Here is a 57,671-nt window from a genome sequence, read left to right on the forward strand (position 1 = left end):
CAAACCCGGCCGGCGTGCCTGACGCTCCATCAAGACCGATCTGACTGAAATCGTAGACGAACGTTTGTGGTTCTGCGGCATAGCTTAATTTCGGTGTGATTCCCAAGCTCCCGAGCAGCACGCTGATTGCAAGCAAAAGCGCCCAAACCCGCTTGAGTTCTCTTCTTCGCATTGCCATTCCTATTCATCCCCCTTAGATAAAACTATCCGACATGAGCTCTTTCCAAGTTAACCATTCGTTCATCGACCGTTGGCGGGTAGTCAGAACGTACAGCACGTCCAGCGCGTAATCCGCGTCATATTGCCGATAAAATTGGGGTGGAAGCGTTATGATTGCCGTCTTCGCGTCTCCCCCTCCGTCGAAAACCTAATGCTTGCTTCCCGTCTCTGCCGTAGACCAAACCCGGCGATATTTTGAAATCCGGGTCCTGCTCCTCCAATACGCCGACCCGCTCCCAAGAGTCTCCGCCGTTGTAACCGCATACAAAGCGCCATGAAGCTTGCCATTGTTGACCGAAACTCCCATAACCTCCCGTTCATCATCCATCATTCCGCAATCGGTCCAGTCTTCCCCCCTCCGTTGTACCGGTACATTCTCGCCTCGCGCCAAATCCCCATTATCAGTTCATTAGAGGCGCTCCTTGTATTCCACGATCGAATGCACCATATTGCTGCCGCAGCTTCGCCAGGAACGGTCTGCTTCAAGGAGGTATACCCGCCCCTTGCCATCGCTGGCGTCGCGAACGTGCCGGCGTACAAGCTGCCATCATAGACGCAAAGTGCGCAGCCCTGTACTCCTTTTACGATAACGGCTCGCTGACAAATCGAACATGCACAATCCCAAGATTTTCTGGGAGATTCCCACACTTTTGCCGACAGGATCTCACGACTCCTGCTTAAGCATGGGCAAACATAACAGGATGATCGTCCCTTGCCCCTGTCGGCTGCTTAATTGAATGCCGTATTCCGACCCGAAATGCAGCTTCAGCCGGGCATGCGTATTGTTCAGCCCGATCGATTCTTGCCTGTCCTCATCGGCGTACTCCCGATTCATATGACGTTCCGTTCGTTTCAGTTGCTCCTCATCCATCCCGATCCCGTCGTCTTTGACAGCGACGAGCAACCATCCCTCCTCTTCGGTCACGTCGATCTCGATTCGGCCCTGAAACTGCTTAAGCTCAAACCCGTGCTGGAACGCATTTTCCACGATCGGCTGCAGCATAAACTTCAGCACCTGCGCATGAAGCAGATGATTCGGCGTTCGACAAGTGAAGTGGATGCCTTCCCCGTATCTGCGATTCATCAGCTTCACATAGTTATGAATGTAGGCAATTTCATCCTCCAGACTCCAGAGTGGGGATGTATATTTATAGAACGGTATCAGCATATTACCGAGCGCCACCACACTGTCTGCGATATCGTCAGCTTTGCGGGCAACGGCCATCCATTTGATCACATTCAACGTATTGTAAAGAAAATGCGGCGTAATCTGCGCCTGCAGCGCCTTGATTTCATGATTGCGCTTCTTCGCTTCTATCGCCTCGCTGCGATGGATCAGATCAACGATGCTTTGCGACATCCGGTTGAACTGGCGGCTTAGCAATCCGATCTCATTACGCGGAAGCCGTTCGACCCGAACACCCAGCTGCCCGTGCTCCAGCTCCTGCATCCGATCGGTTAGTTGACGCAACGGCTTCAAGATGAGCTGTGTCCAATAGTTGGAAAAGAGCATCATCAAAGCAAGACTGCTGATCAAGGCGATGACCAAAATACGCTGCAGCTTCTGCAAATCCCCGTTAAACAGCTTGAGCGGAATTTCCTTGATCAACACCCAGTCGCTGCCCTCCAGCGCGTAATACACCACCTGGCGAGCATCAGCCTGCTCCGGCGTATACGATACGCTGCCGAACCGCCGTTCCGGATCGAGCTTGTGGGCGACCTCGCCGCGTTTGCCTAACCCGGTTTTGTCGAGGCTGGAAATAACCGTGCCCTCTTTGTCCACAATATACGCAGTCTCACCCGGCAAAGCAGCCAAACTTTCATATAACGAAGCAAGCGCCTGCTCCCTGATGTTCAAAACCAGTGTGCCGCCCCGCCGCGGCGTCTGTGATATTTCAATATAACGAACGGTCGAGATCAGCGGCGTATGCTTGTCATCGGTCATAACGTCCGGCGACACAAAGTCGGCCAGCTGCCGGCCGCCGTACCAGAACATCCGGAACGACTGCGCGGTGCTGGCCTGATGCATGCTGGAACGGTAAAACGGCATATCGCCGCGACCTTGCTGGTACAGCGGGCTCGACTGCGCTTCGCTGACGACATCGCCATCGCCCGTGAACAACAGGATCGACTCCAACCAAGTGCTTTGCAATTTTGCCGTTTTAAATAATTTCGCAAGCTCCAAACCGGCGAAAATGCGGTCAACGGCTGAATCTTGACCGCGCAAAAACTCGCGAACGAGCGGGTTCAGCAGCAGATCGACCGATTGCCGCTCCACTTCCTGGCGAAAAGAAAGAAGCGTTCTCTCCATGTGCTGAAACTGCGACACCGTCGAGCGCTCCGAATTTTCCTTCAACGTACTCATGATTTGATAATAAACAGCAATCGAGCTTATCGTTAAAATGAAACATCCGATAATCATAAACATGAGATTGAGCTGATGCTTAAGCTTGATCCTCATCCTCCGCCTCACTCCATCTATCGTTGTATCGGTGCATTTTGCGATATTCGCTCGGACTAACTCCGACCATTTTCTTGAACATGCGACTGAAGTAGCTGTAATCCGAAATGCCAACCTGTTCGGCAATTTCATAAGTGCGTTGATCCGTTTCGGCGATCAGTTCCTTCGCTTTGACAATCCGGTACTGGATTAAATATTCGATCGGGCTGAAGCCTGTTTCCTTCTTGAACATAGCGCCGAGGTAGTTCGAGCTCAGCTTGACATGGGAGGACAGCTTAGTCAGCGTCACCTCTTCGCAATATTCGCGCTCCATGTAACGAATCGCCTCCATCACTTCGCGGCTCCACACCGGACTCGCCTCGCGCAGCTGCATCGTCCGATGCGCGTACTCGGTAAATGTTTCGCAAGCTTCCCGCAACGAATTTGCCTGGCGCAGCCGGGACGAATAATGCTGGAAATGATCCCAGGCATGCTCCCGCGACAGCTTTAGCACGTGGATCGGCATTTGCAGCAGCAGCTGAAAAAAGTCGATCACCGGGCCTTGCTCCCATTCGTCCCGCCTGAGAAATTCGTGTACGCTAGCTTTCAGCTGCTGCTCCAATTGCGGATGCGCCATATGCCATCCGTTCATCATCTCAGCGAACGCCCGCTCCGCTTCCCTGCTAAGCTCATCCTCCAAATCGGCCTGGGCGCCGATGGTTCGGGACGCTCCAAGCACAAATTTGCGCCGAAGCGCCGATCGGCTTTCCCGGTACATGACACGTAAATTGGCATATCCGGTATACACCTCGCTGACGCCGATAGAGAGGGTCGCGCCGAAATAGTCGGTAAACGCGAACCGAATACGCTCAAGCGCATCGCGCAGCTCGTCCTGAAGCTGTCCATCGCCTTGCTGCCTGCGTGAGCTGAAAACGACGATATAACGATTATGATTATCATAGATGACCTCGCCCGCGGCGCAATCGTTGAGCAACTCGTCCAAAACGTTGAGCACGCTCATCTTCGTAAGCAGCCCGTAATCGTCCTTATAACGCTCCAGCAGCTTCGAATAGTCGTCAATCTCGATTAAGCAAAGCAGTATCGGGCTCGCGTGGTTAATACGCCAGCCCATATCGCCCGCAAACAATAGAAACTCCTGAACGGAGAACCGGCTGCGAAACATAAAGTCCTTGAGCAAGTTTTCCTTCACCTGGAGCTGCTCCAGCGAATCGGCCGGTCGCTTCTTCGCCTCCGGGACGAGCGCCATCTCCTGCGAAATACGGGAGAGGAGATGCTGCATCTCGTCGGTCGTCATCGTCAATTTCGAAATGTAATCGCTTATTCCAAGCGTAAACGCCTTCCGAACCCGGTCGAACTCGTCGAGACAGGACAAGACGACGATTTTCGTGCTGCGATCATGCTTGCGGATACACTCGATCAATTCCAGCCCGTTCATCACAGGCATCCGGATGTCGGTGATAATCAAATCCGGTTTGTGCTCCCGGTAGGCGTCCCAAGCCTCCTGACCGTTCGCTGCCTCGGCGACGATCGTCATCCCGTGATCCTCCCATTGAATCGACGCGATCAAGACTTGCCGAGCCAACGGCTCGTCCTCGGCAATAACTACGCGATACATCATCCAAGCCTCCTGCGCCATCGTTTACTCGCATTTTACAGAAGTTGCTTACGATTGGCAATGTGTTCGCCGCACGCGGATTATGGACTTATCCTTTCACTGCTCCAACTAACTGGCCATGAATGAAATATTTTTGCACGAACGGATAAATCGCAATAATCGGCAGCACTGTCGTCATAAGCGCCGCCATTTTCAGGTTTCTCGGATCAACCTCTCGCATGTTCCGCAAAGAATCCAGTTCCTTGTTCAGCGATGAGGAAATCAGCAGGTCGCGCAGTTGATATTGCAGCGTCCACAGATGCTGATCACGCGTATAGATCATCACGCTGAACCATTCGTTCCAGTAGTTAACTGCACTGAAGATGATGAAGGCCATGGTCATCGGCAGCACAAGCGGCAGCACAATCCGAAACAGTATTTTGAAGTCGCCGGCCCCATCGATTTCCGCACATTCGAGCAGTTCCTTGGGCAACTGGCCGATCACATTTTTGAATACAATAATGTAGAAAATACTGACTACTGAAGGAAATATAAGCGCCCCGTACGTATTGTACAACCCCAGATTGGTAACGAGCAAATAAGTCGGCACCAGACCGCCGTTGAAAAACATCGTAATGAGGAAGTAATAAAAAATCGGCGTTCGGCCGACCAAATTTTTGCTCGCCAGGGCATACGCGCTGGACAGTGAAAATAAAATGACCAGTGATGTATTTATTACCGTCAGAAACACCGTGTTCAGCAGCGATCGCATAAACATAGAATTGCTAATCAACTGCTTATAGGCATCCAACTGGAAACCGACCGGCCACAGCCCGACCACCCCTTCCCTGACCGCCTTCGCATCGCTGACCGAAATCGCCAGAACGTTGAAGAAGGGAATAAGGATCGAAGCGGAAAACAGGATCATGAAGATGATGTTGCATGCTTCAAATACGATTCGTGACGGGGATCGATAGTTCATCATTTGCACTCCTTGTCAATATAGTCCCAATCCGACCGTCTTCTTCGCCGCCCGGTTGGAGGCAACCAGCAGCAGAAAGCCGAGTACGCTCTGGGTCAGGCCGACCGCAGTCGTCATGCTGTACTGCGCCTTCTCCAACCCGATCCGGTATATATAGGTGCTGATGACGTCCGAAACCTCGTACACCATCGGATTTTGCAGAAGAAACACCCGTTCGAAGCCTATTCCGAACATGTTCGCCAATCGAAGCAGCAACAACAGCACGATCATCGGCATCATATGCGGCAGCGTAATATGAAACAACTGCCGAACACGGTTCGACCCATCCATCCAGGCCGCCTCATACAGCGTCTTGTCAATGCCGACGATAACAGCAAAATACAAAATCGCCGACCAGCCGACTCCCTTCCAGATATCCGCCAAAACTAGAATGCTGCGAAACGCTGACTCCTTCACCATGAAATGAATCGGCTCGATCTGGAACAGCCATACGAGCAGTTTGTTGAACAAGCCTTCCGTCGGCGACAATATCTGAATCACAATGCCCGACACGACGACCCAGGAAAGAAAATGCGGCAAATACGAAATCGTCTGCACCAGCTTCTTGAACTTTTGCTGATAAAGCTCTGACACCAGCAAAGCGAATACGATTGGCGCCGTGAAGCCGAACAGCAGATCGTATAAGTTAATGATCAGCGTATTCTTCATGACGACCCAGAACGTCCGATCATGCAGAAAGTAAAAAAAATGCTTCCAACCGACCCAATCGCTGCCCATCACGCCTTTGAACACCGAATAGTCCTGAAAGGCGATAATAACGCCGTACATCGGTATATAATTAAACAAAAAAAGCGCGACCACTGCCGGTGCGAGCAGAACATAAAGCGGGATTGTTTTTTTGATACGAGTTACCGTTCCCGTTCTCATCGGCGTTCTCCCTTTCCTAGTTAGTCTGTGGCGCAGGAACGGTGCGCCTGCACGCGCCAGCACCGCCGCTCCCACCGCCTTAAGCCTTGATTACCAATCCACCTGCTTATAGCCGAGCTTTCTCAACTTCTCTTTGTTTTCATCCACAAACTTTTGCATGTTATCGTACAGCACACTTCGGTATTCCTTCTCCCACTTCGCGACTTCTTGATCGAGCTGCTCCATCGACAGCTCACCCATGATCGCTTTCACGGTAAATTTGTCGATGCTTTGCCGTGATTCCGGCTTTTTCAGGGATTCCGCTTCGGTAGGTACGTATCCTGGCATACCGCCCAAGGTATCCCAACCGTCAAGGCTACCCTCGCCGTTCGCGGTCACCTTCTCCACGTGTTTGTCGATGCTGGCATACAGCTCTTTCGCGTACTGCTCGCCGAGCGAAATCTCTGTCTTGGCTCGATCCAGGTCGGGGGCGCCTAGATAGCCGGGGACGAAGGCGAAGTAATGCGAATAACGCGTCCATTCTTTCGCAAGCGCCTCTATATTCGGCACCTTCTTGCCGTTTTTCACCGAATACGTTTTCCCTTCCTCGCCCCAGAAAATATCATTTACCAGCTCGTCGGAGGTAAACGCTTCTATCACTTTCCAGGCGCGATCCGGATCCTTGCTGCTGGATGCAATCGATATTCCATCACTGGTAATCTTCGATCCGCCGAAGCCGTAAGTATATTTCATATCAGCCAGCTCGGCCGGCGGTTTCTTCATCTCGTGCATGAACAGGAATTTGCGTCCATCCTTAAGCTTGGTGGCCCCATAGTTCGCATTCCAAGTAATTCCGCTAGTTTCAAAAGTGTTCAACAAAATGGGATCGTTATCCATTTTTTGTAAGTACTGTTCAGAGGTTGTAGTGGCGAAGTCCTTGTCCAATATTCCCTCGTCATACATCTGGCGCATGACCTTTACGGCCGCGCGGTACTCGGGCAGCAGAACGTTGGGGATCAATTTCCCCTGCACAATGCGATACCCGTACGGATTGGCGCCATACATATCAAAGATCGGCGTGCCGCCGGCATAGAATAGCATGATGCCTATATTCCGGTTGGCGAAGACCGACTTCGTCGGGTTTGCTTTCTTGATCACACGCAGCAGATCGACCCACTGCTCGACCGACTCCGGCCACACGCCATTGTTGTACTTTTCCACCAAATCGTAGCGAACCGCGATGCCCGACCCCTTCGGCGCTTTATCCCAAGCCATCGGGATCCGCCAATATTTCCCGGTCGCCGGATCCTTGGCCATTTCCATCATTTCCGGCGTAACATATTTCTGAATAATCGGCGATTTGTCGTAATACGCTTTCAAGTCGATGAAGGCGCCGGCTTGGGCAGCCTCTACCGCCTGAGCGTACGCAGTAACATTGGAGTTGACGAGATCCGGCAAGTTTCCGGAGGCCATCAGCAATCCGAACTTGGCAGCGTAATCCGCTGACGACACCGCCTCCACCTTCAGATCGACATTGGCCAGCTCTTTGACCTTGTTAACGATCGGATTATCGTTATAATTTAATCCATCGACTTTCTCGCCGTACATGAACAAGCTCAGAGGAACCTTCTTGTCCGGCACCTTGCTAGGTTCGCTGCTCGCCGCTGGCGATGCGCTCCCCGGCGCAGGACTACTGCCCTTGTCCGTCTTGGAAGAGCAGGCGGTTATAATCGTGCCTACTGCCAAAACCCCGACAAGCAATGTACTAAGCTGTCTTAATGATTTGTTCATTGCATTTTTGCCTCCCTTAATATTTGTCTGTTTCTCTTTCAGTATAAGCCTGTACCTCCGCCAACAACATTGAGAATATCCACAAAATCAAGCACAATCGCACGGTCATCCCCGCAAATATCCACATTTGGCCATGTACAATTCCACCACACTCTTCACACTATCTCTGCAGGCTCTCTTCCTGGACGATATTCCAGTAAGGATCTTCTGCAAATACAAAAAACCGCAAAAAATGCGGGTATGAAGCGGGCTATTTTCTTATCGTTCGACAACATAAATTTATTCGATTATTTCTGCCTTCTGCGATAATGCGGCAACCTCCTCCGCCGTCAGCACGCCGTCGAACAGTTCGGAATACCCGACCTCTGTTGTCGACGGCGTTGTCGAACGTTACAGCGTATAGATAGCCATCGTGTACGCAGAGCGCACTCACCATACGGCCGTAGCCGGGACTGCCCCAGTCGCGCCAGACGTCCATTCCATTTGCCGTGCTCCAGCCGAACTGCAGGTTGCGCCAGTTAGACTGGGTCGACGTCACTCCCGCCTGGGTCAAAACCGACAAATGCCAGCCCTCCATCCGCTCCTCCGAATAAAGACTCGCCAAACCTCCGAGCAAAAAGCCTCTGCAGCCTTCACCTTTGAAACTCCAGCTTTACGGGGAACGGACTGCTGCCATCCGTCGCTTCCTCTGCCAGCGGCAAGTGGATCGCCGAACGCACGCCGTCGCAACGATGACAGGGAGCGAATTTATTATGCCGTTACAAACAAACCGTTATATACCTTCACGATGCCTTCCGCGATTTGGGCGACGTCATCATCCGTCAAGATCGGACTGATCGGCACGAACACCGTGCGCGGCAGCAGATCGACGGCACGCGGACACATATTTTCGCTGTATTCGACCCGGCTGCGGAACGGATAGTTAAACGGGAAATTGTCCTTTTCCGCCGTCCGCTGCCGGAACAGCTGCGGAATCATATAGACCGGACGGCCCGCGTACAACGTATACGATTGAATATTTTCGGCTCCTAGAGCGGTCATAAATTGCGATGCGGCGGCAGCGTCAGGCAATATCATGCTCACATGCGAGCCGATATCCCCCGTTTCGTCAACAGCTCCGCGGAATCGGATCGACGGAAGCTGCTCCGCAACCGTCTTCTTGACGGCGGCGGCATACTTTCGCATCGACGCGACAATGCCGTCCAGCTTGCGCCACTGCTCGACCAGCACCGCGCCGGCCAACTCGCTCATCCGGTAGTTTTGCCCGACGAACGCATCGGTTTCTTCCGGGGAATCGATGCCGTAGCGCGCTTTGTCGCGGAAGATCCCTTGGTCGTGGTAACGAGCCGCCCGCGCGAATAGCTGCAGATCGCGCGTGACGACCGCACCGCCTTCGCCGGCCGTCAATATTTTATTCATCTGGAAGCTGTACACGCCGATATCGCCGATCGTACCTGCATACTGTCTTTTATATTGAATGCCGCACGACTGCGCGACATCCTCGATGACGCGGATCTTATGCTTCTTGGCGAACGCCATAACCGGATCCATATCGACCGGATGGCCGAGAATCGAGACAGCGATGATCGCCTTCACCTCGTCGTCGTACACGCGCTCCAGGTCGCTTGCATCCATATTCAAGCTCTCATCCACATCGACGTAAACCGGCACCGCTCCCGCGCTGACTACCGCTCCCGCCGTCGCGATAAACGTAACGGCCGGTACGATCACTTTATCGCCGTAGCCGATGCCGAGCGCTTTCAGTGCAACCACGAGCGCCGCCGTACAAGACGTCACGCCAAGCACATAAGGCACACCCAGCTTCTTCGCCATCTCGTTCTCGAGCTGCTCGACCTTCTTCTGTACGTCGGCACCGTAATAGCGAAACGGGGATTGCGCTTCGATTACTTTCGCAAGCGCGGCGGCTTCCTCCTGACCCATTACCGTCGCGCCCGGATAGTTCGGCGGCAGCGGCTTGCTGCGGACAGGCGTTCCTCCGTTGATGGCTAGCTTTTCCACGCTTATCTCAAATCCTTTCGTTTCGTTCAAGGCAAAGCATATAGAATCATGCTTGTGCCTTGAACGGTTTTTATATTCCCTAGATTTACTCGTACCCAGCCCCCCGAGCTCCTCCGGCTTGTAATGACCGTGCGCCGCATACCAGCCTCCCATATAGCTGCCGGACCCTTGGGCCGGTCGATGCGCCTGTAAGCCGGGGACCCCCTCCAACAAATCCCAGAAGTCATTCATCGCCAGGCTGATTTGTTTATGTCGCTCATCGTAGTACAGCACTACTACTCACTTAAAGCTTCCTCGGTCCTGACGATCTGTCCAACTATGATGTCCTCGATTTCGGGGACAAAATTGCCGCGTAAATTAAAGAAAAAGTTGCATGTCGTCTCATAACCTCCCTCGGCGATCATTTTTCGGGTCGGGATATAGCTGCAAACGCCGTTCGTGTATCCGAGCGTCAGCGTTGTGCAAGGCTGCAGCAGCCTCTTGATCAAGAGCGAATATTCGGTCGACACTTCGCCTTCCATTGCCACAAGCCGGGTATCGGCATCCAGATGCCACAACGCAATGTAATGCGGCAGCCGGTCCTGAATGGTCCCGTCCTCAATCGCCGCAATCGTGCGTCGCGCCGCGCTTCTGTAAAACGGTGGTGCCGCCTCGCTGTTCGCCATCGGTTCGTAGAACGCAGTTGGCGCCTGCTCCGTGTACAGCAGCGGCTCGACAAGCGCCGTCCGAAACTTGCAGTCCACCGTGCGGAACTCGCCCTCGCGAAGCAAATCGGCGATCTCTCGTCCCAGCCCCTGGCCAGCTTCCGTTATTTCCTCATAACTCAGAGGACGGAATCCGTCTCCATCCGCCCCCATTCGCGGCTTCAGTTCCCCTCCGCAACCCTGCAGGAACATAGCAAACGCTCCTGGAAACGAGGCTTCAAGTAAACGCGATGCATGGCCGACAAAATCGTTGGAAAGTTTCATGTAATCCGTCATGCCGGTCGGATGGCAGCCGTAGTTATACAAGATGCCCTTCACCGCTCCCGCCGTATCGGTCAGCTTCAGCACGAGCAGTTCCTTGTCGATCTCTCCTTCATAATACGGCTTCCACGGCTTCGACTCCACACCGCCTTTCCCGTCCGGTCTGCGCCTGCTTACGGCAAAGTCGGATTGGATCGAGCCGACCTGCAGATCGCCTTCGACCATATTTCGGCTGCAATCCTCGACAAGACGCACGATGATGTCGCGAATATGGCGAAACAACTTGACATCCTCCGCATAGTCCAAACCGTCATTTCGGTCGGACCAGCCGCTCTGGGCAATGCTGTACAATCCCGGCAGCCGTCTTGAAGAATCTTCTCCGGTAAGATACACGGAGTAATGCGTGTGCGAAAAGTTGATAAGCACATCCTCGTGCTGCAGACCAAACCGTTCCTGCAAGGCGTCCTTGACGCCGTTAACAAAGCTGATGTCCGAGCCCAACGCATCCAGCGTGACAATCAGCAATCGCTTGTTCGCCTCCAGCAGCGCGACCTTCACATAGAGATCGTCGAGCACGCCAACGCTTTTCTCGCTCCTGTGGCCAAATCCGTGCATAAACACCGGCTGCTCCGGCGTCATCGTTTCACTCGCATAGCTAAATCTCATGCTTCTCCCCCTTTCAATGCGGCCGTCAAATCATCCGCTTCAGTTACCTGTGAGATAAATCTGCTATTTCTTGCTCGGACAAGACGTTGTCGAACAACTCTACTTCACGAATCTTTCCGGAAAAATGAGATTGCGGCCCTTTGCCGAGCACGAGCGGTGTATGGACCAAGTCACTGAGCTGCGACGGATCGATCGGTGCAGAGGAGACAAGTTCCCCGTCCAAATAGAGGGAGATGTGTTCCAGATCATATGTGATCGCCGCACGATGCCACCCGTCTGACACGGAACGATCCAGTGTCGCAAGCGGATCTTTCCGCAAACTCCACACTTTGCCACTTGGCAGCGTACCTGCATACAACTCGCCGCCATATACAGCCATCGACCATACCCGGCGATAGCGAATGTCTGGGTTCGGCTCTTCCAGGACGCCGGACAGCACCCAGGACTTATCGCCGTCATACCGGTATACATGACCGGCCGGCAGGGTGCCGCCGTACAATTGCCCGTTAAACATGGAGATCCCCATCACTTCCAGTTCGGAACCCATCAGTCCGTAATCGCTCCACTGTTGGTCACCCTCGTAGCGATGCATGCGCGCTTCCGGCCAGATTCCCATCAACAGGCGGTTATGGTACACCGCAAAGCAATAAACCTGGTGACATGGATCTACCGAGCCTTCATATACCCAGTCCTCATCCAATGTCCGGCTATACACGCCTTGCAACTCGTTGCACCCGATATACAACCGTTCCCGATAGGGTGCCATCGTCATGGTCCGCGTCTTTCCTTCCGGTCCTGGCGCGCCCAGTTCCTCGCATGTGCCATTCTCGTCAAAGGCATACACGCCGGGGGTATAGAAGGACATCGCGAGCAGTTTGCCCTGGTAGACTGTCATCGATAGCACACTATCCGAACCAGGCACATCAGCGAACAAGGACCACGTCTGACCACCTTCATACCGGTAGATTCTGCCACCCGGCTCCAGATTGGGCGACGCCGGCAGCGAGGAACCTGAGGCTTTGTAACACATCGTACTCGCATACAACTTGCCTTTATACTCGACCAACGAATATACCGAATTGCTGTCATCCGGATTGCCGCAGTCTATCCATTCCTCATACTCGCCAAGCTTGTACACATGTCCCTTGTTGTCGCTCGCGTCATCGAACACTCCCGCATACAGCGATCCGTCATACACACATAAAGCGCAGATCAGACGGCTGTTGCCCGGAGTTCCACGATCCCGCCACTGCTCCGCCGCTTCCGGCAAACTCCAGCCAAACTGCAGGTTCCGCCAGTTCGATTGCGTGGTCGTTACACCTGCCTGTGTCAGCGCAGATAAATGCCAGCCCGTCATCTGCTCCTCCGTATACCGACTGATTAGTCCCCCGGGAAGTGTCCCCCTTTCATCATCAATCTCGAATTCCATAGACAGGGTGAAGGGATTGGCGCCGTTTGTCAATGCTGAATCCGGCAGCACAATCACGGATTGCTGTCCGTCGAAGACAGCTCCGTCCTGAAATTGTACGGCTTCCGCCTGACCGTGGTTCTGATTCGATGAGGCATCATGGCTACCCTCTCGCAACGGCCAGTACCCTACCCGGCTTGTTGTTGCATGGCTTGTTTCCGTTCCTGTTTTTTTCATCTCGATCATTCCTTTTTTTTATTTTTGGATGCTTTCCGCATGACAGGATCGTTTCATCCCGCTGCTGTTTCTATGAGATCAAGCCGACTCAGTAGTTCATGGATTGTCCTGTGTATAATCTCCTCTGTTTTCAGCGCAAACGGAGAAGGGTAACCGAAGACATACAAGGAATCTTTGCTTTCATAACCGCCTTCCAAAATCTGTTGCGCCTTAGGAATATACCCCAACATGCCATTGCTGTAACCGAGCGGAAGGACTTTCCCCTGCGATAATCTATTTATCTGCAGTCCGTGCCAGGAAAACAAGTTCATCCGAAATTCGCAGGAGGTGGAATTGCAAACTCGCACCAAGTTTAAGCATGCCGGGATCAGTTTTTTTTGTATTCATGCTCATTCACCGTTCCCCCTGTTCATCCGCCCTTCTACTATCAACCAGCCAAAATGAAGCCTGTCAAGGCACACCTAAATGCTCGAATCACTTCTGTAAATTCCCCTTCATCCTTATACCGTCTTCACCTCCCTACTTAAAATAACTTTTTATTTTTCACCTATCACTTAACTGTTCAGCCAAATATTTGTTTCACCCGGCTGGAGGCGCAGCTGAACTTCCTTGAACGCGCAGCCGAATCGGGTCACGTCCGCGATGCGAGTCAGTTCCGAGCCATTGTTGGCGCTACCTGGCGCAGGACTGTTGCCCTTTTCCCGCTTGGAAGAGCTGGCAGTTATAATCGTGCCCACCGCAAAAAAACCGACAAACAATGTACTAAGCTGTGTTTCCCTTTCAGTATAAGCCTGTCCCTCCGCTCGCAACATTGAGGATATCCACAAAATCAAGCACAATCGCACGATCCTCCCCACAAATATCCTCATTTGGCCATGTACAATTCCACCTCATTTTTCACACTATCTCTGCAGGCTCTCTTCCCAGACGACATTCCAGGAAGGGCCTTCTGCATTCAGCATCCGAAACTTTTCTCCGGCTCGATCATCCGCCGGACCGACAGCCATAGCCCTCCTCACTTCGGAGTCTTTCACGTGCTCAGCCGTACGTCCCCTCCCCTGCTCCCGCCCCAAAAATTACAAAAACCCGCAAATAATGCGGGTTTGAAGCGGGCTATGATCCTATCGTCCGACAACTGAAAATTATTCGATTATTTCTGACTTCTGCGATAAAGCAGTAATCTCCTCCGCCGTCAGCGCACCGTCAAACAACTGAGCCTCTCGCATAACGCCGGAGAAATGGCATTGCGGCCCTTTGCCGAGCGTGACTGGCAAGCCCGCTAACGACTCGCTATCGATCATTCCATCTTCGCAAACCGCCTCGGACACAAGCTGACCATCCACGTACAATGCCAGCTGCTGCCGGTCGTACGTCACGACCGCTTTGTGCCAGCCGTCGGCAAGCGATTGGTCGTACGTCGCCAGCGGATCGCGGCTTAAGCTCCAAACTTTGCCGCTTGGCAGCGTGCCGGCAAAAAGCTTGCCGCTGTACACCGCCATCGACCAGACGCGGCGGTAGCGAATGTTCGGATCCTGCTCCTCCAGCACGGCGATCCTCTCCCAGCTGCGTTCGCCATTGTAGCGGTACACGAACCCACCGGGCAGCGTTCCGCCGTACAGCTTGCCATTGAATACCGAGACGCCCATGACTTCAAGCTCCTCATCCATCAGCCCGTAATCGCTCCACTCCGTTCCGCCTTCATAACGCAGCATTCTCGCCTCGTTCCAGATGCCCATCAGCAGCCGGTTGTGGAACGTCGAGAAGCAATATACCTGCGAGCATTTCGGCACGTTGCCGCAATACGTCCACGGCTCATCGAGCTTGCGACGGTATACGCCGCCGCTTTCGTTGCAGCCGATATAAAGATCGCCTTGATGCGGCGCCAGATTAAACGTGCGCGTTTTGCCTTCCGGTCCGGGCGCGCCAAGCTCCTCGCAGCTGCCGTGCTCGTCATAGGCGAACACCCCGTGCGGGTAGAACGACATCGCGATCAGCCGGTCGTCGTAGACGGTCATCGCCCCGATGCTGTCGTTGTCCGGCACAGGCAGCTCCCCAAGCAGCTCCCATTCCCGACCGCCCTTGTAGCGAAATATCCGACCGCCCGGCTCTTCATTGGGCGAGGCGGGAATCGACGAGCCGCTGGCCCGGTAACGCATCGTGCCGGCATACAGCTCCCCCTTGAATTCGGCCAGCGCGTAAACCGCATTGCTCTCGTCCGGATGACCGCAGTCGATCCATGTCCCTGCGGCCTCGTCCAAACGGAACACCCGCCCCCGGTTGTCGATCGCATTATCGAATGTGCCCGCATACAGGTGGCCGCCGTAAACGCAAAGCGCGCTTACCAGCCGGCCGTCACCCGGGCTGCCCCAATCTTTCCAGACATCCTCGCCATTTGCCGTACTCCAGCCGAATTGCAAATTGCGCCAGTTGGATTGGGTCGAGGTCACGCCCGCTTGTGTCAGAACCGACAAATGCCAGCCCTCCATCCGCTCCTCCGAATAAACGCTGGCCAAGCCCCCAGGCAGAAACCCTTTGCCGTCCTTCACTTGAAATTCCAGCGCCAAGCTGAACGGACGGCTGCCGTCCGTTTCTGCCGACACCGGCAGCGTCACCGCCGAGCCAATGCCGTCAAATACAGCGCCTTCTTCGCTAAAGACGAGGCTTTCCGCCTCGCCATGTCGTCCTTCTCCTGAAGCGTCTTGACAATCGGCACGCAGCGGCCAATAACCGATACGGCGTCCCTTGGCGGAACGCTCCTCCTGAATGCTCCCGTCCGTTCTGTTTATCTGCTGCTTCTCCATCTTCGTTTCCCTCCTGCGATTGTCTTCTTACATTAGTCTCTTCGTAATGCTCAAACGATGGGATTAAGCTGTACTGCCGGTCACGCCAAGTGTCGCAACTGAGCGTCTGGAGCGATTCGTTCGCCTCCATACAGGCTAGATAGAGCAGGCCCCGATTTCCGACTGTCTCTATTCGATTAGAGTTGACGTGATATTAGTAACGGCCTGATCATTCCATCCAACTCCTGCCTCTATGCTAAAGCATTATAACCGGCGACACATGCCGAAAATTTGATATCAGTTGCCATTTTTCGTTTTAATGAGCATCATGAATGTTTACAGTCTGATAGATGTGATGTTTAATGAAGTAAATGGATGATGTGAATTTACGATTAAGGATGATCCCCATGGATAACACATTTTATCTGGAGTATCACGGAGACATCGACGATATTCCGAGATTCCGAGAAACGCAAGAACGTTTCGGCATCTATCATACAAACATTTCACGGACCCAAATGCATTATCACGACTATGCGGAAATTTCGTACTTCACGGGCGGAAGCGGTTTCGAAACTATAAATGGTGTCCGTCATCCGCTGCGGCAGGGTACGGTCTCTTTCCTTTTGCCCAATCATATGCACTCCATCTCAGGCGCGCCTGGTCAGCATGTTTACAAATATTGCTGTATGTTTGACATACAATTACTGTTCGGGCATCAGGAAGACAGTGAGTTTTCCAGATTGCTTGACTCCATCGGTACCGACTTACCTTCCTTCTTGGACTTCGAAGGCTCTGAGAAAGAGCAAATGAAACAAATTTTCGAGTTCTTATTAGAAAATTCCCGCGAAGCCGATACTCCCATTTATCGCCATCTGATTCGCACCAAGCTTACAGAGGCGGTCCTGATCTACATTCGCAGTGCGAGCCGCCAGCACTCCTATCATAACCCACTAATCGCGAACAGAAAGTCAGCAGCACGAACCCAGCTGTTTTGGCCAGTTCTGCGTTATGTCCATCTCCACTATCGAAAACCGCTCAGCCTGGAAGAACTGGCACAACGGTTCGAACTCAGTGTTTCTTATATCGGTTTGTCTTTTAAAAAGTATACAGGCAGTACCTTTGTGAAATATATCCATCAACTGCGAATTGAGACGGCAGACAATATGCTGCAACACACGAATATCAGCATAACCGATATTGCTATGGAAGTTGGGTTTGAATCGTTTCGTACATTTGCTCGCGTATTCCGTGAAATGAAAGGGATTACTGCCAACCAATTTCGCAGCTTGTCCAAACAAAAGAAGGATAACCATCCTGTCAAATAATGATCGGTCACCTTTCATTTCAGTGGAAAATGGCTAGGAATGCAAATACGAAAAAAGCCGCGATTTACGCGGCGCTTAACGAGATATAGTTCTTATCAACCGACACATGGCTGCGATAAGTCAGGTTGTGATATCCTGAGCTCTTTTCGTTAATAAAATTAATACGTATTATAGATGCTTTCACATTCTTCCGCGGTCGGTTCATAAAAACAGTGCTTCTTCCATCGTCCTACAAGCGGCTGATTATACCAAGTAGGCGGACATGGTCCGGGATTTTCGAACGATCCTGGACGGAAATACCATAGGGAGAATTTGGCCGGCCAATTCCGCTCCCCATTCACAGCCCGTTGCGCCAGACGGCGTTCCCTCTCTCTTGCGTTTTGATAGTACATACCATGTTGTAATGCTTCGAATGCATGCGGCTGGTTGATCATTTGGGGAATGGTTCGAATTCCTTTAAAATCGGAGCAATTCGCTCTTATTCGGTTAATGCCAACATTCCCAACAAGGAGCATACCCATTTCGCCTTCGGTCTCAGCTTCAGCTCGGAGCAACCTTGCCAGCATATTAATATCCTGTTGCCTGGCTTTTACGACTGCCATTGGCTCACCTCTTTATATTTCTAGACTTATCATATTGTAGGTGAAGCGGATGTGTTACTCCGGCAAAGCAATAATAAATAGCCGTTCCACTACATACTTCTGATCCTTACTTCAACAAATGATGCAAGAACCGCCGAATAGCAAGATCCTCCGCACATTCCCCGTCAGTATACGCGTTATTTTTTGAACCTCGATTTAGCTCTCCATATTATTATTGAGAATGCTGCTGCGAATACAAATAAAAAAAGTAATATCAGTAAATAATTATTTTTCCAGCTCGGTTCTGTTAATCGGTCTAAAGCTTGAATGTCTTTGCTTGCTTCAGAAATCAGCTTATTCCCGCTACAAAGACCGGTTGATTCTTTGCCTTTAAGATTTTCTGTATAAACTAAATACGTTTTTCCTACTTCAAATTCTGTCCCGCACATTCCGAAGAAGCCGCTATACACATAACCATCTTCGAAGTTGCCTTTCCAGACCTTCGCCAGACTAAAAATATTCCCGCCATCTCTATCTTTACTAACCAAAGTACCTGTGAATACGATACTAGAATGCTCAAATCTTTCTTCGACGCTTGGTTCGCCGCAACTACATGCGAACGCTTTTTTTGGACTGAGCACACTAACACTAACACTAACACTAACTATCATACATATAGATAAAACAATCGATAAGATTCTTTTCATTAACGCTGCCCCCCCATGCCGCTTTTGTTTCTACAATTATAAATATAAACGGGGAATGGAAATAATAGTTGCGCAAAAGCGTTTGACCTGCGGATCAGGATGGTTGCGCTCTCCGGGGGACAAAAGAAATTTCACATTTTTAATATCATTAGAACACCATCTAATAATATAATTTGAGTATCCGAATCCCGTCGGAATATCTCGACATTGGAGGAATCCCATGAACAAGTTGCGACGTAGGGCTTCTTTATTATCTATACTTGGGCTGCTTGCCTTCTCGCCAATCACCGCTTGGGCAGCGGAACCGATTATTAAGCCGACTCTCCCGTCTTTTCCGTCTGTACCGATCATATTGATCGATCCCGATGACGATTTCCCTTCGGGGTCCTTGGCGAACGCCACGTTGATCGAGCGCCGTTGGGAGTATTCCCACCTCAAGGGAGCGTATTATTCTCCGAGCCTGGCGGCAGACGGCACCTTATACGTCGGAAGCTGGAACAAATACTCAGACGGTGACGGGCTGGCCGCCATCGCACCAAACGGCAAGCCGTTGTGGAGCCTCCTCTCCGACAACGGCTATTACGACACGACCATCGGACCGGATGGCACTTTATACGCTGCAAGAGGGGGAGGCGGGCTCCAGCAAATATTCAAAGACGGACGGACCGGATGGACGTACTCAGGTTCTATTACGGGGAAGATTTCTTTTTTGCCAGACGGAACGATTGTGCTCGCAGACTCGAATAAAATCGTATTTATCGACCCCGATGATGGTTCGATTATCCGGTCGGTCGCTGTGCCTTCGGTGCTCCCGCATTCGCTCAGCGTCGCCGCCGACGGCACTGTGTACGCCGTATCCGGAAACTCGACTCTCTACTCGATCAAGCCGGACGGCAGCTTGAAATGGTCGCGCGACATGACCGGCGGCAGTGGCTCCGCTAACTACTTCGGTACCGCGCTCGGCTCTGACGGCACCGTGTACGCCGTAGCCAACAAAAACACCGTCATCGCCTATAAGCCGGACGGGAGTGTTAAAGATAAATTTACGGCATCCGCGGACATTTCGACGACGCCGGTCATCGACAAATCCGGCGAGTTGTACGTCGGACTCGTTAATGGCAAGATGGTCGGATTGAACACAGCCTTGGACGTGAAATGGATCACCAAATTTAGCAATTCCATCACGCGAATCGTCGCCGGTCCGGGAGAGCTCGTGTACGTCTACAGCAGCGACGGTCAATATTTGTACGCGATTGCCACGGTCGACGGCAATGCCAAGTGGAAAGCCGAAGTGCCTCATAACAGCGGCGGCGGACACGGGAATATCGTTTTCTCCTCCGACGGCACCCTGTTTGCCAGCGGCTTTGGGCTGTTCGCACTCGGAACGCCGCCAGTTGCCAGCGTAACGCTGGATAAGTCGACGATTGAGCTGCAAGCCGGACAGAGCGTGGCGCTAACCGCCACCGTCGCTCCCTCCGAAGCGGTCAATCGCAAAGTTAATTGGAAGAGCGACGATCCGAATGTCGCCAAGGTCGACGGTGCGGGCATCATAACGGCCGTGTCGGTGGGCAAAACCAAGGTGATCGCATCGACGGACGAAGGCGGCTACATGGCGATTAGCGAGGTGAACGTCAGCGCCTCGCCACCCCCCCGCATCGTGTTGAAGGACATAGACGGCCATTGGGCCAAACCTGAGATTGCGAAAGCGGTGGAACTGGGAATTGTCTTCGGATACGAAGACGAGACGTTCAAGCCTGAAAAGGGCGTGACAAGGGCGGAGTTCGCGGTGATGCTCATGCGGGCTTTGAAGCCGGATGTGGGAGGCATTGCTCTGCCGTTCACGGACAAAAACGATATCCCTTCATGGGCGGTCAAAGCCGTCGCTCAAGCCGCTCAGCTCAATATTGTAAGGGGCAATTCCGACGGAACTTTTCTTCCGTCGAACAACATCACGCACGAGGAAATGCTGGCGATGGTCGTGCGCGCCTCAGGAAAAACGGTTCCGGATCCCGCGCCGACCAGCGGTTACGCCGACGACGCCGATCTTTCGGACTGGGCCAGGGGATCGGCATACGTCGCTAATCGGTATTCGCTTCTCGGCGGCATGAACGATAACAAGGTTCGGCCGAAGACCACGACCACTCGCGCTGAATCGGCAGCCGCCATCGTCCGCATGCTGGACATGTAAGTCAACAAGGGGCTGTCCCAAACGGTCTAAGGACCAGGGATAGCCCTGTCTTTTTGTTTGAAAAACAAAAAGAAACTACTCTTTGGTAAAATGGAATACTATTTATCTCTTGATCACACGTCGAGTAGTCTAACCAGCTGTAGGGCTCAAACTCGAAAATGTTCCGTTCTCCAATGTATTATGGACTTCTTTATCTCATGCGCCGCATGAACGGATTGCTTTCGTCATACTTCTTTGTTCAGCCTTTAGCGATGGCATCATATACCGCATTTGCAATTGCTTTTGCTCCGTCTGCATTTGGATGGATTCCATCTTTGTTAAACCATTGTCGATGGTTCTTCGTTACTTCATTAATATCTATTACCATTAAATCAAGCTCTTCAGCCAGCTCCTTGCCAGTTTCAACGACTACATCTACCTTATCTTTCTGTATATTGAATTTCATAGGGCCTTCCGTTTTGCCAATAACATAATAGGGAGTAGCGGGAGTACAAAGATAGACAACGGGTTTTGATTCCAACTGAATATAGGATAACAGAAGCTTCCGATATTGTTCTTTAAACTCCTCTTTAGTTTTCCAATTTTGTACTTTTGAATCGTTAGTTCCAAACATAATGACAACAATATTCGGTAAGTAGGTTAAACTCTTCTGATAAATTTTCTCATCAACATACGGATAATCACCTGTGGTCGTCGCAGTTCTGCCGCTATAACCGAAATTTTTCACATTATATCCGGTACCTAACAGGTTCTGTAATGTGATGGGATAATTTTTCTCGTACCAGTTAACAACCCCAAATCCATAAGTAATGTTATCCCCAACAGCAGCAACTCGGATGTCATTACCCCTGACTTTATGATCATGCCTGATTGTTGAGACACCCATAAAAGTAGCCAGAAAGCCTAATGAACTTATTACCGTAACCAAAAGGATTACTACAAGTAAGAATTTTTTCTTCGTTTTTTGTTTTACCACTATTATCTCCCTACTTTAATAGACTTTGTAATTTCATATCAAACTGTTAAAACAAGGCTGCCATTTCGACAGCCCTGTGTTTTTCACAATGATTGTTGACCGTAAAACTTAACTTGCCTTCTGATCGACTTTATTAGAAACCATACTTTGACCTTCAATATCTACCTTCGGTAACATGCGGTCCAACCATTTTGGAATGTACCACGCCGATTTTCCCATGATAGCCATTACAGCAGGCACGAACGTCATTCTAACGATAAACGCATCAATGAATACCGCAGCCGTAAGAGCTAGACCCAAAGATTGAATGATTGGTTCATCCATAAAGATAAAGCCGCAAAATACAGAAATCATGATAAGTGCTGCAAGCGTTACGACTAGACCATTATGTTCCATACCGGTAATAACCGATTTCTTAGCGTCACCGCTGTGATTATAGTCTTCTCGCATTCTCGATACCAAGAAGACTTGGTAATCCATGGCTAAACCGAATACGATCCCTACGACCAGTATAGGAAGGAAATTCAAAAGCGGCCCCACGTTCGTTATACCGAACAATTCGCTTAAATAACCGTCTTGGAAAACAAGCACAACAGCACCGAGAGATGAGAAGATCGTAAACAGAAAACCTATTATCGCCTTTAGGGGAACCAATATAGAGCGAAACACGATAGCAAGGATAATCAAACCGAACCCGACAATAGTTACGATGAAAATGGGTAAAGCGTTATTTAAACTTTCCGTTATATCCATATTCATAACGGCAACACCTGTAAGCATAATGTCTGCTTGGTACTTCTCCTCAATTTCCGAATTGTGTTTTCTAACCGTTTTAACGAGCTCTAGCGTTTGATCTGCTAAAGGCCCGTCACTTGGCATTAATGTTTGGATCGAGACTTTCTCCGATGGATTGAAGAATGGCTGTGACACACTTACAACGCCGTTCAATTTGCTAATTTCTTCCCTCACTACGGAAGCAACCTGCTTTGTTGTTTCGCTGTCGGAAGCATTCACTACGACTGTAATGGGGCCGTTAAATCCAGGCCCAAATCCTTCAGCCATAAGATCATAAGCTCGTCTTTCGGTCGTTTCGACGGACCTTGTCCCATTATCGGGAAGTCCGGTTTTCATGTGCAGCACAGGATAACACATAGCGCCGATTAAGATAAGAGTTACCAAAATGACGGGCGCTGGAAATCTCGAAACAAAACGTCCCCAAGCGCCAAATACATTCGAAGTTCGCTGCTTTGCTGCCGCTTTTCTTCTTTTCGGAATGATACGCTTCCCCATCAAGGAAAGAAGTGCAGGTAAAAGTGTAATGGAAACAGCGATCGCCATAAGTACCGTTAATGCAGCGGCGATACCCATCTCGGTGAGAAACGGAATGTTAACCACAGCTAAGCCTACAAGTGCAATAATGACGGTAAGACCGGCGAAAATAACGGCACTTCCTGCAGTTGCAGTAGCAATAGCTATCGCTTCCGTTGTGTCTGATCGTTTGCTCGCTTCCTGCCGAACCCTGGAAATAATGAGCAGTGCGTAGTCAATCCCTACAGCAAGACCTAACATCGTCGATAATGCGGTTGAGGAACTACCCATGGAAATGAAGCCTGATCCGAAATTTATGAGCATTATTCCTGCAATGACACCAACACCTGCTATTAGTATCGGGATTCCTGCGATAAGCATGGACATAAATGTGATCGCTAGGATCATAAAGGCAACCAGCATGCCAATTAATTCAACACTAGCACCTCCATGACTGGTACTAAGTTGGACGGTACCACTTAACTCCGTCTGAATTCCTGCATCTCTAGTGATATTAATATTGGACAAGACTTGATCTTTTGATTCTTGAGGAACATCCTCTGCGACAACACCATATGTCAAGCTGGCGTAACCGATCCGTTTATCCTGACTTACGGTTCCCATCGTATAGGGGTCCATGGCTGCGATGATTTCTTGATCTTTTTTGGAGGCATCGATAAAGGACATGATTGCCTCTTTCATGTTTTCATCTTCAAGCGATTTTCCTTCGGGTGCTTTAAAAACGATTTGAACGGTTCCACCCTTTGGTTCATTATTTCCGGATGAAAACTCTTTCGACAACAGATCATTGGCTTTTTGCGATTCCGTTCCCGGTATTGACATAGTTGTTGATTTCTCTCCATTAAAAGACACGCCTAACGTGACGATTATACCCAAGATAAGAACCCAGGATAATAGGGTCTTCCCGCGATTATTGGCGCACCATCTTCCAAGTTTATAAAGCTTTTCTGCCATCTAACGCTCACTCCTCTTTTATTCATACATCCATCATAAGCTGAGAGGAAAAATAAAAAATCGTACAAAAGGGCAACCCCCAAATGTACGATCGGGCAAATCTATGAAATTTCCGATTATAAATGCAAGATCCTGCGCTCCACCGCCACGGCGACGGCCTGCGATCTCGAATCAACTCCCAATTTATTATAAATATTGGTTAAATGGGCCTTTACCGTCCGTTCGGATATGCCCATATCGAAGCCGATCTCTTTACTTCGAGAGCCACGGGCAATCGCTTGAAGCACGATCAATTCTTTGTCCGTAAGAGACATCTTCGCCGAGGATGTCTCTTTGGCTTGTACTAGCGTCTTGTTACCGAATACTTTCTCGGTAATTTCCGGAAGAAGCAATGTCTCCCCCCTCATCGCTGCATCAATCGAGCGAAATATCATCTCTCTTCCCGTATCCTTGAGCAAATACCCTTTGGCACCTAACGCCAGTCCTCGGATCATCATTTCATCCTCGTTATAGGTTGTCAAAATAATGACCGGAATATCGAGGCCTTTAGCTTTGAGTGCTGTCATGGTATCTAAGCCGCCCATCTCAGGCATATTCAAATCCAATAGAATAATGTCAGGCTTGTACGCCTCCCCCAGTCTGACCGCTTCCACACCGTTGGATGCTTCTGCGACTACCTCGTACCTTTGATTGGTTTCCAGGATCAACTTAAGTCCCTCACGAACGACTAGGTGGTCATCCACTATAAGAATCTTAATTGTCATATGAGGATCTCCTCCTGTTGTAATGGAATGCGAACGGAAACTTTTGTTCCTTGCTTTCCGCTTTCGATTTTGATATCCCCGCCAATAATTCTGGCTCGTTCATATAGGCCAATTAAACCATAACTACCGGATTGTTTCCCGATCAGCTTGGTATCGAACCCTATTCCATCATCCGTAATTCGTAGCTCGATTACGTTTTCTCGTGCTGCAACCACGACTTCTACGTTCGTCGCATTGGCATATTTGGCTGTATTTGCCAAGCATTCTCGGATGATGTGTAAGCTATGTTCGAAGATCAACTTCGGCACCGAATGGGGTATCGATAATTGTGTGGAAATATGAACCCCTGTCGCATTTGAGAAATGTTCAACCTCATCCTGCACCGCTTTAGAAATTTCAATAACCTCTGCGGAATACGAACGCAAGTCGTCAATAGCGCTTCTCGCCTCTGAAAGCGTGCGCTTAGCTTGAGCTTTCGACAACTGAACAATCTCGTGAGCGCGATGCTTATTATCGTTCTCTAGATGAGCGTCCACGGCATCAAGCTGCATGATGAGACCTGCCAGCCCTTGTGCCAAGGTATCATGTAAATCACGCGCTATTCTTTGACGTTCGTTGGCAATGGTTAGTTCCTCTACTTTCCTATGCGCTCGTTCCAATTCACGCAAAAACAACTGTGTCCGCAATTTAACACGAACCTGTTTATAGAACAATGTAGCATATCCGATTACGAAAACCATCATGAAGATGAGTGCTCGCAATGTTACTGATAAATCCTCGGTCGTTCCGAGCCAAACCAATGAAAAAGAAAACAAAGTACAATAAATGGTACAGACCAATAGTACCTTGAGTCGTTGGGGATAGACACCAATACTTTGCCCGACCAAAACCATCAATAAACTAACTAAGATAAGAGAGTGATTCTCCGGCACGAGTAACGCACAGCCCCAACCGATGAATCCTTGCGTCACAAAATAGATCCAAGGACTTTTATCGACTACGGATCCGGCATACCAATGCAACAAAATGTGGATCAGAATGAGGCATGTAAAAATAATAAATTCGAACAATATGGGGAACACGGGTATCTGGTAGGACAATACGGAAAAATAAATCAAAATGACCCAGATTAAAACAGGTAAACGAGAGTCCCGCAGAACATTTGGGGTATCAGATCGGAAGCCTTCATAAGGTTGGTTTTTCGAATAATCCTTATCACTCATGCAGGATCACCTCCATCTTGTACCTATTATAAAACAATGCAAGTTCATATCCCTGTTAAGGGACATGAACTTGCATCCATAAACATGCATTCATATTTTAACTCTTATTCGCCAAGAAGCCAATTTAATTCAAACACTACTGAGTTTTTTGATTCCGCCAGACGATGTGCGTATGCCAGCGATCTTTAGTATTTCGGCAAATTTCTCAATATCAATCACCATATCATCGTACCCGCGTTCAGGATCCACTTTGTCTGGAGCGCGTTCCCCCTCGCCAAACAAATAATAATAATCTAGCTTCAGATGATTGCATATCAACCAAAAGACATATACCGGATAATTGGATGAAAACAGTTCGATGACCTTTGTTCCCGGCTGGCAAAAAGTAAGATTTGTAAGACCTGAGCCATGTGGAGCGACGATTATTTTAGCTGAAGAAAAGATTTGAGCCTGCTGGAGGACGGAGAAGGTTTCCAAGTGGACAAATGCGAATCCGAGCGGACGTAAAATCTCGTACAGCTGCTCTTCATTCTTTACTCTCCGATTCGATGCCAATGAACGGCTTATGTAGATCCGTTCGTATTGGAATATCGGCTCGAGTTTGCTTCTCATCAAAAATTCTTCTCTTAGGAACTGAATTTGCCAATTGTGAGGGCCCCATTGTATTGCGGGAGCCGCAGGAACGATCAGTGTCTTCGCTTGCAAATGAAAGGTACTGGAACAATGAATCCGCTTCTCTTTCGGGATACCTAGTCGTTCAAGCGTCTCCTCTTGAAAGGTGCCGGGCCGAACTCCGTTCACGATGTAACGGTCTATGTGCATGCCGCATTTATTCAACAAATCCAGACGAGATACAACGTCAAACATCCAGTGGTAATACATACTGCTTGCGCAAAAAGTTAGAACAGCTACTGTCTCGTCAGTAAATTGTAACGGAGGAAGTATGGGCTGACGAAAAATATGATGTTCGCTCGGAATCATAGGAGGGAAAATGGAGACGTCCCATAGAAGCTTATTATCCGGGGTAATGACTGCTCCAAATTCTCCCCAAACTCGGCCATTCGGTATCTCTGCGACATACGGAGGAGGAGAATAAAACTGTTCCGCTCGAAAGACATTGTGAAGTTGTTCGTCAATTCCAATAGGCGGGGTCAAGGCAAGCGTATGGCTGCTATAAATCTCCTTATGCCGAAGCGGGACGGATTGAGCTGCGGCCCAATCCCATGTTGACAGACAATATTGTGTAGGAGTAGGAAATCCGGTTCTGCCGTTTGCAGACTCACGAACCTTTTGTCTATATGTTTTTTTGGTACGTCTTCCTGCCCTTCTATTTGCAAGTTTTTTTCTTTTTTTAGCCTTACGCGTACGATTCCCTGATGTTTTTCTGCTCCTCTGACGAATGCTCCCCCTATTTTTCTTTCTTTTAGCTCCCACTGCAAACACTCCTCATGCAAGTCATGATGAGGCAATAACGATTCGTCGCGTTTTCAATCAACGGTAAAAACCTCTTCGTAATACCGCATCATTTTCAAGCCCCAAATAACGGGTTTCGGCTCGATCGGCTGATTGTGTACAAAATGCTCAATCGCTAAGGATATCCAATTTTCGCTTGCAGCGAATCCAAGAGCCATTCCCCCTGCCACGCGGGGATTGATTTCAATAAACTTAATTTCCTCATCCGGAGTTTCGATGCATTGGAGGTTGACCGGCCCGATAAAAGGAAGACCCGCGCATATCTTTTTAGCCCATTCGATAATTTTCGCATGATTGACAACGATGCCTGCCGTAGATTTCCCGTCCTTGACCTGCATCCTTTTTCTTGGAATGATATACACAGGATTGCAGTGCTTATCGCAAAAAACGTCGACCGTATATTCCTGGCCTTCTACGAACTGCTGCGAGATCATTCCCTCCATGGAAACGGCATCGTCTGTCATGACGATCCCTTTGCCTCCCCTGCCGAATCGCGGTTTGACCAACCGATGGCTTTGACTGAGCGACGTATCGGGCACAGGAATGCCATTATTCATAAAATGCTGATAAGTCAGCCATTTATCTTGGCAGGTTCGGATCGTTTGCGGATCCGAAATGATCGTGTGTATTCCCATCCGGCGTAGTTCATCACTCCGTTCACTCCATTCAAGCAGCGTCTCATGTAATGATGGAAAGACGATGTCGACTTTCGTATCCTGCAAATGATAATAAACGCGCTCCCAAAATTTTTCGCTTCCGGCCCTGGGGAGAGCAAAAAACTCGTCCGCGAGAAGCCGCGCGGCAACCTGAGCATCCATGTCGGCGGCAATCGCACGATATCCCGCCTGATGGACGGATTTGATTAAATACCCAGTCGTTATACATCCAGCGGCTTCCAGAAAAATATGATGCACCTTGATTCCTCCTATCTAAAAGAAGCAGGAAGTCTAGAAATAATTCAGCAGCCTATCCCTGCATTTGCCCACATCCTGTAAGCGATGAACGTCCGAGCCAATCGAGACATAAGGATTAATCCTGCTGCACAGCTGCAGGAATGCCACGAGATCCGTGATATAGGAGGTGTTGATCTCAATGGCGATCCTGCGATTTAGGGATTCTTTCATCAAACTTTCATAATGTTCAACCGGAAATGAACCGTATTTTCTGCAGCACATCCCACCGGGATGCGCCAGAACATCGATTGGGGCGCTGCGCAATAGACCAAGCGACAGGTCAAATTCGATTTCCGCGCATTCCTCGGCTCGAAGGTCGTTCATTGATCTACCCGCGAGCCTTTCCGAAGGAAAGCCGTGCACGCTACCAAGAACGATCTCGCATTGCGCTAAGATTGCAGGAGAAGCATCCAGCCCGCCCTTCTCATCAAGCGCCTTTGCTTCGCATCCGATGTAAATTTCCAGAGAAGCAAGGTTCGTTCGTTCCTTTATGACTTCATCTGCGAAATTCGCAAACCAGTCCGAGCTTTTGCGGACGTGCTCCGTAAAGGCGATGGCTGACAAATTCTTTTTACCCGCCGCTTCAAGAATTGCCTGTATGGTATCTTCCCCATCCGTGCGATTGGTGTGCACCTGATATTCGACATTCAGCCTCTGGCGAGTTAAATCGTTAAACCGGTAAAATTCGGGTTTCCCCATTGTCGTCACCCTTATAGTATCGTTGCGCGCAAAAGATGATATTTTTCCGCATAACGAACGCCGATTTCCATGCCGCGCATTTCCGCCCATCGTTTAACGTTATGCGGAGAAATTAAACTCGCATCCTCTCTCAATTGTGAATCATGCTTTTGAAAGGCGGCAACTTTCTTGTCGACCGTTTCGCTGATATCGAGGTATAACTCGCCCGCATCGTGAATTCGGGGGTATTGCCATACGATAAAAGGATATTCGTACATGGCGATTAGCTTGATGTTGCGGTTTGGACTTGGACGCAATCCAGCTATGCATGCTTTGAACAAAGCCTGATGATCTTGATGAAAACTCGGATAAGGGATGAGCACCATGGTGGGTTTATATTCGGTCAAGGTCTTATCGATTTTAGAGACGATCTCATTCTGGGGGACGGTATCCAGGAACGATTCCTTATCGTCATACATCACTTCGAAATCATTGCAGCCGAGAAGCTGTAATGCTGCGGTGAGTTCTTTCTTTCGGGTTTCCGCTGTAATAATCTGCTCCGCATGATGAAACTTCAGATTTCCAACCGCAGCTAATACGACTTTAACCCGATTGTTCAATCTGCAAGCTTTTTCGATAAGGCCGCCGCATCCCAACACTTCGTCGTCTGCGTGCGGAACATAAATCAGTACCTTTTCCTGTCCCGAATCAAACATCATCCATTTGCCTCCTCGTAGTTGTCAATGATAGGGAGTGGAGCAATCATTCGCGCCGAGACGCTCCCCGGCGCTGCCTAAGACTCCGTTTCTTTTTAACGGCAGTTTTCGAAACGATCAGCAAACGGCGGTTAGGAAAGGGTCTAATGCTTTTTTTATTGATTCTTCTTGTGATTCTTCTTGTAATTCTTCTTGTGATTCCTTTGCGCCAAATCCTTCTTTTCCCAGCCGAACTGCGTCTCATCCCTTTCTTTCGGGTTTTCCATGTCCTCCGAACCGGAACGGAAATTTCCACACCTTCCGTTATCCATCTTCTTGCCGGATCGCCTGCCATTCGTCGGATCGGATGCAGGAAGTAAACATCGCTTGTTTGTTGCGCGATTTTCACTTCAGGAACCGTCATGATCTGCTCCGGACGTATGAATGCGCCTGTAGGAACGGGGTAATCTCGAAACCTTCCTCCACAGCGTACGGCTAATGTGGCATGCAATATTTCCTCAAGTGCGACAACTTGGGTCGATAGGAATAAGCTTTCGAGCCTGACTTTGTCCAAGTCATCATACATGCGGCGGAAGAGATCACGGCGATAGATTTGTCCGTTAGCAAACATCCCGCACAAGTAGTCCGTTCCGAACAATGACTGCCAAGCGTTCCATTCCCTCCACATACTTTGTCCCGGATTCCAGACGCCAGGCGCGTATTCCTGATGCATGTTTACTCCCATACAATCGTAGCCCTGCATAGTCTTGTTCAGGAAGCTGTCAAAGCCCGGCTTGACGAACAAGACGTCTGAATCGATATAGACGAGATACTCGTATTCCAGCTCTGTTTCCCGCAGCCATGCCGAAATATCCATAAGAACCCGTCCCGTCCTCCCCCAAGCGAGAGGACCCCGGCTGTAGGGACAAATCAACAGGTTTTCAATGCTCCGACCGAAGTTCGGGTCACCGGATGAATTGTACAAGATGATCCTGCTGCCCGGATTATACTGGGCTATATTCCTTACTTGTTGGGCAAGGATTTGTTCATTTTCGTGAGCCAAAATGGCAAAGCAGATCATCATATCCCTCCTCTTCAACTATGGATTGTCCGCGAGCCGTATCATTCGAAGTCCTTCCGCAAGCGTTGTTTTCGGCCGCCATCCAGGGAGCGTCTTACCCTTGCTCCAAGGAATCATAACTTCTCTAGTCCGGTATGGCCGTGCTCCCCAATGGATAGGCAAGGGTCTTTCAATCGATTGCTCAACCTGATCAACCAGTTTCCGTAACGGAATCGGATTGCCGGACGAGACGGCATACTCTTCTCCGCCTTTTGACTGCCCTTCCAAAAGCCTTGAGGCGGCCAGCCTATATGCATGTACAACATCATCGATATAAACCAGGTCGATCAGTTGCTCTCCCCCGGACATGGTTAATGGCTTTCCCTCCCGTTCGGCTTTTTTCAGAAGGGCTAACAGTTTTGGGCGCGGATCACCGGGGCCGTACGTATCAAACAGCTTTAACGTAATCACATTAATCGACGCCGCTTCAACGTAATAGTTCAATATAGAGTCCATAGCTTGCTTAGTAGCCGCGTATAGGCAGACCGGATTATAATCTTCGTTGTTATAATGCTGCCAAGAAGTGCCCGTATTGACAAGATGAGGTACCCCGCATCGTGCCATCGTTTCGGCAAGCTGCGTGCCAAAATAAACATTCGCGCAAAGCATCCGCTCGATATCGTGCGGCTGATGCTCAGTTAGGAAGACGGAGGCCAAATGAAAGACAATATCCGGCTTTACCATCCGAATTATTGTAAATAGATTGTCTATCATGCCGTCATATCGATGTATCGTTACATTGCCGCTTGTTTTCTCAAGCAGCGTCAGACTGGATTCCGGCCTTACAATCGCATGTATATGCCATCCTTCGAAGGCAAGACGTGCCGCCAGACGCGATCCTACGTAACCCGTCGCTCCGGTAACAATCGCCGTTCGCTTCTTCATTCTCTCCGCTCAACTCCGTCCGTTGGTGCGGTAGCACCGGCATACGTAAACGGGCTTATGAAATCGTCCAATCCAGGAAAGCCTTTATCCCTTTTGGAAATGACGGGATGCCTTGCCGTCCATGGGATTCCTGCAGAGTCCCAACGAATGCCTCTGTCGTGTAAGGGGGAATAAAGCGTCGTAACATTATAAACAAGTATGGCTTCCTGACTCTGCACCCAAAAGCCGTGCGCAAGCCCTGACGGAATATAGATCATATTCCCTTTTTGAGCGCTAAGCTCGATCATCGCGAACTTCCCGTAGGTCGGGGATCCTGCTCTTAGATCAACGACAGCATCCGTCACGATCCCGGAAATACAGTACACAACCTTGACATGCTCATGAGGGGGAATTTGAAAATGCAAACCGCGGATGACATTTTTGTAGGAGAAAGAATAGTATTGTTCGGCAAACCGCGTTTCTAAGCCATGTCCGGCAAAATAATCTTCTCGAAACGTTTTAACGAATAATCCCCGCTCATCCTCAAACCTATTAAGAACGATTTCGTAGCAGCCCGCTATTCCCGTTTCATGAATTCGCATCGGCAATCACTCGCGTTCCCGTACGTTCGTATTCATTTATTTGTACGATGCACGACTCAACGGGGTCGATGTTCCTAGCGTACGCCTGAGTCCATTCCACTACTTTATCGATCGCTGTTTCGACACCCCATTTAGGGGACCAATCTAAACGTAATTTGGCTTTTGAACAGTCCAGCCTCAATTGCGATGCTTCATGCGGATAGTTTCTTCTGTCAATTTTATATGCAGCCCCGTTTCCCCACTTTTCGCATAGTTTGGAAACGAGCCATTGTACCGATTTAGCATCGTTTTGATCGGGACCGAAATTCCACCCCTCTGCATATTCGGGTCCGTGCTCATAAAGCTTCTGCGCTAATGTCAAATATCCATTTAACGGCTCCAGCACATGCTGCCACGGCCGAATCGACTCGGGATTCCTAATGCTGATTTTTTTACCCTTGAGAATGGAACGTATGCAGTCCGGAACTAGACGGTTGACAGCCCAATCCCCCCCGCCAATGACATTACCCGCCCTAGCAGTAGCAACGGCAACGCCATGTTCCCGGTGTTCGGTCGGATGAAAGAAGGAGCTTCTGTATGAGGAGGTTGCCAATTCCGAGCAGGCTTTACTGCTGGAATAGGGGTCGTACCCGCCCAAAGCGTCTTGCTCCCGGTAGCCCCAGATCCACTCTTTATTTTCATAGCATTTATCCGTAGTTACATTGATTACAGCCTTGATCCGGTGTCCGTTCCTTACAGCCTTCCTGACGGCATCCAGTAAATTGATCGTGCCAAGCACGTTGATTTCGAAGGTACGACCCGGGTTATCGTAAGACTCTTGCACAAGCGGCTGCGCAGCCATATGAATGACAATGTCAGGATCGGATTTTGACAGGATGTTATATAGAACGTGTTTGTTCCGGATATCTGCGGTATGAGATTCCATCAATCGCTCCAGCCGACAGCATGCAAATAGACTAGGGCTTGAGGGCGGACGCAATCCATACCCGGTTACGCGGGCACCAAGCATGTGGAGCCATAAGCACAACCAGCTGCCCTTGAAGCCCGAATGTCCGGTAACGAAAACCTTTTTACCGTTCCAGAACNCTTGAAGCCCGAATGTCCGGTAACGAAAACCTTTTTACCGTTCCAGAACTCTCTATCCACCATTCTCCCCCCGCTCGAGGCTTTTGGTATGAGGCAAGCGATTTAGGATTTACTCCAGTAGGCTTTACCGGATTTCCACAACCCCTCAAGGTACGTTTTGTCCCACATCGTGTCCATCGGGTGCCAGAAGCCATCATGTTTATAGGCTGCAAGCTCGTTGTCTTTCGAAAGATTTTCAAGCGGCTCCTTCTCAAGGATCGAATGGTCCCCTTCGATATAATCCATTACCTCCGGTTGACAAACGAAAAATCCGGAATTGACCCAACCGCCGTCACCCTTCGGTTTCTCTTTAAATCGGGATACCAGATTGTTATCGCTGATTATGTCCAAAGCTCCGAATCTTCCGATCGGCTGGGTGGCCGTTACCGTAGCCAATCTACCGTGTTTTTGATGGTATTCCAACAAAGCGCGGATATCGATATCGGAAACGCCATCACCGTAAGTTAGCATAAAAGGTTCATTACCGATAAACTTTTGTATTCTTTTAACCCTACCGCCTGTCATGGTATCGATGCCCGTATCGACAAGCGTTACTTTCCATGGCTCGGCAAAGTGATTGTGAATGGTCATCTGGTTTTGTTTACCGAAATCAAACGTAACATCCGAATTGAATAAATAGTAATCCGAAAAATACTGTTTGATCAGATTTCCTTTGTAACCCAGACATATGATAAATTCATGAAACCCATAGTACGAATAAATGTTCATAATGTGCAAAAGGATAGGCCGATCTCCGATTTCAATCATCGGTTTCGGTCTTAAATGGGTTTCTTCGCCTATTCTTGTCCCGAATCCGCCTGCTAATATGACAACCTTCATCATCCAGCTCCTCTCCCGAATGCCGCGTAGAGGACGTTAACGACGTAATCTAGCATTTCCCTCGTCAAACCTGGGTAGAGCCCGATCCAAAAGGTATCGTTCATAATTCGATCCGAGTTGGTTAATTTGCCTACGACTCTGTGCCTAATTCCCGAGTAAGCGGGCTGGCGCAGAAGATTTCCTCCAAAAAGGAGTCTAGTGCCGATATGCTTGGTTTCCAGCTTCTCAATCAGCTGATTCCTACTAAGCTGCGATGAATCTCGAACAGTCAGCGGAAAACCAAACCAACTTGGATTGCTGCCTGCGGTCGGCTCCGGCAGGATCAACAAGTCTTGGAGATTGGATAACCCTTGGTATAAATACATAAAGTTCTCTCTTCGTTTGGCAATAAAATCAGGAAGCTTTTTTAACTGGGCAACGCCGATACTCGCCTGCATATCGGTGATTTTAAGATTGTAACCGATATGGCTGTAAGTATACTTGTGATCATAACCTTCCGGCAGTTCCCCTAGCTTCCACCCAAATCTTTTGCCGCATGTGTTGTCCTTGCCGGGATCGCACCAACAATCACGCCCCCAATCGCGAAACGATTCTATAATCTTCTTGAGGAGCGGATTCGAGGTAAGCACGGCTCCTCCTTCTCCCATGGTAATATGATGAGCGGGGTAGAAGCTTACAGTGGCCATATCGCCAAATGTACCGACTTTCTGTCCTAGGTATTCGCTGCCCACTGCATCGCATGCATCCTCAATCACCCAAAGCCGATATTTCTTAGCCACGCGCAGTATTTCCTCCAACTGAAACGGATTCCCGAGCGTATGCGCGATCATGATTGCTTTAGTGCGTTCGGATACGGCTTGCTCTAAAAGGGATACATCGATGTTATAGGTCGGGATCTGCACGTCCACAAACACAGGAATCAGACCGTTCTGGATAATGGGATTCACCGTGGTCGGGAAACCTGCGGCAACGGTAACGATCTCGTCACCCTGCACGAGCCGGCGTTCGCCCAGCAAGGGTGACGTTAAGGCGGATACCGCCAGCAAGTTGGCACTTGAGCCCGAATTTGTTACTAGCGCATATCGGGTTCCGATAAATCGGGCGAATTCGCGTTCAAACTGTTCTGCGAACCGACCTGTCGTCAACCAAAAGTCGAGCGAAGCATCAACCAATTGCTCAAGCTCCTCATGGTCGAACACTTTTCCGGTAACGGGAATTTTGTCCATTCCAGGCTCGAAAGCTTGATCTTGCCATTTCAGATGATAATACCTTCGGACCTGTTTCAGTATGTTTTTTCTTATACGTTCAACCGGATCTTCCATCCTGCCGCCCCTTCCACATGTGCTATCCTTTCAGGAAAGTTGTTTATACACTATGGCATAACAGTTGATCAGGACACGGCTATCGCTGTATAACGTTAAATGCCCGGTATGGTTTTTTGGCTGGCCTATTATGCATTACTCTCTTTTTAGGGTATTTATTTACGATCGCAGCTTGCGTTCTACGGATAGGCTTCTTCCCTATTGGTTTTCTAAATTGAAATATTGGCTTTCCTTTTGGTTTTCTAATTAGAAGTGGAGGCTTCGCTTTTGGCATTCTGTTACTTAAAGGCTTTTTACGACGAATGGGACGAGGAGGTATGGTTGCTTGAGGTACTGGAGCTAGCGATGCGGCTGCCCGATAGGGGGTCTTCGGTAGTCTTATGCCGGATAAGCGTTCAACCAGATATTTCGTATTAAAATCATATTCTTGATATAACTCCAATTCACTGGGGTTGCGTACAAACAGATGCCCTGGATCATATTCGTCGTAATGGATATGCATTCCTGCAGCTCGCTCTTCGGGAGCTAGTCTTGCTTTTCGGTCTTGAAATATTTTCTTCTCCGCTTGAAGCTGCGATCTGAAGGGATAATGTTTAGTCAAAAATTTATAGGGGCATACCCGCCGGCCCTCGAACCAAGCATTATGTCCGCCATCTGCAAGAACAACCGGTTGGCCTGTGTTTTTCCAAATTTTGATTTGCTGAAAGTCCGACTCTTGCTTACCAAACTCGAAATATTTCAAATCCGCTTCGTGATTCGCTTCTGTAGGTAAATGATTACCTATGGGGAAAAATTCAATCACCGTATGATCGATCGCGTTAAAACCCATCCGATCCACGTATGCAATAGCCTCACGCACATTCATTTCCGGCCATGGCGAAGCCCTGATCTCGTCGGTGTCATGATGAATATACCAGTCCGCATAAATCGTCCTTGATATTGCAGTAACCCTGGCAAGCAATTGGCTCCAGTTGAAGTAAGGTACCGGTCCCTCATATGGAAATCTTTCGCACCCGATGAAGTAAGGGTTCGAGCGAAATTGGGACAGTATCTCGTAAGTCGAATCGGTAGACCAATTTTCGATAACATAAACATGAATATGTTGTTCCAACAGTCGGTTAATGGAATGATAAATAATATCTTCCTCGTTATATGCGGTAAGAATGGCAGCGACTTTTATTTCCTCGAGGGCGTTTTTATTTAGTCGGTTATTCCCTATGATGGACAGTATCGTTTTCTTCTCTAAATTGTAGTGATTGTTCATCGTCAATCCAATGAACTCTACATGGAACTGATCATGATGAAGTAATTCACTCAGTTCCGCTAAATTCCATTCCCTCACATGCGCTGTATTGATAGGCGGCCCAAGATGGCCGGAAGGGGTGGATAAATCCCGATCCGGTGTGGAAAGCAAGCATGCCGGAGATAAATCCATCATTCTTTTTAGGTTCCTGAGCAAATGGGAGGGGTCCACCAAATGTTCGATCACATCGGCGCATACGAGGATCGCTTGGCTTAAGATTTCATCAGGGATTACAATGTCGTCCGTGTCCAAATTATGCTCGAGCCAAGTACCGAAGGGATACTCCTGGCGGCATGTATCGAGATTACGCCCGTAGTCGATTCCAACTATTGCAAACTTGGGGTAAAGTTCGGCAAGTTTTTTCCCATTTCCACAGCCAATATCGACGATATAGCGGCAGCCGAAGCGTTCGCCTAAAACCTCCGCCAATTTATACACATCTGGTTGATATATAACAAAACTGCCTTCTTCATACCTGTCCTCAAAATACTCCGGTTTTGCTCGGGAGGTATAGCCCGGTTTTATGAAAAATCGGCTAATAGCAGAATCTTCGAGCATTTCATTATCCATGCGTTCACCCCATGCCATTTGACTTTCTCCTATACTATGCATGATTCGTTAATAGTCTATGAACACTCACCCATTTAGGTACTGATTTGGCGTATACCTATCAAACGCACCGATATTAGCCCCCCTTTGCTGGAATATTAGGGGCCCTAAAAAAGAAAAGAAACCGCTCTATTCGGGATGACGGGAGTACGGATCCATCAAGTACCGAAAAATAGCGATTTTCCTTCAAATAAGCTAAACAAATTCAAGTTAACGTACGCCACCTACAATGATTCGCCATAGACTATCATCTTGTTTCCAAATAGGTAGACATGTATTTCTACTACATGCGTTATCTCAATCAACCCCGTTATCCCTGGACAGTATCACGCTCAATTTTTGAAAGATTAAAGTCTTCCCAATTATCTCTTGTGTTCTTTGAATGCGGATTAGCAGGAATGATAATTTTGGGCGATGGCAAGTAAAAATAATTCTTTTGGGTATGCTTTTGCAATCCTGAAATTTTCTTTAAGTTTCTTTGTAATGTTCGATAAAAAGATTGTATCTGCTTGTCAGGATTCTTCGATATCATACGCATTTGTAAAAGCTCTCGGCTTTTATCGGTTTCTCTGCCTCCGTTAACTTCAATAGAATAGGAGCCTGGCGTATCATAAAAATATCCAAACTCCTTGATTTGAGTTATATCCTGTATAGGATAGCAGGAAAAGAAAAAAGAATTATATGCAGTATTATTAAAATAACTGGCGAACAAATCGATTTTTTGACTTTCAAAAGATGAATATAAACGTTCACCCTGCGCGTTAACAAATATTTCGGCATATAGGTTAACTCCATGACTCAGCATTGCATCATGGCTCGCAGTAAGAAAATCCATAACCGGCATTGAAATATTAAAATAGATAGCTATACAATTCTCCTCCTCATCCAAAATAAACGTTAATCGTGCGCCCCGCTCCCCACAGTTACATATAATTCCATAACAATAGACGCATATAATAACCAGTATGTTGCGGGAATCTGCAGCATCCGGATCACCTGATCCCGTCGATTGCCTCGTCAAACTTTTTATGAATGTCTATCGGTGCCGAGAAAGTAATGATATAACCGTCAATATCCTGTATGACCAGCTCTTTGGCGTTCCATGGACGAATGACTGGTCCTTCCACAATTTCGGCTTTCGCGTTACGGGCTTGATCGGCAAGCGACTCGATATCATCCGTCGAGAAATTGATGACGACGCCGATTCCCTTCTCTTCATCGGCTGCTCCTCCCGCGAGCAGCATGACATCTTGATATTTTGCCCCTCGTAAATGAGCCATTCCCTGCATAACAAAAACCGCCTCAAACCCCACTGCCTCCCGGTACCATTTAACCGATTTTTCCAAGTCACGCACGTTCAGTTTGACAAACATCGGCATTGGGTAAAACTCCGCCATAGTTGATTCCTCCTGTCAGTTCGAAATATGTTCCAACTGGACCTATTATAAGCTTTGACGTAACGTGAACCTCAAGGATTATTCTTCAATCGCACTAAATAACCGACCGTTTCTCGTTACAGATAGCAAGTACCCAACCGGACCGAGACCGCTAGTTAGTCGTCCTCACTTTACTTCTATTAGAGGGTCAAGTGCTTGTCGTTCGTTGACAAAAGGGTCAAGTACTTGTCTCGTCCGCGACAAGCACTTGACCCTGTAAAATCAAAAACCCGCAAGTTATGCGGATTTGAATCGAACATAATGAACTCGACCCTTTAAGTTAGGGCGCAGCAGCGGCTCCTGTTCACCATTTCGCCAGTACAGCCTCCAAATCAGCTATCACCAAATCCGTCCGGTATGGCGTCTTTTTCTTCTTCAGTTTCTCGTTTAAAATTGCGGTGATCTCCATGAGATCCCGCTTAAACATCTCTTTCTGAGTCTCAAGCGGAAGTTCTCCCTCCTGCCGGGTAAAATGCCGCGTGATTTCCAGCTTGAGTTGTCCGCCGCGTTTTGCCAGCTTGCCGATCTGCAAACGGGGACGAATATAGTAATCAGCAGCGAAGTCCGGCGGAACTTCTTGCTCCGTATGAAAATACTCACATCGCACACTCGGTGAAGGATCGTCGTGATGACTAAACCAGCAGTATATGCCGAGATAGCCAAAACCATCGCCATACATCTCCTGCCGCATATCGCGGTCAAGCCGCTCCCTAAGCTCCTCCAAGCTGTCTACGAACGCTTGTGCAGAGCACTGGTAATTGCCCGAACAGACCAGGCGAATAGGATTTTTAGGCAATGGGTTGCGCTGGGAAGCCAAAGCGGAGATATCGTAGTTTGCCATGTCTTGACCTCCGTCAATGACAAAGCTATTCCCGCGCTTGTTCCATCCCTTGTTTGTCCCTTCAATCGTGGTAAAGGTTCGTGTACGCAGACTGGAATAATAGGAACCGTTGATCCATTTTTCGGCAATTGCCTCCACAGGCTCACGATCCGCCCATCCGACAACATGCAGCGCTTCGCAAACGCGAACCAGCTTGTTCCATTGTTCGATGTTCGCATAATGGAAGTAGCGGTCGTACTCCGCAAACAGCGCCTGACGCAGGGAATCCAGCAAAGGCTCTTCCTGAATACGTGTTTTCAATTGCTCTAGTGTTTCCAATTGGTACAGATCTTTAAGCATCAGGATTCTCCTTCTCTTCGTTGTACGAAAAATAATTACTTCAACTTCTTTTTCCAGCAGTAAGCGCATTTGCTTCCCTATTTGAAAAACTTACAAACCGTGTCTTCCTATTATAATGATCACTCTAGAACTTATGTTCTCATAAATGGTTTTATAGTGAGTTATCCTTGAGAAATTGAAGAATCGTTTCATTTACAAATGAAGGATTTTCTCCAATCATATGAGGTCTATGGCTGCAACCCGGCACTATCACATAACGAGAGTTCCGAATCAGAGCAGTCGCCCGCTTTAGATCGTTCTCAGGTGCGAGCTCGTCATATTGCCCGGCAATCAAGAGACTAGGACAGGCAATGCTGCTTAGTTCTTCGTCACTCAGCCGTGGATACGTCCGCCAATCTTTAATCTTCTGCCGCAAGAATTCCTGCCAATCACCTTGATGCGCTTCCATGTGTCTTTCTTTCATGGAATTGATAAAATCTTCGCGACCGTTTTGTAAGAGCAATTCCGGTTCAAACTCCTCCGATCCATCGCAGGCGACAAAACCACATTGGCCTATTGACGTCAACGATGCGATTCTGTGTGGATGACTGACAGCACAATGAAAGGAAACGCCTCCCCCCATACCATAACCAATAAAATGTGCCTTGGGAATATGTAGTTGATTCATAAATTCTATAATGTCTTCAACATGTTGCGGGCTACTCCAAATAAGGCTGTTACTCCGTGTTCGACCATGCCCCCTAAAGTCAGGAAAGTAACAGGTGTACTTCCTTTGAAAATCAAGCATTTGACTGGAAAAAGCTAGTATTCCTCGTGAAAAACCACTATGTAATAACAAAACGGGATCACCGACGCCCATTTGTTCATAGTACATTTCTAAGTTATCAAACTTAACATAAGGCATCCTCACTCAACTCCGGAATTTAGTATGTCAACTAAACGAAGCAGAACTAATGTTCCTATATCGTACATCAGAATGACCTAAATAAACAAGTGAATTATTACGCTATCTGCGCGTTAGTCTATTAGCCCCTATCTTCGATTAAAGGGTCAAGTTCTTGTCGTTTGTCCGCGACAAGAACTTGACCCTTTATACGACAATAACTTGTGACGAACGCGGATGGATATCGAAATCCTGATGCCGGAGCACGTTTGACGCAAGGAAGGCAGCCCTGCCATATGGGCTGCCTTCCTTGCGTATTTTCAACTAATCTCTTGCCTGAACGACGCAAAAGCGCCCTTCTCACGCGACCGTCACTTCGGTACAAAACGGAAGCTTTCCTACTATTCTTTTATAATTATTATCATGCGGTCTTGATCCACCCATTCGATCTTCCCGCCCAGCGTCGTGACGATGAAACGGAGCGGCACGAAACTGGTATCGTTCACAATCATCGTCTCATGGCCCATATTGACATCGACGCCGTTTACTTTTGCCATGCGGCTGTCCGGCGATATCAGGATCGTCGTCCCGGTAAGAGGATCCGTAACTGTGATTGTTCTTGTGCGATCGTTCCATTCCACTTGAGCGTCGAGCTTTTCTGTCAGAAACCGAGTCGGTGCCATCGCGACATCATCTGCGATGAACGGCTGAGTCGTCCCTGCCTCGTATTCTCCATTCGCCATCGACAAGTATATCTGCTTGCGTGTGACCTGCAGATCGTCCTTCAACAGCTTAAATGCGGCGGAATTTCTCTCCAGGTTAAGCAGTACGTCGATCATTTTCGTATCCGTTGTCAAAGACAAGCTGCCGGCCGACGTATCGATCGGGTCTGCTTTGACAGCGCCGTTGATGCTCCAAAATTCCGACGCAATTGTCAGATGAACGGCAGATACGCCATCATTGCTAGCCATTTTCGGCATGATCGTCAACGCGGCGTTCGCTTTGCGCAACTGCAGATCATGGTCGAAATACAAATCGGCTGCTGCAACGGTTGTATCTCCGAACACCTCACTGAGTGTATCCTGCCCTTCTGTTCCAATACTTGCTAATCCGACGGTGGCAATAACGAGCACTTGTTTCACTTCCGTGTGAATCACTTCGATCGCCGTCTCGCGATCGTTCCAAATCGATTGCAGTCCGTTCATCAGGGGCGCGAGCACACCTGTACCAGGCTCAAGCAAGTCGCCGAATGCGCCGCCAATTCCGTCGGTATAGTCCGCGTTTTGCGTATCCACTGCACCCATGCCCGGAACGACCGTCGCCTTCTCCAATTCGGCGGCAACAATCGGCTGCAGCGCGTCATACACCTGACCGATCAACTCCTTCAACGCCTGATCGTCCTTCATCATATTCAACAGAAACTGTTTCGCCAGCGGCAGTAACTGCGTGCCGTCCACTTCACCGTGAAGTTTGAACATCGATACCGTTTCCCCGTGAACCGGCTCGCTGACATTCGTCACGCTCACTTTCGAAGGATTGGGCAATTGTTTAATCAAATAAGAAACGATGCTGCGGGAAAGATCTGGGGCGCTAAGTTTCTTCAACATTTCTGCCACGAAACCGTTCGTATTCATTTCGACTGCATCTGCCTGTCCATTTAATGTGGCCGAATCGATCACAATCGGTTTTTTGGCGCCGTCGACCTGGAACACGACCTTGTCTTTATCCCCAAACAAAGTGAACGGAATATTTCGCTTGGCAACGACAAGCGCGCCTGCCGCCGACATACGCTCGGCGCTTTCCACTTTCAGCGTATCGAAACGGAATTCAACATTATCCAGAAGCTTGAGAATCGGCAGCTGCTCAGGCGCAGCCTGCGATTCGTCGATATCCAAATCCAGCACAAGCGATACGGAACCCTCCATTGCTTTCGGAACAAACGTTTCGCTAAGCGCCTTGTTCAGATCGAGTCCGCCGATTGCCTGGCAACCGCTCAGAACAATCAATGCGGCAAGGAACAAGGCCCCGGTCTTGCGCACAAAAGTGCGAATAAACATGATGAAATTCTCCTCCGTCTATTTGATTTATCTGTTTCATATGGAAAGATTCGACGGCAGGATTTCTTTTCCTTCATGACCGAATAATTACTTTTCATTTCTGCTTTTGGATGGTTTTCCGTTTCGATTTGGAATTGGGCAAGTCCAGGATGGGGCGGTCATGACTTCGAATTCAAATGGACGTTAGATGGATATAGTAGATGGATTTGTTCATAGAAAAACGTTATATTATTTTGGGGTTAATAGCGCAGAGCGTTCGTGTTAGATATGTGTTATTGGGATAATGCACAAGTCGGGATATACGTTTAGGCTCATGTTATTTATATTTGTGGAGGGCGTCGGCATGGACAAGAAGTCTGTTTATAAAAATAAACAGCTTCTATTGGGATACAAAGGGAAATGACTTCTTAGGAGCAATCGTGCTTCCTTTTTATGGAGCATTTGTCTCAGAAGAAAAATGCCGGCTTTTTGACGATGTCTCAGGGAAAAAGATGCTGGAGATAGGCTGCGGAAACGGTCAATCCTTGAAATATCAAGGGGAACGCAAAGCATCTGAACTATGGGCTGTGGATATATCAGAAAAACAAATCGCAAAGGCAACGCAACATTTGAAGGCATGCGGTCTTTCAGCAAAAATGATCTGTTCTCCCATGGAAGAAGAATGTGGCATACCAGTGGATTATTTTGACTATGTATATTCGATTTATGCCATAGGCTGGACCACCGAACTTGAGGGTACTTTTTGCCGGATTGCTTCTTACCTTAAAAAAGACGGTGTTTTTATTTTCAGTTGGTCTCACCCTATACACAAATGTGTTGTTGCAGAAAATAATAGGCTTGCTTTTAAAAAATGTTATTTCGATGAATCCTGGTATGCGGTAACTCTTGATGAAGGTGCGCTAACATTATCGGATCGTAAACTATCAACTTATGTGAATGCGTTGGCAAAAGCGGGTTTTGTAATTGAGCAAATGATTGAGGAAACGGATGAAGAAATTATGCAATCGCGGGACGATAACAGCGAATTTGCCAAAAAAGCAAAGATGCTTCCTGTAACTTTTGTAATCAAAGCAAGAAAACTATAATCGAAAATTCTCCTTCTTTATCTATGCAATTTACCCAATGATACAATGCTTTCCTGCCCGTTACGGCAGCCAATCGTTCTTGTCGGCTGCCGTCATGTATTAAATGAGAATATGTTTAGCCTAGCTCCACCCAATTCTTGAAAACAGTGATTATCTCCTCAAGGTTAGAAGGTCCACCAACACCTTCGAAAGAACCATTATTCAGTTTGCATTGAAACCAGTCATTCTCATTTCTCTCCAAAATGATTGGATCAAATGGTTTATTTTTCAAGTCAGTATCTAACAAACTAATGAATACATACCAACCTGGATTATCAATGGTTCCGATTTTCAATTCATGACTATGTTCCCAATCCCCATCACATTGAGAGGAATACCAATCTTCTAACCATTTTATCAAGTTCAAAAAATAATCCCCTTTTTCTTAATTTACCAATTGATTAGTACTCGTTAGCATAATTCAAGATTTCATTATTAGTTCAATGACTATATCGATTGGCATATTCCATACATTAATTACATATCAAATAAATTATACAGACAACCCACCTCACCTTTATTTGAAAGCGAGGTTTTAAAATGCATCAAAACCATGTATCTAGAGTAATAAAAAAATCAACAATTATCTCATTCGTTGTTTTTTTGAATATTATCCTTTTACTACTCATAATCAACAAGACTTCAAGGAATTCTGACGAAATGACATTACAAAATTATGTTGGTAAAGTTGAATTAATTAACGATTCCGCTATTCCAGCAGGGGCATTTGGTAATTCAACCTTTTCTCAAAATGGATACAAGGAATACTCCTTATTTACTCAATGGAGAAAATCTAAAACCTATAATGATGGTAATTATAAAATTGAATCATATCAACAACATGAAATATACAAAGACGAAAAAGGAAATACAGTCAAAATAGTCCCAACAGATAATTATCAGTATGTTCGATATTGTCCAGGATGTGAGATTTCAGGGATCCCGTCCAAATAAAAACACAAACGATTAATTCATGCTATTTCTCCATAATCTCACTATTTCCTTTAATACTTCTTCATCGAATTCCATCCTGTATATATCGGGTTTTGAAGTGTATGTCACTTCGACTATACCAAAAATCTCCTTTTTTACTCAACACTCAACTCCGCTTTCCTGCCCGTTAAGTTGAGAAACGGCAGCCGATCGTTCTTGTCGGCTGCCGTCATGTATTAATTGAGTTCTTGTACTTGTTAGTGCAGTCATTGTTTACAGTCTTCTTGGATCCACTCATATAGCTCCGGCGAAGTTGCGCGAATCGTTTCCGAAACCTTCCTTATCACGATATCACCTTTTATAGGAGTAGCGTGTGAAAAGCCGCTCCCATCTGGCATTGTTCCATGAACCCATTTATATGCTTGTGAAACAGTAATCAATGTTCCGTCATTCATTTGTATTTTTATAAGCATTGGGTACTTTCCAAACTCAGCAGATCCACTGACAAGTTTTGAATTGTTGATCCACTCGACCACTTTAGTAATTCTGTTTTTTCCCGGTCCATCAGTATTTTTATACATTTGCTCTTGCTCTCCAGGCGTGTTTCTAACAACCTGCATGGATGAAACATCTTCACACTTTAGTAATGGAATTATCGGTGAGCCAGTAGCGGTCAAGATCATGATGGACATGAGAAGAACAATTCTCAGTATTCAATTCTTGTACCCGATAGAGTTTAATAACCAACATCATAAAGCTTTACGTTTGATGATTTTACTTTGATATTTGAGCCAATTGGAAAATTTTGTCCCGATGTCTCAAGTGACACAATGCTCTCTCCGATTCGCAATATTGCGTAACCATCCTCATCTAAAGACTCCAGGGTGCCATAAATCCAAATCAAGTTTCCTAATTTCTCAATCTTATATAGTTTGGCGCTGCATTTTTCAATGTCTTCTCCCCATCTTAAGACTCCTTCAATATCAACTTCTACGAAACATTCCTTATTTGGTGCTGGTTTCTCCCCGATATAAGTAGCAACGCCCACGCCATAAGATGAAACGAAATCTATAACATACCCTTCATCAACGTCTCTCTGAATGTTATTAATATAAATTTTCACGACAGGCTCTTCACCTCTCATTCTTGCTGTCTTTAATTCAATATAAGTGACAAGTTCTTTTCGTACGTCCGTGGCAAGATCTTGTCCGATTAAAAACTACAACCCGCAAGTTATGTGGGTTGTATTCAAGTTATGTTCTTGTCGTCCGACAAGATTGGTTATGTTACTAAACAAACGTAACCGTTAGGTTACTACATCCAACATTATTTCTCTATCTAATGCCTCTAACTTTATATAAAAAGCGAACGAATAAGACAAATAATAATGAATTAATTAGTCCTATAAAAAACATATTATACGCTCTATATATAACCATACCAAAAATAATCATTACATTCCAAAGTAACCAGACAATCAGGTGCAGCCAAACATTAAAAGCTTGAATTTTATTTTCAAAATTTCCGGATAATCCAAAAATCTTGTATAGGATGCTTTTAATACTCGTCATTGTGCCTCCATGATAATCATTTTCCTTGAAGTATTCGGTGCAGTGATCTAACTATCCTGTCCGTTAGTTGGCAGCCGATCATCGTTCTGGCCGGCTGCCGTCACATAATTATTGAGTAAATGTACCAGTGCTTTGTGCTTATCTTATTGCTTTTCCCCAATTCGATACCATAACTCACAATACTCATAACCGTCTTTGTTTGTACCATACATTTCGAAGTTGCCACCATCCAAAATATTATACTTTGATGTTTGCAGCCATTCCGAAAATATCCGATGTTTTAATGAGCGCAAATCATAGTTACCGCTGCCATTCCCATCGTTTAATGTTGAGAATACCGCCCAACTTGATGCCGGGACATCAACAACCGTATAGCCATCGACCTTGCTATTCCCCGATCTGTAACACCCGATCAGATAAGGGAAAGTGGTGTTGCTGGTGAATTTGTAGGAATCGTATGCAAATACGGCCCCAAGTTCCTTATTGAAATTTCCGTCGCTGTGCCAATCTCCCGTAACCATTTGGTGTAGTCGATCAAACTCGCCATTCCTGCACAGGTTTTGCCAAACCTCAGGGATCGATACTCCTTGTTCGTTGGCAATATTGTCGATACCGTAGATATCCTCTAACCCAATAACTTGAAAAGCATCCCGTTTCTCAATTCGATAATTCATCCCGACAACTCCCTTTAATATCATTTGAAAGGAGATACGAGGATAAGCTGTTAGCTGGCTTCCGGTATCCCGCGCTGATGTCGGCGTTAACCCATGAAGATTTTGAAATGCCCGCGAGAATGATTCCGGCGACTCATAACCATATTTCAAGGCGATGTCCGTCACTTTATTCTTTTTGTTCTTTAAATCGAACGCAGCAAGTGTCAGTCTTCTGCGCCTGATGTATTCCGATAATGGGATTTCGAGCACAAATGAAAACATGCGTTGAAATTGATATACAGAGCATAAAGCAATTTTTGCAAGCTGTTCATCTTCTATATGATTCTCTAAGTTGTCTTCGATATAATCGATCGCTTGGTTCATCCGTTGAAGCCAATCCACGGCGTCCCCTCCTTTCACAAAGGAGCATATCATGTGGGCTAATGAAGCCGCCTGATCTTTCATGCAGCAAAATGTCAGATGATTGAAAAGTTCTACTTTGTAGTATTTCTTTAATTATTTGAATTTTCCTGCCCGATAGTTGAAGTCTGGCAGGCTGCCGTCATGTATTGGTTGAGCTATTGTTCTCTGTTAGTTCATTGGAAAGCCATAATTGCATTTACCACCATATAATTTTTACTAATTTTTTTGTCTATGACCTTTAACTACTGAAAACACTTATACTGATGGATAGTCTAGAGCAAAAATTACTTGTTCGGCATTAAAGCGAATAACTCTCTTTACTTCATAAAATCCAAGTTTCTTTAATAAGGCACATGATGAAGTGTTCGCTGATTGCGCTTCAGCTATGAGCTTATTATATACTTTATCCTCAAAGGAACGGCACAATACTTGACTTATCGCCTCATAAGCAAAACCGTTACCCCAATAATTTGATAGAAACATATATGAAATTTGAGTATATTCTCCATCATAGTGTGGTGTTAATAAAATACATCCTAAGAATGCACCTGAACCTATTTCTCTGACTGTCCAATATTGGCAGTTTTTTTCGGGGTTTATCCATTCTGTAATTCTATTTTCGATTTGATGTGAGCTTCTTTGACCACCCAAGTAATCCCATACTTTAGAATCATTATATAATTTTTCTAAATCATTGTAGTCAGCTTGATTTGTTATTTTAATACTACAACGTTTTGTTTTCACCATCATTCTCCTCATTTTAATGATTTAACATGCGATAAAATAGTTCTCAAATTCATTCGACTATTACCCATGCTTTACCTTTTATATAGCAATAACACCCATTACTTGTTAACTAGTACTTTCCGTTAATGTAAAGAGGCAGCCGAATCATCGTGGCCGGCTGCCGTCGTGTCTTTATTAAGCTCTTGTACCCGTTAGCGGAACAATCTAAGTAAACATTTCCCTAATTTCATTTAGTTCCTCTACACTATACTAGCACGGTACAGATTGAAAAATTCATGCGGCACTATGGCTTCAAAAAGCCCTTTTCAACCGCATCATTAACAATACCTTCTATAAAACTCCACAGGAATCTGGAGCCGTTCTCGATTCTTCTATTTCTTGATAATACTTTCTCTCTTGTAACACCCAACCTCTGCCATTGTAGACCGCTGGTTTTATAGTTATGAAGAATAGGCATAAAACTATCCATAGCTTGCGCAAATTTTGCCTCAGGTGTCTCTGCATTCTCATATTCATTCCAGATATTTTTTAATTGATTTGCTTGGTCATGTGGTAATAATCCAAATATTCTATCTGCGGCCTTCTTTTCTTTTTCGGCTATTTCCAGCAAGTTGACATTACCGTAAGCAAATGTATCTCCAGCATCAATTTCAACGATGTCATGGAGCAAAATCATCTTAAAGACCTTTAACATATCCAAACTACTCTCATTGGAATATTCGGACAATACCATTGCACCTACAGCCATATGCCATGTATGTTCTGCACTGTTCTCTTTCCTTGAAGCATCCATTAGAATAGTATTCCTCAGTATCTGCTTCATTTTGTCAATTTCTACAATAAACTCTATTTGTTTATTAAACCTTTCAATATCCATATAGTTACCTTCCTATTATTATTTTGGTTTGTAATATATTCACATGAAGGTTTAGGTTTGTTGCACGAATCAGGTTTAGTAGAATAGACTGCCGATTGTGCCGGCAGCCTATGTCACGGTGTTACCGTATCTGTCTCGTATATATCTCAACGTATAAAAGGTGCTTGCACGTGATTCCCAACTAAATCTTTATAGGCATTCACTTTACGAAAAGTGTTTCCCATCATTTCACGATTGCGATAATTCCGCAATTCATCCAAATCAAATGTTGCGATGAAAATCCCTTCCGTCTTCTCGTCTGCCAACATCAGGGTGTTATCAATCGTACGACCCTCGATATCCCAAACGATTGGAACAGAACGAAGTTTTTAAATTACAACTCCTGTTATTTATCCAGTTCAACCCATTTGACGTCGTGGGTTCTATCATAGCCGTTTGCAAATACAGTGACATACCCCGCGCTTATGTATTTAACTTTAACTCCTTTGAACGGAACATAGTAACCACTATCCTGTTCTTCGGTCTTACATTTCTCGTTAAATTCCTCATTAGACTTAACAATACTACCGACTCCGATCTTCTCCATTTTGGAGTTTCGTAAAACATTCATATGTTTACCCCCAAACTTTAATAGTTTCGGAAAGGTCGTAAGTTTGAACCAGTTATCAACATCGATTCCCGGCTCTTACTTAGAAGGTCTAAATCTAAATCAGAGTCTATCCATTCTTTCATTCTGGACAGATCTCCCTCAAAATAAGAATAATAGAAATGAAATGTCGATGTCCCGGATAATGCGCTGTCACAAGGATGCTAAAATTGTCAAAAAAACGCACTGAATCGGAGCCGCATAAAAAAATTGAATGGAAAAACAAAAAAGCCCGTTCCTTCACGGAATGAGCCTGCGTCATTTATATTTCAAATCTTCGTCAAATAACGTACCTGCCGGCGATTTGAGCCAAGTTACTTCGTTTCCACGGCATATCTTGGGTTTGGTATTTGTCTTATATATAAAAGCAATCCATAATAAATTTTGTACTCTTCTGCCCGTTACTTCAAAGAATTCCTTCAGTTGGCTTTACATAATATTATGTTTTCTCAATAACAAATAATATAAATACACACCCCCAAAGGCAAATGTGTATGAAATTCCTGTAAAGAAAATGTTCCAGCCATTTCCATAACTGACCTTTCCAAACAATAAAGCTACCCATTCTAACAGCGTGGTAATTAGAATAAATGTACATAAAATAATCAACCATTTATTCGGGAACTTTTTCATCCAGTACACCATGAAACTTGCCAAAACCGGATACAAGCCCAAATCTAAAGGCGTGGCCGAAATCGACTCGTCATCCGGAATAATCGGAGTAAAATCCCAGTACTTCAGCTGAAAACCGAATGCATTGATGGTTCCAGAAATCATAGATGCAATCGGAACAATGAGGATAACGACCTTAGGAGATTTTCTAAATAAATAAATGCCAAAACTCCAAGGGATTAAGAATCCAATGATGATATTGAAAAGCATTCCATTTCCTCCCATAGGTCGGATTTGGAATAGATTACCCAATAAACATTAAATGAATTCAAGAATATTGTGTATTTAAGAATGTCGGAACTTGTATTGAAATTAACCCAGCACTTTATTGTTTTCAACTACTGCAGTAAATCCGTCCAAAAACTTAAACATTCCATAATTTTCCGTTCCCTCATAATAAACAATTCTCTGTTATAAAGATTTTAGCAAGGTAAGCCTGTGATATCCGGCGAAATAATAGTCCATTTCAAGATTGATTCTTCGAAAACCCAGACGTTCATAAAATGCAAGTGCCGCTTGATTCTGTTCGTGATCAAGTGTATGCAGAACGATCTCCTTATGCCCGAGTTCCCCGACTTTCTTGCAGATCGTCGTGATCAGCAAACTGCCTATTCCTTTGCGCACCTGGTCGTTTCTCGTGGCGACGCCGACGATCTCGAAAAGGTTCGTGACTTCCCTTAAGATATATCCGGCATGTCCTATTACGTTCTCATCGTCATCGATCATGACCAAATAGCAGCTCTTGCTTTTCTCTTTCTCTTCAAGGAAGGATCTCCAGCGAGAGGGGTACTGTTCTCGAATGAACGAAGGGAATTGAAACTCATGTTTTGCCATAATATCCAGAACGCTTGTCTGGTGTTGAGCTTGCAGCATTCGAACTTCCAACTTCATCACTCCTATCACTGTTCGCTAACTTTGAAAATAAAAAAGTACTTGATCATTGATCAAATACTTTGCCCAGGCGTACGGCGATTGTCATACACGCTCCCTCGTGGTTATCCACGTTTACGCCAGTTGCGCATACCGATTTTTTCTAATATTATACATGTTGTTTGCTTTCTATGCCATTTCTTTATATCCCGCTATGATCTATCCTGCTTGTTAGCAGAAAAGCACAAATCTTTCAATTGCAACTGCAACACCATCGTTATCATTTGAATCGGTTACGTGGGCTGCACAATTCTTTAGTTCCAATATCGCGTTTTCCATAGCGACCGGAAATCCCGACATATGGAATAGGCCCAAATCGTTAAAATCATCCCCGAATACCATTACATTTTCTGAATTCACTCCGATATCGTTTAACACCCATTGCACGGCTTTTTCCTTTGAGGCTGATTTATCCATGATTTGGACCAATACTCCTTTATCGGTTGCCATTACGTTCACATGGTCACCGAATTGCTCGTCTATATCCCTCCATGTGCTGCAACCTAGAACCAATATTTTGGTCGGGGAAAGTGAACGAATATACTCTTTATCAACAACCTGGGGTTTCGGGTCATTCGAGCGGATACCAAATTGAGCGCATTCGGAGTCGAGAACTGGTCTACACGTATACCATGAATCATTAACCTCATATGAGAGTATCGATTGAGGTGCTCGTAACTCGATGAATTTGTTAATCTGTTGACTAATCTCCATTGGGATACTAATATGCCGCTCATTTTGCTTAGATTTACTTGTAACTAATGCACCATTGTAATATACCATGTAGTCTACAAAAGGGAAGCTCTTCAAAAATTGATTAGCCGCTCTAGGAGGACGCGCCGTGGCAATAATAATATGAATTCCAGAATCAAAACATCTTTTTACAGCCTGATAGTTCCTTGGTGATATCGATTTATCACTATTGAGCAAGGTCCCGTCCAAGTCCAGTACAATTGCCTGAATATTCGACATCTATATCCTCCCCTCAAAATAAACTAAATTGGAAGAATAATACTACTTAATTAAGGTGTCGTCAACAGAAAAGTTGTTACATCAATGAGTATAAAAGAGAAGCTGCCCTGCGGCAGCTCTACACTCTCGTTCCGTTATTCGCATATTTCAAGTCTTTTTCGTAATTTTGTAATTCCTTTTGAAAGCTCGTCACGATTCTTTCCGCTCTTAATCCAATCAGGGAACCTGCTTGCCAAACTCTGATTTTTATTGGGGATTCTTTCTCGCAATGAGGAATTGATATAACCATCCATAAATTCTAAATGCTCTTTATTATAAGCCCAAAGCAAATTTCCGCAGCAATTCGTCCTCAACCAAAGATTAAAACCCATAAACATCCCGTTTCCCCACGTTCCAATCATCGGATCACTCAAAACACCGCAACGTTTACATTGTAGAATAAATCCGAATTTACTTTCCATTTTTCTAATCCCTTTAGCGCATTTCATACAATGGGGACACTCAATGAGAATGTTATATTTGAATACAAAATCGTAAATTCTTTCGCCATTATCTTTGAATCTTGAATCAGTCATAAAATTAACTTCCTTTTTTTTTTCTTTACTTACATCCGTTAATCCATAGCTTAGCATGAAGTGTTCAAGAAAACTGGTTTAGTTGAGAAACGGCTGCCGATCGATTCTGGCCGACTGCCGTTATGTAGCTTCGTCCGCCATCTATGGTTCAAGGCTTGTGGTAAGTGATCATACGAGCGGCGGTAAGGCTGGCTAGTTTATAAGCTGCTCTTCCAGTAATTTGCGAATGACGATTTCATGTACGGGAAAAGCGATTCGGGGGAGCTCCTCACAAGAGAAATAACCTACCTGGTCGATGTCGTCTCCCGCACGTAGCTCGCCGCCGGTTTCTTTGGCCAGAAACCAGATCATGACGCTCTGCTGCTCTGGATTATACCATTCAGTGCCTATGTACGGCTCGCCATAAAGGGAAGTGACGGTATAGAGAGTGGTAAGCTCTATGTGCAGCCCCGTTTCCTCCAACATTTCACGTTTCGCCGCCTCATACACATCCTCACCCCACTCCACAAAACCGCATGGTAGACACCATTGCCCGCTGTATCGTCCCCGCTTACGGCCAAGCAGCACCTTGCCGTTCCGGATGAGAATCATAGCTACGCTCGCTGACGGATTCTGGTAAAACACAAATCCACATACACTGCAGACGAGCCTTTTGTTCTCGTTAAGTCGCAGGGAACCCCCGCATTTTGGACAATAGCTGTATCTCATCAGCAAACCGCCCCCAATATAAGGAAATGTTTCGCTTATTCCGATTGTACCGTACTTCAAGCGCTCCCTCCAATACACGTTTAAGAAGAATTCGTTCTCCCTATGCGATCGAGGAAAACGGGTAGTCATGCATTATCTCGTCAAGCTAAATAACAACAAGCTAAACTGTGGCCTATTAGTTTACTAGCAAAAAGAGACCCACAGCAACGGGCTGCGGGTCTAAGTTATATATTAAAGGGGGGGTGACTTTTATTATAGGCTTAAATGATTAATGTCACATGAAAATAAGATTTCATTTTTATTACATATCAAATTTCCCAACAGCCAGCATCCTTATATAAGTAGCGTTTTCAGTTAGCTCAGGAAACCATTTTTCTTCAGCTCCGTTACGGATTCAGTTAATGATTGACTAGTTTTAATTTCAATTACAACAGACAACTCATGCTGATTAGCAAAGTTTAATCTTTTATTTATTGGTACGATTCCAGTGTATAAAGGTTGGTGATCGGATTTACCGTTATAATCGTGAAGATGCATATGTTTTATGCGGTTCTTATATTGAATGAATATTGATTCTTCATTGAAGCCTGATTTAGCGTCGTGACCAACATCCCATGTTAGAGAAAAATTATCGAATGAGCTCAACGTATCAAGAGCTTTACGAATATGAGGAATATGAAAATCCCCCGTGTTCTCAATACATAATTCGATTTCAAAAGATTTAGCTAAATGGTAAAGTTCTAAATACGAGTCATAAAGTAATTCTAAAAATTTTGATTCATACTGTTCATTTATCCAGACTTTAGTATGCGGTAAGGTGAAATAAATACCATTATTCAAGTGCATGTTTAGGGTTTTGACGCCTGACAAGTTTGCCCACTCCATCACTTGTTTGCATCGTTCTAAATGCCCCTGCCTTATAGAAGGATGGTAGGATGATAAATCCATTTCTTCTGGGAGATGTATTGTAAAATCTATTCCGAATTGTTCTTTATAGTTTCTCAATTTCGAATAACTTAAATGTTCCGGTGTGCAGATAGGAAGATTCATATTTAATTCGATAAATTCTAATCCGAGTATATTACATAATTGAACATTTTCAGTCATGGATGTGTATTGTACTAAAGTCGGCATTCCAAGCTTCATATGACCATCCTCGATTCATCTTTGATACTAACATTCAAGGTGAAAAGATAGCAACATAATGAACCCTTGTGTATTCTTGTTGGAAGCTGCTCGAACGCTTCGACCGTTATCCCGTTCAGCATGTGACAGGGGTCGCGGTTTATCATGGTTACAATTCTTTCCGAATCTGATCGGTTATGAAGTCGAAATACCAAATCAATATCCGAAAGTTTCATGATGTTCTCTCCTTGAAAAATAAGGAATGGAATAAATTATGCATAAATTTTAACATGTTCTTTCTCAGGAGTGGTTCGTTAAAAACTATTATAGTTAAATAATCATGCCCCTTAGATGAACATGAACAAAAGCAGCCGGTCAGAATGACCAGGCTGCCTCCATGGTGACGGATTCTATTCTTGTCTCCTTTAGCAAGAACGCTTGCCAGATGCCGGGGATAAAACGGCACATGCAGCAGAACCGGGTCCGATTCCTCGGATACCCGGTCCTGCTCTTTACTATCATTTAATTTCTACTTAAGTAGCTTCATACACCTCTAGCTCGTTTAACAAAGCCCATCCCTCGGAATCGGTAATCTCTACCTTGATGTATGCTGCCGTTATCGGCGCTGCCAACCTGGTGATGTCGATCGTCCCGTCCTGATGCACGGCGTCCGAATAAGTTGCTACGGGGATCCACGTCGTACCGTCCGCCGAGACCGATACGACAGCATCCTCGGCATATCCCGGCTTCAAATTGATGCCGATCGCCGTCAATTGCTTCGTACTGCCAAGCGAAACGGTATAATGCGCTGCCGGAGGTGCGGACGAATTACGTGTGGAGGAATACCAGTAGGATAAATTGCCGTCGATCGCGCCGGTTACGCCGAGCCCCGGGCGGGATGAGGCGGTATAGGTCATGTCGGTATCGATCTGGAGCTGGTTGGCGTTGTACAGCGAAAGCAGGTCGATCTTGGTGCCGGGAGGCGGCTGCGTCCCGAACAGAGCGATCTCCGTCAGCCCGGCCCATTGGCTCGACGACGTAATCTCGACCCGGACATGCTTCGCCGTGACTGGCGCGGTCGGCTCGATCAGGTCCAACTCGCCGCTGTTTTGTACGACGTTCGTATACGTTCGCAGCGTCGTCCAGGACGTTCCGTCGTTCGAATAGGAAACCGTACCGCTCATCGTATAGTCGGGCCTCATGTTGATGCCGACCGCCCGAATCGTAACCGGGTCTTGGAAACTCAGCTCGTAATGCGCCGCGGGCGGTGACTTTGAACCACGGAACGCGCTGTTCCAGTACGAAAAACTGCCGTCGATCGCGCCCGTAATGCCCGTTTCCGGATGGCTGGCCGTCGTCCACGTCATGTCCGTGTCGATCTGAACGGCGCCGCTCGTATAAAGGGACATCAAATCCAAACGGTCATGCGGATCCTGCTTGGACAGCTCCTCCACGGTCGCATACGTCCCGCCGATAAAGCCGCGCGATGCATCGTAATACACCATGAATATGGTCCCGTCCGGCAGCTCGACCGCGCTCGGGTAGCTCATATCCCCCACGCCCCCATTTTTGTAGATGCCTACCGTTTGCCAATCATCCCAGTCGTCTCCGACCGGAATCGCCTTGCCTACCACCGGTCTGCCGCCTGAAAAAGCGAAGCTCCGATCCCCCCACGTGTGCAAAAGAAGACCGCTGCTCAGCAGCAGCAAATCGGAGCAGTGCGCCTTCATCGATGTTCGCACCGCCTGTGTCCACGTAAAGCCGTTGTCGTACGAGTGGCTTTCCCATGCGTGATAATTATCGTAATCTCTCAATGTACGATGCAGGCTGTACAGATGTCCGTTTCCAAGATCAACGATGACCGGCTCGACGAAGCCGATGTTTTGCGCCGGAATCGGCTCAGCCAGCAATACCTCCGTCGAAGCGTTCCAGGTCAAGCCGCCGTCCGTGCTGCGAACTGCTGTAGAGCGCGGCATTTCTTGCCGGTTTACGATGGAGCCGTAGATCGGCAGGAGCAGATCGCCGTTGCTCAGCTCGACCGCCTTCGATGTGACGGCCGAGTAAGAAGCCAGGCTTGTGCCGACCGTGACCGGACTGCTCCACGTCGCTCCGCCGTCCGTGCTGCGCGCCGTTCGGACTTGACGGACCGTTGTCGTATTGTTGAAGGTGAACCATGACACGAGCAGCGTACCGTCGTTCATCTGCATGACCGAAGGGTCGCGGTCGTCTTCCGGCGTATCGATAATCGTGACGGAGGTTGACCACGTTTGTCCATTGTCTGTACTTACCGTTTTCATGATTTTGCCGTTCGTCGCCTCGTGGGTGCTGGCTGAGTAATAGACGACGAACAGAGTTCCGTCTGCTAACCGCTCCATTGAAGGGAAATACGTATTCGACGTTCCGGGGATACCGGATGCGACGATGACGTCAGGCTCGGTCATACTGGAGATAGCCGAAGCCGGCTGAGAACCGGACAGGATCAGGCCGATAGCCATAA

49 protein-coding genes, 2 pseudogenes and 1 riboswitch (1 of these 52 running past the window's edge) are annotated in these 57,671 nt (G+C 47.1%); of the genes and pseudogenes, 4 read left to right on the top strand and 47 right to left on the bottom strand.

From position 1 onward, the window contains the following. Window positions 1-883: 883 nt before the first annotated feature. The 10 genes from DQG23_RS38240 to DQG23_RS38285 form a co-directional block, all read right to left on the bottom strand. Complete coding sequence (locus DQG23_RS38240; RefSeq protein ID WP_158560913.1) at window positions 884-2,680, bottom strand: sensor histidine kinase; 1,797 nt, start codon at window positions 2,678-2,680, stop codon at window positions 884-886. Continuing rightward, window positions 2,664-4,298 carry a response regulator gene (locus tag DQG23_RS38245; protein ID WP_158560914.1) on the bottom strand — a complete coding sequence of 545 codons (1,635 nt, stop codon included), beginning with the start codon at window positions 4,296-4,298 and terminating at the stop codon, window positions 2,664-2,666. Before DQG23_RS38245 ends, DQG23_RS38240 begins: the two co-directional genes overlap by 17 nt. An 85-nt stretch (window positions 4,299-4,383) precedes the next feature. Then, window positions 4,384-5,256, bottom strand: a complete 873-nt coding sequence (locus tag DQG23_RS38250) for a carbohydrate ABC transporter permease (RefSeq protein ID WP_238178228.1) — start codon at window positions 5,254-5,256, stop codon at window positions 4,384-4,386. Window positions 5,257-5,271: 15 nt separating this feature from the next. After that, window positions 5,272-6,183, bottom strand: coding sequence for an ABC transporter permease (locus tag DQG23_RS38255; protein ID WP_113036320.1), 912 nt, complete (start codon window positions 6,181-6,183; stop codon window positions 5,272-5,274). 90 nt (window positions 6,184-6,273) lie between these two features. Continuing rightward, window positions 6,274-7,953, bottom strand: coding sequence for an extracellular solute-binding protein (locus DQG23_RS38260; protein ID WP_113036321.1), 1,680 nt, complete (start codon window positions 7,951-7,953; stop codon window positions 6,274-6,276). Window positions 7,954-8,703: 750 nt separating this feature from the next. Further along, window positions 8,704-10,245 carry a DegT/DnrJ/EryC1/StrS family aminotransferase gene (locus DQG23_RS38265; protein ID WP_113036322.1) on the bottom strand — a complete coding sequence of 514 codons (1,542 nt, stop codon included), beginning with the start codon at window positions 10,243-10,245 and terminating at the stop codon, window positions 8,704-8,706. 2 nt (window positions 10,246-10,247) lie between these two features. Further along, complete coding sequence (locus DQG23_RS38270; RefSeq protein ID WP_113036323.1) at window positions 10,248-11,603, bottom strand: neutral/alkaline non-lysosomal ceramidase N-terminal domain-containing protein; 1,356 nt, start codon at window positions 11,601-11,603, stop codon at window positions 10,248-10,250. 43 nt (window positions 11,604-11,646) lie between these two features. Then, window positions 11,647-13,248, bottom strand: a complete 1,602-nt coding sequence (locus tag DQG23_RS38275) for a LamG-like jellyroll fold domain-containing protein (protein ID WP_158560915.1) — start codon at window positions 13,246-13,248, stop codon at window positions 11,647-11,649. A gap of 554 nt (window positions 13,249-13,802) precedes the next feature. Beyond that, a complete protein-coding gene (locus DQG23_RS38280) occupies window positions 13,803-14,087 on the bottom strand; it encodes a hypothetical protein (protein WP_113036325.1) in 285 nt (94 codons plus the stop codon). Window positions 14,088-14,390: 303 nt separating this feature from the next. Further along, window positions 14,391-16,049, bottom strand: a complete 1,659-nt coding sequence (locus DQG23_RS38285) for a LamG-like jellyroll fold domain-containing protein (RefSeq protein ID WP_113036326.1) — start codon at window positions 16,047-16,049, stop codon at window positions 14,391-14,393. A gap of 386 nt (window positions 16,050-16,435) precedes the next feature. Here DQG23_RS38285 and DQG23_RS38290 point away from each other — a divergent pair, with 386 nt between their 5' ends. Then, window positions 16,436-17,356: an AraC family transcriptional regulator gene (locus DQG23_RS38290; RefSeq protein WP_158560916.1), complete on the top strand. Its 921-nt coding sequence runs from the start codon at window positions 16,436-16,438 to the stop codon at window positions 17,354-17,356. Window positions 17,357-17,514: 158 nt separating this feature from the next. Here DQG23_RS38290 and DQG23_RS38295 read toward each other — a convergent pair whose 3' ends face one another. Together DQG23_RS38295 and DQG23_RS38300 are read right to left on the bottom strand one after the other, a co-directional pair. Further along, window positions 17,515-17,958, bottom strand: coding sequence for a cell wall hydrolase (locus DQG23_RS38295; RefSeq protein ID WP_113036328.1), 444 nt, complete (start codon window positions 17,956-17,958; stop codon window positions 17,515-17,517). Between the two features lie 176 nt (window positions 17,959-18,134). Beyond that, a complete protein-coding gene (locus DQG23_RS38300; protein WP_113036329.1) occupies window positions 18,135-18,644 on the bottom strand; it encodes a hypothetical protein in 510 nt (169 codons plus the stop codon). A 220-nt stretch (window positions 18,645-18,864) separates the two neighbouring features. On the opposite strand from DQG23_RS38300, the gene DQG23_RS38305 reads away from it, so the two are divergent. Further along, window positions 18,865-20,832 carry an S-layer homology domain-containing protein gene (locus DQG23_RS38305; RefSeq protein ID WP_113036330.1) on the top strand — a complete coding sequence of 656 codons (1,968 nt, stop codon included), beginning with the start codon at window positions 18,865-18,867 and terminating at the stop codon, window positions 20,830-20,832. 238 nt (window positions 20,833-21,070) lie between these two features. Here DQG23_RS38305 and DQG23_RS38310 read toward each other — a convergent pair whose 3' ends face one another. The 20 genes and pseudogenes from DQG23_RS38310 to DQG23_RS38410 form a co-directional block, all read right to left on the bottom strand. Further along, a complete protein-coding gene (locus tag DQG23_RS38310) occupies window positions 21,071-21,808 on the bottom strand; it encodes a GDSL-type esterase/lipase family protein (RefSeq protein ID WP_113036331.1) in 738 nt (245 codons plus the stop codon). A 108-nt stretch (window positions 21,809-21,916) separates the two neighbouring features. Further along, on the bottom strand, window positions 21,917-24,091 hold the full coding sequence (locus DQG23_RS38315; protein WP_113036332.1) for an MMPL family transporter: 2,175 nt from the start codon (window positions 24,089-24,091) through the stop codon (window positions 21,917-21,919). 116 nt (window positions 24,092-24,207) lie between these two features. Continuing rightward, on the bottom strand, window positions 24,208-24,855 hold the full coding sequence (locus DQG23_RS38320; protein WP_113036333.1) for a response regulator: 648 nt from the start codon (window positions 24,853-24,855) through the stop codon (window positions 24,208-24,210). Next, a complete protein-coding gene (locus DQG23_RS38325; protein WP_113036334.1) occupies window positions 24,852-26,078 on the bottom strand; it encodes a sensor histidine kinase in 1,227 nt (408 codons plus the stop codon). The genes DQG23_RS38320 and DQG23_RS38325 overlap by 4 nt, the downstream gene beginning before the upstream one ends. 129 nt (window positions 26,079-26,207) lie before the next feature. Further along, window positions 26,208-27,512, bottom strand: coding sequence for a glycosyltransferase family 61 protein (locus DQG23_RS38330; RefSeq protein ID WP_146762463.1), 1,305 nt, complete (start codon window positions 27,510-27,512; stop codon window positions 26,208-26,210). A gap of 53 nt (window positions 27,513-27,565) precedes the next feature. Continuing rightward, window positions 27,566-28,465 carry an ATP-grasp domain-containing protein gene (locus tag DQG23_RS38340; protein WP_238178229.1) on the bottom strand — a complete coding sequence of 300 codons (900 nt, stop codon included), beginning with the start codon at window positions 28,463-28,465 and terminating at the stop codon, window positions 27,566-27,568. 33 nt (window positions 28,466-28,498) lie between these two features. Continuing rightward, window positions 28,499-29,203: a PHP domain-containing protein gene (locus DQG23_RS38345; RefSeq protein WP_113036337.1), complete on the bottom strand. Its 705-nt coding sequence runs from the start codon at window positions 29,201-29,203 to the stop codon at window positions 28,499-28,501. A gap of 11 nt (window positions 29,204-29,214) precedes the next feature. Beyond that, complete coding sequence (locus DQG23_RS38350; RefSeq protein ID WP_113036338.1) at window positions 29,215-29,901, bottom strand: PIG-L deacetylase family protein; 687 nt, start codon at window positions 29,899-29,901, stop codon at window positions 29,215-29,217. A gap of 43 nt (window positions 29,902-29,944) precedes the next feature. Then, the gene (locus DQG23_RS38355; RefSeq protein WP_146762464.1) at window positions 29,945-30,754 is read right to left on the bottom strand and encodes a hypothetical protein; all 810 of its coding nucleotides are present in this window, start codon (window positions 30,752-30,754) and stop codon (window positions 29,945-29,947) included. 222 nt (window positions 30,755-30,976) lie between these two features. Next, window positions 30,977-31,882, bottom strand: coding sequence for an NAD-dependent epimerase/dehydratase family protein (locus tag DQG23_RS38360; protein WP_113036340.1), 906 nt, complete (start codon window positions 31,880-31,882; stop codon window positions 30,977-30,979). Then, a complete protein-coding gene (gene rfbC, locus DQG23_RS38365; RefSeq protein WP_113036341.1) occupies window positions 31,879-32,463 on the bottom strand; it encodes a dTDP-4-dehydrorhamnose 3,5-epimerase in 585 nt (194 codons plus the stop codon). Before rfbC ends, DQG23_RS38360 begins: the two co-directional genes overlap by 4 nt. Next, window positions 32,450-33,547: pseudogene (gene rfbG / locus DQG23_RS38370) on the bottom strand (CDP-glucose 4,6-dehydratase); the annotation flags it as partial. The gene rfbC and the pseudogene rfbG, both read right to left, overlap by 14 nt. 104 nt (window positions 33,548-33,651) lie before the next feature. Further along, window positions 33,652-34,428, bottom strand: a complete 777-nt coding sequence (rfbF, locus tag DQG23_RS38375; protein WP_113036369.1) for a glucose-1-phosphate cytidylyltransferase — start codon at window positions 34,426-34,428, stop codon at window positions 33,652-33,654. After that, on the bottom strand, window positions 34,428-35,750 hold the full coding sequence (rfbH, locus tag DQG23_RS38380) for a lipopolysaccharide biosynthesis protein RfbH (protein WP_113036342.1): 1,323 nt from the start codon (window positions 35,748-35,750) through the stop codon (window positions 34,428-34,430). The genes rfbF and rfbH overlap by 1 nt, the downstream gene beginning before the upstream one ends. A 79-nt stretch (window positions 35,751-35,829) precedes the next feature. Beyond that, entirely contained in the window at window positions 35,830-37,641 is a 1,812-nt protein-coding gene (locus DQG23_RS38385) for a methyltransferase domain-containing protein (RefSeq protein ID WP_158560917.1), read from the bottom strand. A gap of 331 nt (window positions 37,642-37,972) precedes the next feature. Beyond that, window positions 37,973-38,551 (bottom strand): hypothetical protein, encoded by a 579-nt coding sequence (locus DQG23_RS38390; protein ID WP_146762465.1) that lies wholly within the window; start codon window positions 38,549-38,551, stop codon window positions 37,973-37,975. Between the two features lie 103 nt (window positions 38,552-38,654). Next, window positions 38,655-39,059 carry a VOC family protein gene (locus tag DQG23_RS38395; RefSeq protein WP_113036345.1) on the bottom strand — a complete coding sequence of 135 codons (405 nt, stop codon included), beginning with the start codon at window positions 39,057-39,059 and terminating at the stop codon, window positions 38,655-38,657. Window positions 39,060-39,402: 343 nt separating this feature from the next. Beyond that, window positions 39,403-40,278 carry a hypothetical protein gene (locus DQG23_RS38400; protein WP_146762466.1) on the bottom strand — a complete coding sequence of 292 codons (876 nt, stop codon included), beginning with the start codon at window positions 40,276-40,278 and terminating at the stop codon, window positions 39,403-39,405. 151 nt (window positions 40,279-40,429) lie between these two features. Then, window positions 40,430-41,182, bottom strand: coding sequence for an alpha/beta fold hydrolase (locus tag DQG23_RS38405; RefSeq protein WP_113036347.1), 753 nt, complete (start codon window positions 41,180-41,182; stop codon window positions 40,430-40,432). 380 nt (window positions 41,183-41,562) lie between these two features. Further along, on the bottom strand, window positions 41,563-43,218 hold the full coding sequence (locus tag DQG23_RS38410) for a copper amine oxidase N-terminal domain-containing protein (protein ID WP_113036348.1): 1,656 nt from the start codon (window positions 43,216-43,218) through the stop codon (window positions 41,563-41,565). A 419-nt stretch (window positions 43,219-43,637) separates the two neighbouring features. On the opposite strand from DQG23_RS38410, the gene DQG23_RS38415 reads away from it, so the two are divergent. Continuing rightward, the gene (locus tag DQG23_RS38415; protein ID WP_420330276.1) at window positions 43,638-44,303 is read left to right on the top strand and encodes a class I SAM-dependent methyltransferase; all 666 of its coding nucleotides are present in this window, start codon (window positions 43,638-43,640) and stop codon (window positions 44,301-44,303) included. Window positions 44,304-44,418: 115 nt separating this feature from the next. Here DQG23_RS38415 and DQG23_RS38420 read toward each other — a convergent pair whose 3' ends face one another. Further along, complete coding sequence (locus DQG23_RS38420; protein WP_113036349.1) at window positions 44,419-44,709, bottom strand: immunity 53 family protein; 291 nt, start codon at window positions 44,707-44,709, stop codon at window positions 44,419-44,421. A 293-nt stretch (window positions 44,710-45,002) separates the two neighbouring features. On the opposite strand from DQG23_RS38420, the gene DQG23_RS41985 reads away from it, so the two are divergent. Next, entirely contained in the window at window positions 45,003-45,296 is a 294-nt protein-coding gene (locus DQG23_RS41985) for a hypothetical protein (RefSeq protein ID WP_146762467.1), read from the top strand. Between the two features lie 245 nt (window positions 45,297-45,541). Here the strand turns inward: DQG23_RS41985 and DQG23_RS38425 are convergent, their stop codons facing one another. From DQG23_RS38425 to DQG23_RS38495, 14 genes and pseudogenes are all read right to left on the bottom strand, one after another. Beyond that, window positions 45,542-45,967, bottom strand: a complete 426-nt coding sequence (locus tag DQG23_RS38425; RefSeq protein WP_146762468.1) for a hypothetical protein — start codon at window positions 45,965-45,967, stop codon at window positions 45,542-45,544. A gap of 44 nt (window positions 45,968-46,011) precedes the next feature. Then, on the bottom strand, window positions 46,012-46,398 hold the full coding sequence (locus DQG23_RS38430; RefSeq protein WP_146762469.1) for a hypothetical protein: 387 nt from the start codon (window positions 46,396-46,398) through the stop codon (window positions 46,012-46,014). Window positions 46,399-46,989: 591 nt separating this feature from the next. Continuing rightward, entirely contained in the window at window positions 46,990-47,901 is a 912-nt protein-coding gene (locus DQG23_RS38440; protein ID WP_113036353.1) for an AraC family transcriptional regulator, read from the bottom strand. Window positions 47,902-48,177: 276 nt separating this feature from the next. After that, a complete protein-coding gene (locus tag DQG23_RS38445) occupies window positions 48,178-48,666 on the bottom strand; it encodes a GNAT family N-acetyltransferase (protein WP_158560918.1) in 489 nt (162 codons plus the stop codon). Between the two features lie 286 nt (window positions 48,667-48,952). Further along, window positions 48,953-49,546, bottom strand: a complete 594-nt coding sequence (locus DQG23_RS38450; RefSeq protein WP_113036355.1) for an HD domain-containing protein — start codon at window positions 49,544-49,546, stop codon at window positions 48,953-48,955. A gap of 385 nt (window positions 49,547-49,931) precedes the next feature. Beyond that, window positions 49,932-50,156 carry a hypothetical protein gene (locus tag DQG23_RS38455; protein WP_113036356.1) on the bottom strand — a complete coding sequence of 75 codons (225 nt, stop codon included), beginning with the start codon at window positions 50,154-50,156 and terminating at the stop codon, window positions 49,932-49,934. 465 nt (window positions 50,157-50,621) lie between these two features. Continuing rightward, window positions 50,622-51,074, bottom strand: a complete 453-nt coding sequence (locus DQG23_RS38460) for a CBO0543 family protein (RefSeq protein WP_113036357.1) — start codon at window positions 51,072-51,074, stop codon at window positions 50,622-50,624. Between the two features lie 201 nt (window positions 51,075-51,275). Further along, window positions 51,276-51,749 carry a GNAT family N-acetyltransferase gene (locus DQG23_RS38465; protein WP_158560919.1) on the bottom strand — a complete coding sequence of 158 codons (474 nt, stop codon included), beginning with the start codon at window positions 51,747-51,749 and terminating at the stop codon, window positions 51,276-51,278. Between the two features lie 63 nt (window positions 51,750-51,812). After that, a riboswitch (ZMP/ZTP riboswitch) is annotated at window positions 51,813-51,892 on the bottom strand. Between the two features lie 73 nt (window positions 51,893-51,965). Continuing rightward, window positions 51,966-52,766, bottom strand: coding sequence for a Cof-type HAD-IIB family hydrolase (locus DQG23_RS38470; RefSeq protein WP_113036359.1), 801 nt, complete (start codon window positions 52,764-52,766; stop codon window positions 51,966-51,968). A 134-nt stretch (window positions 52,767-52,900) separates the two neighbouring features. Further along, entirely contained in the window at window positions 52,901-53,341 is a 441-nt protein-coding gene (locus DQG23_RS38475) for a hypothetical protein (protein ID WP_113036360.1), read from the bottom strand. A gap of 192 nt (window positions 53,342-53,533) precedes the next feature. Further along, window positions 53,534-53,932: an NUDIX hydrolase gene (locus DQG23_RS38480; RefSeq protein WP_202866005.1), complete on the bottom strand. Its 399-nt coding sequence runs from the start codon at window positions 53,930-53,932 to the stop codon at window positions 53,534-53,536. A 33-nt stretch (window positions 53,933-53,965) separates the two neighbouring features. Then, window positions 53,966-54,178, bottom strand: a pseudogene (locus DQG23_RS43925) (hypothetical protein); the annotation flags it as partial. 225 nt (window positions 54,179-54,403) lie between these two features. Beyond that, on the bottom strand, window positions 54,404-55,195 hold the full coding sequence (locus DQG23_RS38485) for a sugar phosphate isomerase/epimerase family protein (RefSeq protein WP_113036361.1): 792 nt from the start codon (window positions 55,193-55,195) through the stop codon (window positions 54,404-54,406). 512 nt (window positions 55,196-55,707) lie between these two features. Continuing rightward, on the bottom strand, window positions 55,708-57,671 hold the 3' portion of the coding sequence (locus DQG23_RS38495; RefSeq protein ID WP_158560920.1) for a discoidin domain-containing protein. It continues 52 nt past the right edge of the window; only the last 1,964 of its 2,016 coding nucleotides appear in the window; its start codon lies off the right edge, out of view; its stop codon occupies window positions 55,708-55,710.

This window comes from Paenibacillus contaminans (assembly GCF_003285015.1).
Classification (GTDB): Bacteria; Bacillota; Bacilli; order Paenibacillales; family NBRC-103111; genus Paenibacillus_V; species Paenibacillus_V contaminans.

What these genes read in the sequence shown, in the direction of transcription:
- DQG23_RS38385 (WP_158560917.1), bottom strand. Translation starts at nt 37,641, where the DNA reads ATGGCATGGGGTGAACGCATGGATAATGAAATGCTCGAAGATTCTGCT.
- DQG23_RS38395 (WP_113036345.1), bottom strand. Translation starts at nt 39,059, where the DNA reads ATGGCGGAGTTTTACCCAATGCCGATGTTTGTCAAACTGAACGTGCGT.
- DQG23_RS38295 (WP_113036328.1), bottom strand. Translation starts at nt 17,958, where the DNA reads ATGGCAGTCGTAAAAGCCAGGCAACAGGATATTAATATGCTGGCAAGG.
- DQG23_RS38245 (WP_158560914.1), bottom strand. Translation starts at nt 4,298, where the DNA reads ATGATGTATCGCGTAGTTATTGCCGAGGACGAGCCGTTGGCTCGGCAA.
- DQG23_RS38425 (WP_146762468.1), bottom strand. Translation starts at nt 45,967, where the DNA reads ATGTCCATCATGATCTTGACCGCTACTGGCTCACCGATAATTCCATTA.
- DQG23_RS38455 (WP_113036356.1), bottom strand. Translation starts at nt 50,156, where the DNA reads ATGAATGTTTTACGAAACTCCAAAATGGAGAAGATCGGAGTCGGTAGT.
- DQG23_RS38470 (WP_113036359.1), bottom strand. Translation starts at nt 52,766, where the DNA reads ATGTCGAATATTCAGGCAATTGTACTGGACTTGGACGGGACCTTGCTC.
- DQG23_RS38255 (WP_113036320.1), bottom strand. Translation starts at nt 6,183, where the DNA reads ATGAGAACGGGAACGGTAACTCGTATCAAAAAAACAATCCCGCTTTAT.
- DQG23_RS38355 (WP_146762464.1), bottom strand. Translation starts at nt 30,754, where the DNA reads ATGGATATTTCGGCATGGCTGCGGGAAACAGAGCTGGAATACGAGTAT.
- DQG23_RS38240 (WP_158560913.1), bottom strand. Translation starts at nt 2,680, where the DNA reads ATGAGGATCAAGCTTAAGCATCAGCTCAATCTCATGTTTATGATTATC.
- DQG23_RS38285 (WP_113036326.1), bottom strand. Translation starts at nt 16,049, where the DNA reads ATGGAGAAGCAGCAGATAAACAGAACGGACGGGAGCATTCAGGAGGAG.
- DQG23_RS38305 (WP_113036330.1), top strand. Translation starts at nt 18,865, where the DNA reads ATGAACAAGTTGCGACGTAGGGCTTCTTTATTATCTATACTTGGGCTG.
- DQG23_RS38485 (WP_113036361.1), bottom strand. Translation starts at nt 55,195, where the DNA reads ATGAAGCTTGGAATGCCGACTTTAGTACAATACACATCCATGACTGAA.
- DQG23_RS38270 (WP_113036323.1), bottom strand. Translation starts at nt 11,603, where the DNA reads ATGAGATTTAGCTATGCGAGTGAAACGATGACGCCGGAGCAGCCGGTG.
- DQG23_RS38315 (WP_113036332.1), bottom strand. Translation starts at nt 24,091, where the DNA reads ATGGCAGAAAAGCTTTATAAACTTGGAAGATGGTGCGCCAATAATCGC.
- DQG23_RS38410 (WP_113036348.1), bottom strand. Translation starts at nt 43,218, where the DNA reads ATGTTTATTCGCACTTTTGTGCGCAAGACCGGGGCCTTGTTCCTTGCC.
- DQG23_RS38475 (WP_113036360.1), bottom strand. Translation starts at nt 53,341, where the DNA reads ATGACTGATTCAAGATTCAAAGATAATGGCGAAAGAATTTACGATTTT.
- DQG23_RS38350 (WP_113036338.1), bottom strand. Translation starts at nt 29,901, where the DNA reads ATGATGTTTGATTCGGGACAGGAAAAGGTACTGATTTATGTTCCGCAC.
- DQG23_RS38320 (WP_113036333.1), bottom strand. Translation starts at nt 24,855, where the DNA reads ATGACAATTAAGATTCTTATAGTGGATGACCACCTAGTCGTTCGTGAG.
- DQG23_RS38360 (WP_113036340.1), bottom strand. Translation starts at nt 31,882, where the DNA reads ATGAAGAAGCGAACGGCGATTGTTACCGGAGCGACGGGTTACGTAGGA.
- DQG23_RS38275 (WP_158560915.1), bottom strand. Translation starts at nt 13,248, where the DNA reads ATGAAAAAAACAGGAACGGAAACAAGCCATGCAACAACAAGCCGGGTA.
- DQG23_RS38400 (WP_146762466.1), bottom strand. Translation starts at nt 40,278, where the DNA reads ATGCTTAAAGATCTGTACCAATTGGAAACACTAGAGCAATTGAAAACA.
- DQG23_RS38325 (WP_113036334.1), bottom strand. Translation starts at nt 26,078, where the DNA reads ATGAGTGATAAGGATTATTCGAAAAACCAACCTTATGAAGGCTTCCGA.
- DQG23_RS38405 (WP_113036347.1), bottom strand. Translation starts at nt 41,182, where the DNA reads ATGCCTTATGTTAAGTTTGATAACTTAGAAATGTACTATGAACAAATG.
- DQG23_RS38290 (WP_158560916.1), top strand. Translation starts at nt 16,436, where the DNA reads ATGGATAACACATTTTATCTGGAGTATCACGGAGACATCGACGATATT.
- DQG23_RS38450 (WP_113036355.1), bottom strand. Translation starts at nt 49,546, where the DNA reads ATGGATATTGAAAGGTTTAATAAACAAATAGAGTTTATTGTAGAAATT.
- DQG23_RS38250 (WP_238178228.1), bottom strand. Translation starts at nt 5,256, where the DNA reads ATGAACTATCGATCCCCGTCACGAATCGTATTTGAAGCATGCAACATC.
- DQG23_RS38480 (WP_202866005.1), bottom strand. Translation starts at nt 53,932, where the DNA reads ATGATTCTCATCCGGAACGGCAAGGTGCTGCTTGGCCGTAAGCGGGGA.
- DQG23_RS41985 (WP_146762467.1), top strand. Translation starts at nt 45,003, where the DNA reads ATGACATTACAAAATTATGTTGGTAAAGTTGAATTAATTAACGATTCC.
- rfbH (WP_113036342.1), bottom strand. Translation starts at nt 35,750, where the DNA reads ATGGAAGATCCGGTTGAACGTATAAGAAAAAACATACTGAAACAGGTC.
- DQG23_RS38300 (WP_113036329.1), bottom strand. Translation starts at nt 18,644, where the DNA reads ATGAAAAGAATCTTATCGATTGTTTTATCTATATGTATGATAGTTAGT.
- DQG23_RS38345 (WP_113036337.1), bottom strand. Translation starts at nt 29,203, where the DNA reads ATGGGGAAACCCGAATTTTACCGGTTTAACGATTTAACTCGCCAGAGG.
- rfbC (WP_113036341.1), bottom strand. Translation starts at nt 32,463, where the DNA reads ATGCGAATTCATGAAACGGGAATAGCGGGCTGCTACGAAATCGTTCTT.
- DQG23_RS38460 (WP_113036357.1), bottom strand. Translation starts at nt 51,074, where the DNA reads ATGCTTTTCAATATCATCATTGGATTCTTAATCCCTTGGAGTTTTGGC.
- rfbF (WP_113036369.1), bottom strand. Translation starts at nt 34,428, where the DNA reads ATGAAGGTTGTCATATTAGCAGGCGGATTCGGGACAAGAATAGGCGAA.
- DQG23_RS38260 (WP_113036321.1), bottom strand. Translation starts at nt 7,953, where the DNA reads ATGAACAAATCATTAAGACAGCTTAGTACATTGCTTGTCGGGGTTTTG.